Source organism: uncultured Ruegeria sp., assembly GCF_947497005.1.
GTDB lineage: Bacteria > Pseudomonadota > Alphaproteobacteria > Rhodobacterales > Rhodobacteraceae > Ruegeria.
Genome location: NZ_CANMFF010000005.1, coordinates 221,454 through 279,124 on the forward strand (window position 1 = coordinate 221,454; position 57,671 = coordinate 279,124).

Annotated in this window: 52 protein-coding genes (2 of these 52 cut by a window edge); 33 read left to right on the forward strand and 19 right to left on the reverse strand. The window is 57.7% G+C overall.

Annotation, left to right across the window (positions count from 1 at the left end):
- The 7 genes from rpsA to Q0816_RS09475 all read left to right on the forward strand — a co-directional run.
- Positions 1-48, forward strand: partial view of a 30S ribosomal protein S1 gene (gene rpsA / locus Q0816_RS09445; RefSeq protein ID WP_298849777.1) — the final stretch only. The gene continues 1,629 nt to the left of window position 1, outside the view; the window shows 48 of its 1,677 coding nt (coding positions 1,630-1,677); the start codon falls outside the window, past its left edge; its stop codon occupies positions 46-48.
- A 270-nt stretch (positions 49-318) separates the two neighbouring features.
- Positions 319-603 (forward strand): integration host factor subunit beta, encoded by a 285-nt coding sequence (gene ihfB, locus Q0816_RS09450; RefSeq protein ID WP_050603110.1) that lies wholly within the window; start codon positions 319-321, stop codon positions 601-603.
- A gap of 7 nt (positions 604-610) precedes the next feature.
- Positions 611-961 carry a LapA family protein gene (locus tag Q0816_RS09455; protein ID WP_298849930.1) on the forward strand — a complete coding sequence of 117 codons (351 nt, stop codon included), beginning with the start codon at positions 611-613 and terminating at the stop codon, positions 959-961.
- 11 nt (positions 962-972) lie between these two features.
- Positions 973-1,614, forward strand: a complete 642-nt coding sequence (locus Q0816_RS09460) for a phosphoribosylanthranilate isomerase (RefSeq protein WP_298849782.1) — start codon at positions 973-975, stop codon at positions 1,612-1,614.
- 47 nt (positions 1,615-1,661) lie between these two features.
- Positions 1,662-1,997 carry a hypothetical protein gene (locus Q0816_RS09465; RefSeq protein ID WP_298849783.1) on the forward strand — a complete coding sequence of 112 codons (336 nt, stop codon included), beginning with the start codon at positions 1,662-1,664 and terminating at the stop codon, positions 1,995-1,997.
- 68 nt (positions 1,998-2,065) lie between these two features.
- Positions 2,066-3,313, forward strand: a complete 1,248-nt coding sequence (trpB, locus tag Q0816_RS09470) for a tryptophan synthase subunit beta (RefSeq protein ID WP_298849785.1) — start codon at positions 2,066-2,068, stop codon at positions 3,311-3,313.
- Positions 3,314-3,938: 625 nt separating this feature from the next.
- Positions 3,939-5,591 (forward strand): Ig-like domain-containing protein, encoded by a 1,653-nt coding sequence (locus Q0816_RS09475; protein WP_298849787.1) that lies wholly within the window; start codon positions 3,939-3,941, stop codon positions 5,589-5,591.
- 45 nt (positions 5,592-5,636) lie between these two features.
- Here Q0816_RS09475 and Q0816_RS09480 read toward each other — a convergent pair whose 3' ends face one another.
- From Q0816_RS09480 to Q0816_RS09510, 7 genes are all read right to left on the reverse strand, one after another.
- The gene (locus Q0816_RS09480; RefSeq protein ID WP_298849789.1) at positions 5,637-6,011 is read right to left on the reverse strand and encodes a DUF2237 domain-containing protein; all 375 of its coding nucleotides are present in this window, start codon (positions 6,009-6,011) and stop codon (positions 5,637-5,639) included.
- 9 nt (positions 6,012-6,020) lie between these two features.
- On the reverse strand, positions 6,021-7,184 hold the full coding sequence (locus Q0816_RS09485; protein ID WP_298849791.1) for a serine hydrolase: 1,164 nt from the start codon (positions 7,182-7,184) through the stop codon (positions 6,021-6,023).
- Between the two features lie 83 nt (positions 7,185-7,267).
- A complete protein-coding gene (pth, locus tag Q0816_RS09490) occupies positions 7,268-7,948 on the reverse strand; it encodes an aminoacyl-tRNA hydrolase (RefSeq protein ID WP_298849793.1) in 681 nt (226 codons plus the stop codon).
- Between the two features lie 142 nt (positions 7,949-8,090).
- Positions 8,091-8,744: a 50S ribosomal protein L25/general stress protein Ctc gene (locus Q0816_RS09495; RefSeq protein ID WP_050603118.1), complete on the reverse strand. Its 654-nt coding sequence runs from the start codon at positions 8,742-8,744 to the stop codon at positions 8,091-8,093.
- Between the two features lie 249 nt (positions 8,745-8,993).
- Positions 8,994-10,160: an alpha-hydroxy acid oxidase gene (locus Q0816_RS09500; RefSeq protein ID WP_298849796.1), complete on the reverse strand. Its 1,167-nt coding sequence runs from the start codon at positions 10,158-10,160 to the stop codon at positions 8,994-8,996.
- A 149-nt stretch (positions 10,161-10,309) separates the two neighbouring features.
- Positions 10,310-11,101, reverse strand: coding sequence for a tryptophan synthase subunit alpha (gene trpA / locus Q0816_RS09505; protein WP_298849798.1), 792 nt, complete (start codon positions 11,099-11,101; stop codon positions 10,310-10,312).
- 78 nt (positions 11,102-11,179) lie between these two features.
- Complete coding sequence (locus tag Q0816_RS09510; RefSeq protein ID WP_298849800.1) at positions 11,180-11,668, reverse strand: acyloxyacyl hydrolase; 489 nt, start codon at positions 11,666-11,668, stop codon at positions 11,180-11,182.
- Positions 11,669-11,867: 199 nt separating this feature from the next.
- On the opposite strand from Q0816_RS09510, the gene ychF reads away from it, so the two are divergent.
- The 6 genes from ychF (at position 11,868) to Q0816_RS09540 (ending at position 20,174) form a co-directional block, all read left to right on the forward strand.
- Positions 11,868-12,965, forward strand: coding sequence for a redox-regulated ATPase YchF (gene ychF / locus Q0816_RS09515; RefSeq protein ID WP_298849802.1), 1,098 nt, complete (start codon positions 11,868-11,870; stop codon positions 12,963-12,965).
- A 16-nt stretch (positions 12,966-12,981) separates the two neighbouring features.
- Positions 12,982-13,383, forward strand: a complete 402-nt coding sequence (locus Q0816_RS09520; RefSeq protein WP_298849804.1) for a hypothetical protein — start codon at positions 12,982-12,984, stop codon at positions 13,381-13,383.
- Positions 13,384-13,518: 135 nt separating this feature from the next.
- Positions 13,519-14,400, forward strand: a complete 882-nt coding sequence (locus tag Q0816_RS09525; RefSeq protein ID WP_298849805.1) for a LysR family transcriptional regulator — start codon at positions 13,519-13,521, stop codon at positions 14,398-14,400.
- Positions 14,401-14,485: 85 nt separating this feature from the next.
- Positions 14,486-16,189, forward strand: coding sequence for an NAD(P)H-dependent oxidoreductase subunit E (locus tag Q0816_RS09530; protein ID WP_298849807.1), 1,704 nt, complete (start codon positions 14,486-14,488; stop codon positions 16,187-16,189).
- Positions 16,190-16,203: 14 nt separating this feature from the next.
- Positions 16,204-18,987: a formate dehydrogenase subunit alpha gene (gene fdhF, locus Q0816_RS09535; RefSeq protein WP_298849809.1), complete on the forward strand. Its 2,784-nt coding sequence runs from the start codon at positions 16,204-16,206 to the stop codon at positions 18,985-18,987.
- Positions 18,988-19,292: 305 nt separating this feature from the next.
- Entirely contained in the window at positions 19,293-20,174 is an 882-nt protein-coding gene (locus Q0816_RS09540; protein WP_298849811.1) for a LytTR family DNA-binding domain-containing protein, read from the forward strand.
- A gap of 481 nt (positions 20,175-20,655) precedes the next feature.
- On the opposite strand, the gene Q0816_RS09545 is transcribed toward Q0816_RS09540, so the two are convergent.
- From Q0816_RS09545 to Q0816_RS09560, 4 genes are all read right to left on the reverse strand, one after another.
- The gene (locus Q0816_RS09545; protein WP_298849813.1) at positions 20,656-24,744 is read right to left on the reverse strand and encodes a translocation/assembly module TamB domain-containing protein; all 4,089 of its coding nucleotides are present in this window, start codon (positions 24,742-24,744) and stop codon (positions 20,656-20,658) included.
- Positions 24,741-26,591, reverse strand: coding sequence for an autotransporter assembly complex family protein (locus Q0816_RS09550; RefSeq protein ID WP_298849815.1), 1,851 nt, complete (start codon positions 26,589-26,591; stop codon positions 24,741-24,743). Before Q0816_RS09550 ends, Q0816_RS09545 begins: the two co-directional genes overlap by 4 nt.
- 314 nt (positions 26,592-26,905) lie before the next feature.
- Positions 26,906-27,892 carry a glyceraldehyde 3-phosphate dehydrogenase NAD-binding domain-containing protein gene (locus tag Q0816_RS09555; RefSeq protein ID WP_298849817.1) on the reverse strand — a complete coding sequence of 329 codons (987 nt, stop codon included), beginning with the start codon at positions 27,890-27,892 and terminating at the stop codon, positions 26,906-26,908.
- A gap of 53 nt (positions 27,893-27,945) precedes the next feature.
- A complete protein-coding gene (locus tag Q0816_RS09560) occupies positions 27,946-28,269 on the reverse strand; it encodes a hypothetical protein (RefSeq protein WP_298849819.1) in 324 nt (107 codons plus the stop codon).
- A gap of 304 nt (positions 28,270-28,573) precedes the next feature.
- Here Q0816_RS09560 and Q0816_RS09565 point away from each other — a divergent pair, with 304 nt between their 5' ends.
- The gene (locus tag Q0816_RS09565; protein ID WP_298849822.1) at positions 28,574-28,930 is read left to right on the forward strand and encodes a hypothetical protein; all 357 of its coding nucleotides are present in this window, start codon (positions 28,574-28,576) and stop codon (positions 28,928-28,930) included.
- 8 nt (positions 28,931-28,938) lie between these two features.
- Here the strand turns inward: Q0816_RS09565 and Q0816_RS09570 are convergent, their stop codons facing one another.
- Positions 28,939-29,874, reverse strand: a complete 936-nt coding sequence (locus Q0816_RS09570; protein WP_298849824.1) for a glyoxylate/hydroxypyruvate reductase A — start codon at positions 29,872-29,874, stop codon at positions 28,939-28,941.
- A gap of 341 nt (positions 29,875-30,215) precedes the next feature.
- Here Q0816_RS09570 and Q0816_RS09575 point away from each other — a divergent pair, with 341 nt between their 5' ends.
- From Q0816_RS09575 to Q0816_RS09585, 3 genes are all read left to right on the forward strand, one after another.
- Positions 30,216-31,022, forward strand: coding sequence for a thioesterase family protein (locus Q0816_RS09575; RefSeq protein WP_298849826.1), 807 nt, complete (start codon positions 30,216-30,218; stop codon positions 31,020-31,022).
- Between the two features lie 72 nt (positions 31,023-31,094).
- Positions 31,095-31,742 carry a DUF1007 family protein gene (locus Q0816_RS09580; protein ID WP_298849828.1) on the forward strand — a complete coding sequence of 216 codons (648 nt, stop codon included), beginning with the start codon at positions 31,095-31,097 and terminating at the stop codon, positions 31,740-31,742.
- On the forward strand, positions 31,727-32,647 hold the full coding sequence (locus Q0816_RS09585; protein ID WP_298849830.1) for a hypothetical protein: 921 nt from the start codon (positions 31,727-31,729) through the stop codon (positions 32,645-32,647). Before Q0816_RS09580 ends, Q0816_RS09585 begins: the two co-directional genes overlap by 16 nt.
- 1 nt (position 32,648) lies before the next feature.
- Here the strand turns inward: Q0816_RS09585 and truA are convergent, their stop codons facing one another.
- Entirely contained in the window at positions 32,649-33,416 is a 768-nt protein-coding gene (gene truA, locus Q0816_RS09590) for a tRNA pseudouridine(38-40) synthase TruA (RefSeq protein WP_298849832.1), read from the reverse strand.
- A 107-nt stretch (positions 33,417-33,523) separates the two neighbouring features.
- On the opposite strand from truA, the gene Q0816_RS09595 reads away from it, so the two are divergent.
- From Q0816_RS09595 to ileS, 8 genes are all read left to right on the forward strand, one after another.
- Positions 33,524-34,939 carry a YcjX family protein gene (locus Q0816_RS09595; protein ID WP_298849834.1) on the forward strand — a complete coding sequence of 472 codons (1,416 nt, stop codon included), beginning with the start codon at positions 33,524-33,526 and terminating at the stop codon, positions 34,937-34,939.
- A complete protein-coding gene (locus tag Q0816_RS09600; protein WP_298849836.1) occupies positions 34,936-35,391 on the forward strand; it encodes a GNAT family N-acetyltransferase in 456 nt (151 codons plus the stop codon). Before Q0816_RS09595 ends, Q0816_RS09600 begins: the two co-directional genes overlap by 4 nt.
- Positions 35,384-36,373 (forward strand): YcjF family protein, encoded by a 990-nt coding sequence (locus tag Q0816_RS09605; RefSeq protein WP_298849838.1) that lies wholly within the window; start codon positions 35,384-35,386, stop codon positions 36,371-36,373. The genes Q0816_RS09600 and Q0816_RS09605 overlap by 8 nt, the downstream gene beginning before the upstream one ends.
- A 60-nt stretch (positions 36,374-36,433) precedes the next feature.
- Positions 36,434-37,144: a VIT1/CCC1 transporter family protein gene (locus Q0816_RS09610; protein ID WP_298849839.1), complete on the forward strand. Its 711-nt coding sequence runs from the start codon at positions 36,434-36,436 to the stop codon at positions 37,142-37,144.
- Between the two features lie 79 nt (positions 37,145-37,223).
- Entirely contained in the window at positions 37,224-38,540 is a 1,317-nt protein-coding gene (locus tag Q0816_RS09615; RefSeq protein ID WP_298849841.1) for an SDR family oxidoreductase, read from the forward strand.
- Positions 38,540-39,019: a DUF2269 domain-containing protein gene (locus Q0816_RS09620; RefSeq protein ID WP_298849932.1), complete on the forward strand. Its 480-nt coding sequence runs from the start codon at positions 38,540-38,542 to the stop codon at positions 39,017-39,019. The genes Q0816_RS09615 and Q0816_RS09620 overlap by 1 nt, the downstream gene beginning before the upstream one ends.
- Positions 39,020-39,097: 78 nt before the next feature.
- Positions 39,098-41,806 carry a DUF2339 domain-containing protein gene (locus tag Q0816_RS09625; RefSeq protein WP_298849843.1) on the forward strand — a complete coding sequence of 903 codons (2,709 nt, stop codon included), beginning with the start codon at positions 39,098-39,100 and terminating at the stop codon, positions 41,804-41,806.
- Positions 41,807-41,969: 163 nt separating this feature from the next.
- The gene (ileS, locus tag Q0816_RS09630) at positions 41,970-44,882 is read left to right on the forward strand and encodes an isoleucine--tRNA ligase (protein ID WP_298849845.1); all 2,913 of its coding nucleotides are present in this window, start codon (positions 41,970-41,972) and stop codon (positions 44,880-44,882) included.
- Between the two features lie 44 nt (positions 44,883-44,926).
- On the opposite strand, the gene Q0816_RS09635 is transcribed toward ileS, so the two are convergent.
- Positions 44,927-46,885: a hypothetical protein gene (locus Q0816_RS09635; RefSeq protein WP_298849847.1), complete on the reverse strand. Its 1,959-nt coding sequence runs from the start codon at positions 46,883-46,885 to the stop codon at positions 44,927-44,929.
- Positions 46,886-47,019: 134 nt separating this feature from the next.
- Here Q0816_RS09635 and Q0816_RS09640 point away from each other — a divergent pair, with 134 nt between their 5' ends.
- Together Q0816_RS09640 and Q0816_RS09645 are read left to right on the forward strand one after the other, a co-directional pair.
- Positions 47,020-47,475, forward strand: coding sequence for a methylated-DNA--[protein]-cysteine S-methyltransferase (locus tag Q0816_RS09640; RefSeq protein WP_298849849.1), 456 nt, complete (start codon positions 47,020-47,022; stop codon positions 47,473-47,475).
- Between the two features lie 76 nt (positions 47,476-47,551).
- A complete protein-coding gene (locus tag Q0816_RS09645; RefSeq protein WP_298849851.1) occupies positions 47,552-48,019 on the forward strand; it encodes a hypothetical protein in 468 nt (155 codons plus the stop codon).
- Between the two features lie 21 nt (positions 48,020-48,040).
- Here the strand turns inward: Q0816_RS09645 and Q0816_RS09650 are convergent, their stop codons facing one another.
- The 4 genes from Q0816_RS09650 to fsa form a co-directional block, all read right to left on the reverse strand.
- Positions 48,041-48,736 carry a CDP-alcohol phosphatidyltransferase family protein gene (locus tag Q0816_RS09650; protein ID WP_298849853.1) on the reverse strand — a complete coding sequence of 232 codons (696 nt, stop codon included), beginning with the start codon at positions 48,734-48,736 and terminating at the stop codon, positions 48,041-48,043.
- A gap of 70 nt (positions 48,737-48,806) precedes the next feature.
- The gene (locus tag Q0816_RS09655; RefSeq protein ID WP_298849855.1) at positions 48,807-49,727 is read right to left on the reverse strand and encodes a tyrosine recombinase XerC; all 921 of its coding nucleotides are present in this window, start codon (positions 49,725-49,727) and stop codon (positions 48,807-48,809) included.
- Complete coding sequence (locus Q0816_RS09660; protein ID WP_298849857.1) at positions 49,724-50,431, reverse strand: DUF484 family protein; 708 nt, start codon at positions 50,429-50,431, stop codon at positions 49,724-49,726. The genes Q0816_RS09655 and Q0816_RS09660 overlap by 4 nt, the downstream gene beginning before the upstream one ends.
- 198 nt (positions 50,432-50,629) lie before the next feature.
- Entirely contained in the window at positions 50,630-51,283 is a 654-nt protein-coding gene (gene fsa / locus Q0816_RS09665) for a fructose-6-phosphate aldolase (protein ID WP_298849859.1), read from the reverse strand.
- Positions 51,284-51,371: 88 nt separating this feature from the next.
- On the opposite strand from fsa, the gene Q0816_RS09670 reads away from it, so the two are divergent.
- The 4 genes from Q0816_RS09670 (at position 51,372) to Q0816_RS09685 (ending at position 56,271) form a co-directional block, all read left to right on the forward strand.
- Entirely contained in the window at positions 51,372-53,567 is a 2,196-nt protein-coding gene (locus Q0816_RS09670) for a primosomal protein N' (protein WP_298849861.1), read from the forward strand.
- Positions 53,568-53,646: 79 nt separating this feature from the next.
- Positions 53,647-54,879 carry an MFS transporter gene (locus Q0816_RS09675; protein ID WP_298849863.1) on the forward strand — a complete coding sequence of 411 codons (1,233 nt, stop codon included), beginning with the start codon at positions 53,647-53,649 and terminating at the stop codon, positions 54,877-54,879.
- Between the two features lie 67 nt (positions 54,880-54,946).
- Positions 54,947-55,825 (forward strand): 50S ribosomal protein L11 methyltransferase, encoded by an 879-nt coding sequence (locus Q0816_RS09680; protein ID WP_298849865.1) that lies wholly within the window; start codon positions 54,947-54,949, stop codon positions 55,823-55,825.
- 101 nt (positions 55,826-55,926) lie between these two features.
- Complete coding sequence (locus Q0816_RS09685) at positions 55,927-56,271, forward strand: hypothetical protein (protein WP_298849867.1); 345 nt, start codon at positions 55,927-55,929, stop codon at positions 56,269-56,271.
- A 98-nt stretch (positions 56,272-56,369) separates the two neighbouring features.
- On the opposite strand, the gene Q0816_RS09690 is transcribed toward Q0816_RS09685, so the two are convergent.
- Positions 56,370-56,585, reverse strand: coding sequence for a DUF1127 domain-containing protein (locus Q0816_RS09690; protein ID WP_298849869.1), 216 nt, complete (start codon positions 56,583-56,585; stop codon positions 56,370-56,372).
- A gap of 333 nt (positions 56,586-56,918) precedes the next feature.
- Here Q0816_RS09690 and ruvC point away from each other — a divergent pair, with 333 nt between their 5' ends.
- Both ruvC and ruvA read left to right on the forward strand, forming a co-directional pair.
- Positions 56,919-57,416, forward strand: coding sequence for a crossover junction endodeoxyribonuclease RuvC (gene ruvC, locus Q0816_RS09695; protein WP_298849871.1), 498 nt, complete (start codon positions 56,919-56,921; stop codon positions 57,414-57,416).
- Positions 57,413-57,671, forward strand: the 5' portion of a protein-coding gene (ruvA, locus tag Q0816_RS09700; RefSeq protein WP_298849873.1) for a Holliday junction branch migration protein RuvA. Its footprint extends 419 nt past the window's final position; 259 of the gene's 678 nt are visible here — the first part of the coding sequence; the start codon lies at positions 57,413-57,415; the stop codon falls past the right edge of the window. Before ruvC ends, ruvA begins: the two co-directional genes overlap by 4 nt.

Below are 57,671 nucleotides of genomic sequence, written 5' to 3' on the forward strand. Positions count from 1 at the left end.
GCATCGCTGGGCGATATCCTGGGTGCGGCGTTGAAATCGGGCGATTAAGTCCGGGCAGCATCCCGATCATGAATTTCGGCCTCGCACGACAGTGCGGGGCCGTTTTTGTTGCGAATCAATATGTTCTGATCAGTCGGGTTAATCGGGGGATTGTTCGCGCAATAAGTGTGGAATTTGACCTGACAAGTGAAATTTTGCGTGAGAATGTGGCAAAATAAAGCCTCAAGACGCAGAGTATCCGTTCCCCCTTTCCGGGTTTTTTCCTATACTGTCAAAACAGTAGACCTGTCACACCGGCTGCCTGGGAGGGTATCACGCATGATCCGTTCAGAACTGATTCAGAAAATCGCTGACGAAAATCCACATCTCTATCAGCGTGATGTCGAGCGGATCGTGAACACCGTATTCGAGGAAGTCACCGATGCCATGGCGCGCGGAGACCGTGTGGAACTGCGTGGTTTCGGTGCGTTTTCAGTTAAAAAACGCGATGCTCGCGTCGGCCGCAACCCGCGCACCGGTGAAACGGTTCAGGTTGAGGAAAAATGTGTACCGTTTTTTAAAACTGGCAAGTTGCTCAGGGATCGATTGAACGGTAAAGCCTAACATTATGATGCGTTACCTTCGATATGCTTTTCTGGCGGCGCTCGGGATCATCCTGATTTCCGTGTCGCTTGCCAATGTTCAATCCGTTGAACTGAAACTGATGCCTGATGCTCTGGCCGAGCTTCTGGGCTTTAACCTCAGCACGTCCCTGCCGCTGTTTCTGGTGGTTTTGGGTGGCGTGGTGGCAGGCTTGGTTATTGGCTTCATGTGGGAATGGTTGCGGGAACACAAACACCGCCGCGATGCGACCACGAAGACAGGCGAAGTGCGCAAGCTTGAGCGAGAAGTCAAAAAGCTCAAGAAAAAGCAGAACGAAGGCAAAGACGAAGTTCTGGCGCTTCTGGATGAGGCAAGCTGAGCCTACACGCTATGTCTGATGTTCGGTTCAAAATCTGCGGCCTGACCGTACCCGATCACGTGCGCACCGCTGTTGAGGCCGGGGCAGGCTATGTTGGGTTCGTTTTCTTTCCAAAATCGCCGCGTCATCTGGACGTCGTGCATGCGACAGAGCTGGCGCATCTGGTCCCTGCCGGCGTTGCCAAGGTGGCTTTGGTCGTAAATACCACCGACGAAGAACTGGACCATATCGTTTCGACTGTACCGCTCGACATGCTTCAACTGCACGGTAAGGAATCGCCCGAACGAGTTGCGGAAATCAGGGAACGGTTTGGCCTGCCGGTGATGAAGGCCATCGGAGTAGCCGAGGTCGAAGATCTTGAGGCTATTGATCTTTACTCTGAGGTGGCCGACCAAGTGTTGATCGATGCGAAACCGCCCAGAGAATCGGAATTGCCAGGTGGCAATGGGCTGGCCTTTGATTGGCGGCTGTTGGCTGGGCGGAAGTATTGGCGCCGTCCGTGGATGCTGGCAGGTGGCCTTACTCCTCAGAATGTTGCTGAGGCCGTTCGTATGACCGGTGCGCGGCAAGTTGACGTTTCATCCGGCGTTGAAAGCGCACCGGGCGTGAAAGACGCGGCCCTGATCCGCGACTTTGCGGCTGCTCTCAGGTGATCTGATACTGATATTGCTGCGTATCCCTCGATACGGAGGGATGCAGTATGTTGGCAGCAATCGGGGGTGTTTCCTTGAGAAACTGGTACAACGCGCCGGAGTTTTTCTGGCGCGCTGGGCAGGTATATTGGCAGGCGAAAGGCGACCCATTGTGCCTGCACGCTACCATGTTCAGGCAGGATGGCCTCTATTTTTCACTGAGTGTCTGGCATGACATCGAGGCGATGCTGACTTTTTCCCAATCCGGCCCGCACAGACGTGTCATGTTGGCGGCAGACCGTCTGGCGCAGGTGAACAGGTTCCACCATTTTCCTTGCATCGGCGTGCCCACCCCGGAACAGGCAATTCAGGTCTGGCGTCAGAACACGCAGGTTGCGGAATGATGCGTTTTGCCCATGGCATATCCTGTCGCCACCACCTATGAACAACGGATACGACGAGGGAGACACCCATGGCCAACGATCTTTTCAATTCCTTCATGTCCGGCCCTGACGAACAGGGACGCTTTGGCATCTTCGGCGGACGTTTTGTCAGTGAAACACTGATGCCGCTGATCCTGGCGCTGGAAGAGGAATATGACAAAGCCAAGGATGATCCCGACTTCTGGGCCGAGATGGATGATCTGTGGGCTAACTATGTTGGCCGTCCCTCGCCATTGTATTTTGCGGAACGCCTGACCGAGCATCTGGGCGGCGCAAAGATCTATCTGAAACGGGATGAACTGAACCACACTGGCGCACACAAGATCAACAACGTGCTGGGCCAAATTATCCTGGCGCGGCGGATGGGTAAGACCCGGATCATTGCTGAGACCGGGGCAGGGCAGCACGGCGTGGCCACTGCCACCGTCTGCGCCAAATTCGGTCTGAAATGCATCGTCTACATGGGTGCCCATGACGTACAGCGTCAGGCCCCGAACGTATTCCGTATGCGCCTGTTGGGTGCAGAAGTGATCCCCGTGACCTCGGGTCGTGGCACTTTGAAAGACGCGATGAACGATGCGCTGCGCGACTGGGTGACCAATGTGCGTGACACGTTCTATTGCATCGGGACTGTGGCCGGGCCACATCCTTACCCGGCAATGGTACGTGATTTCCAGTCGATCATCGGCAAGGAAGCGAAAGAGCAGATGATGAAGGCCGAGGGCCGTCTGCCTGACACGATCATCGCGGCGATCGGCGGTGGATCGAACGCAATGGGTCTGTTCTACCCGTTCCTCGACGACAAGGACGTCAACATCATCGGCGTCGAAGCCGGTGGTAAGGGCGTGAACGAGAAGATGGAGCATTGCGCTTCTCTTACAGGCGGTCGTCCGGGCGTGCTGCATGGCAACCGGACCTATCTGCTGCAGGATGACGATGGCCAGATTCTTGAAGGCTACTCGATCTCGGCTGGTTTGGACTATCCGGGCATCGGGCCTGAACATTCCTGGCTGCACGAGATTGGCCGCGCGAATTATGTCTCGATTACTGACACGGAAGCGCTGGAGGCATTCCAGCTATGCTGCTCGACCGAGGGGATTATCCCGGCGCTGGAGCCGAGCCATGCGCTGGCTCATGTGATGAAGATTGCTCCGGAACTGCCCAAGGATCACCTGATCTGCATGAACATGTGTGGTCGCGGGGACAAGGACGTTCAGACAGTGGCGAAATATCTGAACTTCGACATGTCAGATACCGAAGGTCGGACGGCCGGTTGATAAAAAGCCGGGGCCACGTGCCCCGATTATTTTCTGCCACGTCTTGCAGCACGCACGCCCCGGAAGTCATATACTTTTTGCATGATCCTTGGTGAAACGGCCTGAGACCCCAAGGAAGGTCCGGCGGGGCGAACACTGACAAGCGCAATCAAAAGCAAAACAAGAGGCACAGGATTCGTGGTGTCGTTCGAGCCGCTTTGCATATGTGCGTTTCCTTCTGGCAATCAGTCCCGCAGAAAACATCCGACTGTTGCGAAATTACCGTGTGATTGAAGGTTTTATGGCAGTGGCTTCTTGGGGGTTCCGTTTCGCACACTCGACATTCAAAGCGCGGCTTCACAGTGAAGACGCCCTAAAATCACGGTTTTTGCAGAGTGCTTATGGGGTCGAATCGTCCGAGCCCGGTTGATTGTGCACAGATATGTGACCTGCACGCCGAAGTTGAATCATTTCCAATTCTATACAGCGACTCTGAATTGATTTAACTTTTTGGCAACTGGCGTTGTTGTGGCCGGTTCAGGGGAAGTCTCGACGTAGATGGGACAACGGAAGACGCGGCTCGGGACAAGGTATTCTCTCCGGGCACCCTGGTGTTTGGCACCCTCGCGGTGCTGTAGGAGGTAAAATGGTTAGGTCCGCGATTTCGAGGCTGTCGTGCCTCTTTTTTCTGGCTTCAGCACTCATGATCGGAAGCGCCAAAGAGGGTGCCGCCCTTGGCGGGGGGTTTATTGTAACCTCGGCTCCGACGCCGAACGGCGGTAGTATCTTTTTTAACAATATCGCAGCGACTGGCACTGCATTTGTATCGCTGGGAGGGTCCGGGCAGGTTCCCGGCGGTAGCTTCTATTTTAACAATGGCGTTCTGAACCAGGCTGCCATTACACCTGCAGGACTGGCGTCCTTGGGCTATATTGGCGCGAACATTATCAGTCAGGATGGCGCGGATTCCACATATGCGGCAGACGGGTATCTTGGGATTACGTTTACCGCGCGTGAAACAGTCGGGGGGCCGCTTTATCGCTATGAGATCGCGCTGTCTGGTGTCACAAATACGCAGATCATCAACACCCGTGTTCTGGTGGATACGACCCAGCCCACGGCAACGATCGGAGCATTGACGCCAACCGGTAGTGGAACTTTTCAGGCAACGATCACTCTGAGCGAGCCAAGTACCGACTTCACTGTAGGCGACCTGTCGGTCACGAATGCAACGGCTACTCTGACAGGGTCGGGCACCAGCTACGTCGCAATTCTGACGCCCCAGAACAACGGTACTATCGAACTCTTCATCCCCGCAGGTGCGTTTTCGGATGCGGCGGGCAATCTGAACCCGGAATCCAACAGGGTCAGCACGCTTCAGGCGGTGACAAATACACAACGTCAGATTCAGGCGTTTCAGAATGCCCGGGCCAACAGCCTTGTGACAAACCAGCCGAAACTGACCCAGTTTCTGCAGCGTTCGGGATCGGGGGTGCTGGATTCCTCTGTCACGCAGGGCTCGGGTTATCTGAACTTTGCCAGCGATCCGTCGCAGCCGGTCTGGTTCAATGTGACCGGCAACTGGAGCTCGCAAGACGATTTTGACAGCTCCTATGCGTTGGCCGTGGTCGGAGCTCATCGTCGGATCAGTTCCAATCTGTTGATAGGCGCCATGCTCCAGTTCGATTATGCCGAGACCGAAAACGGCCCGGCCAGCGTGGACGGTACGGGCTGGCTGGTTGGTCCCTATGTGGTGGCCAAACTGCCCAATCAGCCGGTGTATTTCGAGGGGCGCGTTCTTTACGGGCAAGCCGATAATAATATCTCTCCGTTCGGCACTTATGAGGACGGTTTCGACAGTGAGCGCTGGCTGGTCCAGTCGCGCGTGACCGGTGAGATAAAGCGTGGAGCCCTGACACTCATGCCATTGCTGGACGTGAGCTATGCCAGTGATGATCAGGAAACTTATACCGACAGTCTGGGAAACCTGATCCCACAACAGGATTTCAGCCTGACAACGGCACGGCTGGGTATGGATTTCAGCCATCCGCTTCAGGTGTCACGTGGTGAGATGATGCTGACTGGTGGCCTGTCAGGGATTTGGAGCACGACCTCTGGCACCGGAACTGCTCCCGGCGTGACGCCGATTGGCGACACTGCCCGTGCCCGCGCTGACCTGGGAATCGATTACCGGTTGGAAAACAACAGCCTGCTTGCGGCAAATGTGTTCTATGACGGCATTGGTGAAAGCGGTTTTGAAAACTACAGCATCAGCCTGATCTGGCAAATGGCTTTCTGAACCAATGGCGAGATCGGATCAGGTCTCGCCAAGGCGCGATGCCGGTCAGCCTTTCGCTTTGTTCTGACACAAGATGTTGAGCGGCACAATTTCCAGCGCACGTTGATGCGTTGCTTCCAGATGAACCTTTGGGGCGCATCCTTCGTCATGGGCTTGTAGAAACCGGCTGGCACATAAACACCAACTGTCACCGGGCTTGAGGCCCGGGAAATCGAACTCGGGCCGCGCGGTGCTCAGGTCATTGCCGACGTATTTCGAATACGCCAGAAACTCGGCCGTCATCACAGCACACACGGTATGGCTGCCCTGATCCTCGGGGCAGGTATTGCACGCGCCGTCCCGGAAAAACCCGGTCAGGGGATCGCGTGAGCAGGGCACCAGAACGCCACCAAGTACGTTGATACTGTCTTGCTTTTGCATGAAGTTACCTTACAGGCTTTCTGCGATCTTTCGGAACATTTCGATGTTCTGATCATTCACGCCGGGTTCAAGAAACAGACGGTCTGCGCCGGTTGAGACAATCAAAACACCTCGGGGCTGATTGAAATAGATATACTGACCGTAAATGCCACGGGCCAGAAACTCGCCTTCGTGCGCACCACGGGGTATCCACCATTGATAGCCATAGCCGATCTTGCCTTGCGCCGTCGGGGCGCTGGGTTGCGTGGCCTCGAATATCCATTCGGCAGGAACCAGTTGTTGCCCATCCACTTTGCCGTCCTGCAGGATCATTTGTCCGAACCGTGCAAAGTCACGCGTGGTGAAGTTCAGGCCAGCCAACACAAAAGCAACACCGGCACCGTCCGTGACATAGTATCCGTCATGCTCCAGTCCCAGGGGTTGTATGATCTTATCGGTCAACAGCTCGGCCACGCTGCGTCCGGTTGCGCCGCGTATGACCATGCCTAAGACGTGCGTATCGATTGAAACGTATTGCCAGGTTTCGCCCGGCGTCGCAAAGCTGTCTTGCAAGGACGCTGCAAAATCGTCCAACTCGCCACCTAAGGCGATGACGCGACCCATGCGGTTGATGTCAGAGTTCGGGTCCAGATAATCTTCGTCAAACGTGACACCGCTGGCCATGTTCAACACATTGCGGATTGTCGCGGCCTCATAAGCGCTTCCCTTTAGCTTCGGGGCGTATTTGATTGCCGGGTCGTCCAGTGACTCGATCGCGCCCTCATTCAGCAAAATCCCAAAAAGCGCTGAAAGATAGCTTTTGGCCACCGACCAAGAAATTCGACGGTCATTTGGGCTGGTACCCAGATAATACTCCTCGAACCGGATATCGCCGTCCTGCATGACCAACAGCGAGGTGACAGAGCGTTCATCGATCCATTTGTCGGTGCCATCGGGCAGGTCGAACCCTTCGCCGTAAGGCAGCTCCCACGTCGGGCCGTTGCCACGGGGCAGATCAACGGTCAGAAAAGCTTCGTTCATGTGCGAAAAATTGTGAACGATCTTTTCTTCGGAAAACAGCGAGTTCACAGCCATCAGGCGCTGCAACTCTTCGCGTTTCCACAGCCCAACGACAACGGCAGCCAGAGCCAGCGCCACAACGATGCGCAGCACCCACTTCAAGATGGATCTCATCGCATAGCCTCCCTTGTTCCTCGGTATTGGATCGCGGACGCTTTCATTCTGCAATGACTACGTAACGGAATGTGCCGGATCTGCTATTTGAATTTGTCCAACAGCTTCTGCATGGCAGAGCGGTTATCCACTTCGGGTTCTGTCGATGTTTTGGGTTTCGCCTCGGTTTTCGGGGCAGGTGTCTTCGAGGAGCGCGGTGGAGCGGTGCGCAGCGCGACCGCATTCATGAATTTCCCGCCTTCGTCTTGGGCCAAGTAAGCTGCCCCGTCCGAAATGCCACGCAGCACATCATCTAACCAGTCAGCCTCGGACTTGGCAAAATCGTTCAAAACGTAGGCTGACACCATTTCCTTGCGACCGGGATGCCCAATTCCAAGGCGCACGCGGTCATAGGCGGCTCCGATATGGTCATGGATCGAACGCAAGCCGTTGTGTCCGGCATGTCCACCGCCCGCCTTGACGCGCACTTTGCAGGGGGCAAGGTCCAGCTCGTCGTGGAAGACAACGACATCAGTTGAATCAAGCTTGTAGAACCGCATCGCTTCACCGACGGATTGGCCGGATCGGTTCATGAAGGTCTGTGGTTTCAGCAGCATAACCTTTTCGCTGCCCAATCGACCTTCCGAAAGCTCGCCCTGAAACTTGGACTTCCACGGGCCAAACCCGTGGTCCTCTGCAATCCGGTCCACGGCCATGAACCCGATATTGTGCCGGTTGCGGGCGTATTTCTGCCCTGGGTTCCCCAATCCGACAAAGAGTTTCATGATGTTGCTCCGCCCTTGTAGCCGTTAGGCGTTTTCATGCACGGAAACGCTTGGAAAATCCAGTCAGCCCGGATGGATCTACACGCAAAAAAAACGGGACCCTGAAGGGCCCCGTTCCAAAATCCAGAAATCTGGTCCAGATTTATTCTTCTTCTTTGCCGACGACTTCAACTTCATCGACTGCAACTTCGCCCTCTTCACCTTCTTCGTCGTCGCTTGTGGACAGACCTGTTGGTGCCGAGACGTTTGCAATCACGAAATCACGGTCGATGGTCGGCTTGGTGCCTTCGGGCAGGTCAACCGACGAAATGGTGACAACGTCGTTGATGTTCATTCCGGTCACGTCAACAGTGATCTTCTCAGGAATGTCACCTGCGGTGCACAGCAATTCGACTTCCGGACGGACAACGGTCAGAACGCCGCCCTTTTTGATGCCGGGCGCTTCTTCCTCGTTGATGAATTCAACCGGGATGAACAGCGCGATCTTGGTGGTGCGACGCAGGCGCATCAGGTCCAGGTGGGTCGGCAGGTCTTTGACGATATCACGCTGAACGTCGCGGCAGATGACGCGAACGTCTTCGTGACCTTCGACCTTCAGGTTCCACAGGGTTGACTTGAAGCGACCGGCTTTCAGGCGCTTGAACAGTTCGTTGAACGGGATCTGAATCGCCAGCGGATCTTTGTCGCCGCCAAATACAACACCCGGAACCATGCCTTCGCGGCGTGTTTTACGAGCGGCGCCCTTGCCTGTCCCCGTCCGTTCCAGAGCTACGAGATCAGGAATCTCTCCAGCCATGATAATTCTCCAATGTTAGGGCGGGTATCCTCCAAGGCTGTATACCCGCGTGAAGCCGCGTCCTTATCTCGATTCACCGGATTTGGAAAGGGGTAATTCATACCCTAATATTTTGCGAGGCTCTGCGCCGCGCTCCGAGGTATTTAGAGCCAGATGAAGAACAGATCCCTTGGTTCATCTGGCCAAAAATACCTCGGGGGAGGCGCCCGGAACGGGCGACGGGGGCAGTGCCCCTAGGACGCGGGGGAGTCAGTCTTGCCAGCAACCGCCGAAATCATCTGGTACAAGAAGGTTATGCCGTCCCAGCCCATCGATATTTTTCTCACCGCAAAGCGCCATTGTTGTGTCGAGCTCCTTCTGGATCACCTCCAGCGCGGTGGTGACGCCTTTCTGACCCATCGCGCCCAAGCCGTAGACAAATGCGCGGCCGATATACGTCCCCTTGGCCCCCAGAGCCAGCGCTTTGAGTGCGTCCTGACCTGACCGGATGCCGCTGTCCAGATGCACTTCGATGTCATTGCCGACGACGTCCATAATTTCCGGCAGGACGCGGATCGAACTAAGCGCGCCATCAAGCTGCCGCCCGCCGTGGTTTGACACCACGATGGCATCTGCGCCCAGCTTGGCCGCCATTTTCGCATCGTCCGCATCAAGGATACCTTTCAGGATTACCTTGCCGCCCCATTGCTCCATCAGCTTTTCAACCTTGGACCAATCCAGGCTGGGGTCGAACTGTTCTGCGGTCCAGGCCCCCAGAGAGGATGCGTCCGAGATACCATGCACATGCCCCACGATATTGCCGAATTCTCGTCGCTTGGCCCGCAGCATTTCTATCCCCCAGGCCCATTTAGTCATCAGGTTTGCGACGGTCTTTGCGGTCAGTTTGGGCGGAGCTGACAGACCGTTCTTGAGGTCCTTGTGCCGTTGGCCCAGAATCTGCAGATCCAAGGTGATGACCAGCGCCGAACATCTGGCGTCTTTGGCCCTCTGAATCAGGCGGTTGACGTAGTCGGTGTCCTTCATGGTGTAGAGCTGGAACCAGAACGGCTTGCCGGTATGTTCAGCCACGTCTTCGATCGAGTTGATCGACATGGTTGAGAGAGTAAAAGGTACGCCAAACTCTTCAGCTGCTTTGGCGGCCTTCATCTCTCCATCTGCATGCTGCATTCCGGTCAACCCAACCGGAGCTAACGCGACGGGCATCGAGACATCCTCGCCGATCATCTTCGAGGCAGTAGAACGTCCGGACATATCAACCGCCACCCGCTGGCGCAGGCGGATCTCTTCAAAGTCGCTGCTGTTTTCGCGAAAGGTCTGTTCCGTCCAACTGCCACTTTCGGTGTAATCATAGAACATCCGGGGTACGCGGCGTTCATAAAGGCGCCTGAGGTCTTCAATATTGGTAATCACGGGCACGATTGCAGACCTCCGGGCTTCGCTGGTTAGTTTTGCTTATCAACCCATTTCCAAGCGTGCAATGATCTGACTGTGCGCCTGGCAATCAAAAAATCCGTCGCAGTGTTATCTGCGGCGGATCTTTCAATTATTTTGATGTGCGCGAGGGATTAAACGCTATGCGCGCCATCCGATAGGGTTTTTACAAAATCCAGCACTTCGGTCACTGGTTTGCCCGCGCCAATCTGACTGACGATCGCAGATCCGACCACGGCGCCGTCCGACACCGAAGCGATATTGCGGGACTTTTCGGGTGTGTTGATGCCAAAGCCCACGATCACCGGCAGGTCGGTCGCAGCTTTAATACGTGCGACTTCGGGGCCAACGTCTGTAGCCTGCGCCTCGGCTGCACCGGTAATCCCGGTGATCGAAACGTAGTAAACGAAGCCTGACGTGTTCTGCAGGACGCGCGGCAGGCGTTTGTCATCTGTGGTAGGGGTTGCCAGACGAACAAAGTTCAGACCTGCCGCTTGGGCGGGTAGGCAAAGCTCCTCGTCTTCTTCGGGTGGCAGATCCACAACGATCAGCCCGTCAATGCCCGCGTTTTTGGCGTCGGCCAGAAACGCGTCGACGCCCTGGCTGTAAATCGGATTGTAGTACCCCATCAGGACAATAGGCGTCGTGTCGTCGGTTTCCCGAAACGCGCGTGCCAGATCCAACGTACGTTGCAATGTCATGCCGCCATCCAGTGCACGTTGGCCCGCCGCCTGAATAGTGGGGCCATCCGCCATGGGGTCGGTGAACGGCAAACCCAGCTCGATCACGTCCACACCAGCGCTCGGCAGGCCCTTGACCACTTCAAGCGAAGTGTCATAGTCGGGGTCTCCGGCCATGATATAGGCAACAAAGGCCTTCTTTCCTTCGGCTTTCAGGGCGGCAAACTTAGCGTCGATACGGGTCATCGGATGTCCTTGCACTCGGGTTTCGACCCGTGTGCAGAAACTTTGACCGAAAATCAATCCCGCCGACGCAGGAATAGGTCAGAAGCCCAGATGATACCGCAGCAGCACCGCGTTTACACCGGGGTTATCGTCATTGGTGCTGGCGTTGGATTTGTGAGTGATCGCAACCGAAACGCTGTTGCCGTTGTTCAGGCTGTATCCAAGACCCAAAAGGCTGCGGATCTGGAATTCTCCGCCCAGATCGTTTTCATCATCGTTGGCATTGAAGTAACCAGGCATGACACTGCCTTCGATGAACCAGCGTTCGTTCAGCGAATACAGTCCGATCAGGCCTGCGCCGATATGCGTGTCCCCATTTTCATGAACCGACAGGGCAGCCCCCCAGCCAGCACTGAACCGCGCTGCCTGATGAAACGGGCTATGCTGATATTCGAGCGAAATCAGGCCCTGATCCTCGGACGCATCATCGGAGAAGTCCGCATAACCTGCGCCGAAAACAACGGTCTGAGCATTGCCTGTCACACTGGCCGAGACCGTCAACACGGTCGCAAGAAGAAGCTGTTTCATTATTTTCTACCATTAAAATTGGTGGTGCTACGCTAACTGGTTATTCTAGGGTCATTTTTTCAATTCCGACAAGAACACGATTTTCGAACGTTTTTGTGATGTGGCGAAAGGGTCTCAACAAAAGTGCATCCAGCAATCACTTGCGCATTTATGCGGACCTGCATAGAAGCTGCGTTCGTATTCTATGCAGGAGGCCGTGATGGGCTTTAAAATGGGAATCGTGGGTCTGCCGAATGTGGGTAAGTCGACCCTGTTTAATGCGCTGACCAAAACCGCCGCTGCGCAAGCTGCGAACTTCCCGTTTTGCACCATCGAGCCCAACGTTGGCGACGTGGCGGTGCCGGATGATCGGCTGGACAAGCTGGCAGCAATTGCCGCGTCGAAACAGATCATCCCGACGCGAATGACATTCGTGGATATTGCCGGCCTGGTGAAAGGCGCGTCGAAAGGTGAGGGGCTGGGCAACCAGTTTCTGGCCAATATTCGTGAGACCGACGCCATCGCCCATGTACTTCGTTGTTTCGAAGATGGCGACGTGACTCATGTTGACGGCCGTGTCGATCCGGTGGCTGATGCCGACACTATCGAGACCGAGCTGATGCTGGCTGATCTGGAAAGCATCGAAAAGCGTCGTGCTAACCTTGTGCGTAAGTTGAAGGGCAACGACAAAGAAGCGCAGCAGCAGGAACGCTTGCTGGCTGTCGCACAGGAAATGCTGGAAAACGGCAAGCCCGCGCGCCTTGTTGAAGTGTCGGACGAAGATGCCAAGGCGTGGAAGATGCTGCAGTTGCTGACCACCAAGCCGGTGCTCTATGTCTGCAACGTGTCCGAGGAAGAAGCCGCCGAAGGCAACGAGTATTCAGCCAAAGTTGCCGAGATGGCCGCTGCTCAGGGCAATGCCCACGTTATCATCAGCGCCAAGATCGAAGAAGAGATCAGCTTGCTGGAAGACGAAGAAGCGCAGATGTTCCTTGAGGAGATGGGTCTGGAAGAGCCCGGCCTCGACCGCCTGATCAAAGCCGGTTACGACCTGCTAAAACTGGAAACCTATTTCACCGTCGGCCCGAAAGAAGCCCGCGCCTGGACCATCCGCACCGGCACCGCTGCACCGCAGGCCGCTGGAGTGATCCACGGGGATTTCGAAAAGGGTTTCATCCGCGCCGAAACCATCGCTTATGACGACTTTATTGCGGCCAACGGCGAGCAGGCCGCGAAGGAGGCAGGCAAGATGCGGGCCGAGGGCAAAGGCTACATCGTCAAGGACGGCGATGTGATGCATTTCTTGTTTAATACTTAAGGGCACGGTCAAATTTATGGCTGAAACTGACGAAACTACATCGTGCCGTTCCAGTCTTGTCCGAAGCCTGTGTGTTTCCTTGAAGTTGCGTTTGGCACGTCATGAAGCGTGGGTGCTGAAAGCCGCAAGAAAAGTGCCCTTTCTGAGTCTCTTCGTGTTCGGGACGTTATGGGTCTGGTTCTTTTTGCCAATGATCCCGATCGGGATTCTCGTCATCATATTGCTTGAGCACGCAGTTGTGTTTGGTGCAGTTATCGCATCGGTCGTCGGGATAACGGGACTGGCTGTCATAGCGCCGTGGTTTTTTCGCTGGTATCTTATTTGCGTGGGATTGATGTTTGGTCGTTGTGGCTTGGCGCTTTCGAAAGAGAATGAAGTTTCAAGTCGGCTGGAACGATTGCAAGGAAAGTTGCCTTGAGCGCGAGTGAGTGAACCGGATATTGGACAAATCAGGTCCGAAACCACCGAACATCTCTTTTCAAACTCATGCTGTGCTCTTTGGCGCAAACCCCGGTAGTGTAGTTTTCAACCTGCCATTCGAGACACCTGCAAAATGATCGAAATTCGCGACCTCCAACTGCTCAGCGCCCTTGCGCGGCATCGGCATTTTGCCAAGGCGGCCGAGGAATGCGGAATTTCGCAACCCGCCTTCTCCATGCGAATCCGCAATCTCGAGGATCGGCTGGGCGTCTCGATCGTTCGGCGTGCCAACCGGTTTCAGGGGTTGACGGAAGAGGGTGAGTTAATCGTCCAGCGGGCACGGCGTATCCTCGACGACACCAAGGCACTGGAGCAGCAGGTGCTGGCTGCCAAGGGCGAGATCACCGGAACGCTGGTCCTGGGGGTGATCCCAACCGCCATTGCCTTTACCGGACGGCTCACCAAACGGTTGCGTCAGGCGCATCCGCGCATCGTTACGCGCATCGAAACCATGTCGGCCACTGCCATCCAACACCGGCTGGACGAAGGAAGCCTGGACGCCGGAGTAACGTATGGCGACAGCATCGGAACTGACCTGCGGCAGGTGCAGCCATTGTACGAGGAAACCTACGTCCTGCTGATCCCGTCGCATATGACCGATGAGACCGGTCCGATGCCCTGGGCGCGCGTAGCGGAATTCCCGCTCAGCCTTCTTGAGCCGCAGATGCAAAATAGGCGTATTCTGGATCGCATTTTTGCCGAACAGGGGCTGCACCCGGACGTGGTTGCAGAAACAAGCGGGTTTACCGCTTCGATGGTTATGGCACGAGAAGGGCTGGCAGCCACGGTTGTCCCCCGTGTTCTCATAAGGGCGCTGGGCGAGTTGAAGGGAACAAAGGTGTTACCTCTGATTGATCCAGTTGTCAGCAAGCCGATTTGTCTGGCGACCCTGAGCCGGGATCCGGAATTGCCCACAGTACAGGCGCTGCGCGCTGTGGTGACGTCTTTGCGGTGATAAGATGTCGTTATCGTGCGATTGCCAAAAGCGATTTGACGATATGATAGTCTGATGAGACACGGGGCCTTAATCGGAGGGCATCATGGCACCATTAGATACCAAGCCATCAGGCGCACCCAAGGGCGTCTGGAAGTCAGGTAAAGGCAAGGGGCGGCACACACCCAAGGGCCGTCAGTTCACGGATGAAGCACAGGCCGAGGTTGCGCGCCTGTTGGGGGATCGCCCGCGTCGCCGCGACCTGTTGATCGAATTTCTGCACTTAATTCAGGACGAACACGGCCATATCAGTGCCGACCACATCGCCGCACTGGCGGTTGAAATGCGGGTCGGTCAGGCTGAAATCTATGAAACTGCGACCTTCTATGCCCATTTCGATGTGGTGAAAGAGGGCGAGACACCTCCGCCCGCGTTGACCATCCGGGTTTGCGATTCTTTGTCCTGCGAAATGGCCGGTGCGCAGAAGTTGCAGAAGGCACTTGAAGATGGGCTGGACGCGTCGCAAGTACGTGTGCTTCGCGCGCCCTGCATGGGGCGCTGCGACACGGCCCCTGTGCTTGAGATCGGTCACAACCATATCGACCATGCGACCCCCGAAAAGGTACGGGCTGCGATTGCTGCAGGTGACACCCATGCCCATCTGCCCGACTACGAAGCTTTCGCCGCCTATGAAGCAAATGGCGGTTATGCCAAGCTGAAAGAGCTGCGCGACAGCGGCGATTGGGAGAAGGTGCAGGAAGACGTCCTGTCCTCGGGCCTCCGCGGTCTGGGCGGCGCCGGCTTCCCATCCGGCAAGAAGTGGGGCTTTGTTCGCATGAATGAAGGCCCACGTTATCTGGCTGTGAATGGAGACGAAGGCGAGCCGGGCACGTTCAAGGACCGCTACTATCTGGAGCGTATGCCGCATGTCTTCCTCGAAGGCATGCTGATCGCCGCATGGGCGGTGGAGGCCGAGACCTGCTTCATCTATATGCGCGACGAATACCCGGCGGTTCTGGAAATCCTCGCCCGTGAGATCACCGCGCTGGAACAGGCTGGGATTGTTGAGCCGGGCTATATCGACCTACGCCGGGGTGCTGGCGCTTACATCTGTGGTGAAGAATCCGCGATGATCGAGTCGATTGAAGGCAAAAAAGGCCTGCCGCGCCACCGTCCTCCGTTCGTAGCGCAGGTTGGGGTCTTTAACCGCCCGACGCTCGTGCACAATGTCGAGACGCTGCATTGGGTCACCAAAGTCTGCCGCGAGGGGCCGGAATGCCTGAGCAGCACCGAAAAGAACGGCCGCAAGGGCCTGCGCAGCTATTCGGTCTCGGGCCGGGTGGCGAAGCCGGGGGTTTACCTGCTGCCTGCGGGATCGACCATTCTGGACGTGATCGAAGCGGCTGGGGGTATGGCCGAGGGCCAGACGTTTAAAGCCTATCAGCCGGGTGGTCCGTCCTCAGGTCTGTTGCCTGCGTCGATGGACGATATCCCGCTGGATTTCGACACCCTGCAACCGCATGGCACCTTCATCGGCTCTGCTGCGGTTGTGGTGCTGTCCGATCAGGACACCGCCCGTGATGCGGCGTTGAACATGCTGCGGTTTTTTGAGGATGAAAGCTGCGGTCAGTGCACGCCCTGCCGGGCGGGCTGCGAAAAGGCGGTGAAGCTGATGCAGGCCGATAAATGGGATCAGGATCTGCTGGAAGATCTGTGTCAGGTCATGGGCGACGCCTCGATCTGCGGTCTGGGGCAGGCGGCCCCGAACCCGATCCGTCTGGTCATGAAACACTTCGCTGACGAAATCTGAAGGGAGACAGAGCCATGCTTGATGCAAGCCCAACCAAGACCGTCACCTTCAATCTGAACGGCGATGACGTCACCGTGCCCGAGGGCACCACGATCTGGGACGCGGCCAACGGCTGTGGACTGGTAATCCCGCACCTTTGCCACAAACCGGCACCCGGCTACAAACCCGACGGCAACTGCCGCGCCTGTATGGTCGAGGTGGAAGGCGAGCGCACTCTGGTCGCCTCGTGTATCCGTCCGGCGGCTGAGGGGATGGTGGTGAAAACCGACACCGACCGCGCCGAGAAGTCGCGCGCGATGGTGATGGAGCTACTGGTGACCGACCAGCCCGCGGAGGCGCACGATACCTCCAGCCATTTCTGGGACATGGCCAAGTTGAGCGACGTCAACGATAGTCGTTTCCCGGCGAAAGAGGCCGAGAAGATTCCACTGCTGGATGACAGCCACGTCGCGATGCGCGTCAATCTGGATGCCTGCATCAACTGCAACCTCTGCGTCCGGGCCTGCCGCGACGTGCAGGTCAACGACGTGATCGGCATGGCCGGTCGCGGTCATACTTCGCAGGTGGTGTTCGATCAGAACGACCCCATGGGCGCATCAACCTGCGTGGCCTGTGGTGAATGTGTTCAGGCCTGCCCGACCGGCGCGCTGATGCCCGCGACCGTGCTGGACGACCAGCAGCAGGGCGACAGCAAGGACTACGACTCTGAAACCGAAAGCGTCTGTCCGTTCTGCGGCGTGGGCTGCAAGGTTTCGCTGAAGGTCAAGGACGGCAAGGTGAAATATGTCGAGGGCATCAACGGCCCGGCAAACGAAGGTCGTCTGTGCGTCAAAGGCCGCTTCGGGTTCGATTACATCCACCACCCGCACCGCCTGACCAAGCCGCTGATCCGGCGCGAGGATGCGCCTGAAAAGGGGCTGAACGTCGATCCGGGCAATCTGGACACCCATTTCCGCGAGGCAACTTGGGAAGAGGCGATGGATCTGGCCGCCACCAAGCTGAAAGCACTGCGCGAGGATGACCCTCGCAATGTGGCCGGTTTTGGCTCAGCCAAATGCACCAACGAAGAAGCGTACCTGTTTCAGAAGTTCATTCGTCAGGGGTTCAAGCACAACAACGTCGACCACTGCACCCGCCTGTGCCACGCGTCCTCGGTGGCAGCACTGATCGAGAACGTCGGTTCGGGCGCTGTGACTGCGACCTTCAACGAAGTCGAGAACTCGGATGTGGTCATCATCATCGGCTCGAACCCGATCGAGAATCACCCGGTGGCTGCGACCTACTTCAAGCAGTTCACCAAACGTGGCGGCAAACTGATTGTTATGGACCCTCGCGGCGTCGGGATGCGCAAGTTTGCCGACGAAATGCTGCAGTTCCGTCCTGGTGCCGATGTCTCGATGCTCAACGCGATCATGAATGTGATCGTTGAGGAAGAGCTTTATGACAGCCAGTACATTCACCGCTGGACCGAGAACTGGGAGGCCGAGAAAGAGCACCTGCGCCAGTTCACGCCCGAGGCGATGTCGCCGATCTGCGGCATCGAACCCGATCAACTGCGCCGTGTTGCGCGTATCTTTGCACAGGCCAAGGCTGGTCTGATCTTCTGGGGCATGGGCGTCAGTCAGCACATCCACGGCACCGATAACTCGCGCTGCCTGATCTCGCTGGCTCTGATGACCGGTAACGTAGGCAAACCCGGCGCGGGTCTGCACCCGTTGCGGGGGCAGAACAACGTACAGGGTGCCTCCGACGCAGGTCTGATCCCAATGTTCCTGCCGGACTACAAAACTGTCACGGATGACAATATCCGCGCGCAGTTCGCCGATGTCTGGAAGTCGGATGATTTCTCGAATGAGAAGGGCCTGACCGTCACCGAGATCATCGACCAGATCTACGCCCGTAACATCAAAGGGATGTACATTCTGGGCGAAAACCCGGCCATGTCTGACCCGGATGTGAACCACGCGCGTGAAGCCTTGGCCAAGCTGGACTTGATGATCGTTCAGGACATCTTCCTGACCGAGACGGCGAACTATGCCGACATCATCCTGCCGGCTTCGGCGCTGTATGAAAAGAACGGCACGGTGTCGAACACCAACCGTCAGGTCCAGCGCGTGCGCCCTGCCGTAACGCCGCCGGGTGAGGCGCGCGAGGATTGGAAGATCACGGTCGAACTGGCGCAGCGCATCGGGCTAAACTGGGATTACACTGATGTGTCCCAGGTCTTTGCCGAGATGAAGCTGACCATGAATTCGCTTGATAACATCACCTGGGAACGGCTGGAGACCGAGACGATTACTTACCCGTCGTTGTCCGAGACCGATCCGGGCCAGTCGATCGTATTCGGAGATGGCTTCCCCCGCGCGGATGGCAAGGCAAGGTTCACCCCAGCCAGTGTCATCCCACCGGATGAAGCTCCGGACGATGAATATCCAATGATTGCCACCACCGGCCGTCAGTTGGAGCATTGGCACACCGGATCGATGACCCGCCGCGCCAAGGTGCTTGATGCGGTCGAACCCGAGGCCAACTGCTCGATGAATCCACGTACCCTCAAACTGATGGGGATCGAGCCGGGCGAAATGATCCGCCTGACCACGCGTCGTGGTTCGATCGAGATCATGGTGCGCGCTGACCGGGCCATTGCCGAAGACATGGTGTTCATCCCGTTTGCCTATGTTGAGGCGGCGGCGAATATTCTGACCAACTCGGCCATCGACCCCTATGGCAAGATCCCCGAGTTCAAATTCTCGGCCATTCGTGTCGAAAAGATCGGGGATGCGATCGCGGCAGAGTAATTTCTTTTGCTAAAGTGTTAAGAGCGGCCACTAGTGAGGCCGCTCTTTTTTATGGGCGTACATCATTCACTCCAAGACCCAGTTCCGCCCGTAGGGCGAGGTGACATCGCTGCAATTGATGAACCTGTGCTCAGCATATTGTGACCGTTGACGTGAGGACAGGAGTTTTACTTGCACGGCAGAAAAGCTAGAAATTAGGGTTATTGAATCTCTGGTCTACGAAGCACAGGCTAATCGGATCAGAGGTTAATGAATCTGACCTCAGGTCTCGGGATAACAAACCAGAGTAGTAGAACCAGGACTGCATGAAACTAAAAGACGTGTATCTACGGTTGCAGCAAGCAGAGATAACGTTTGTGGTTTTACCGGGCATATCAACCACACTGACTCTTCATGAAGTATTCAGTTTCTTTTTGTCCCGAAACTTCTTTCTGTTTCTGGCCCCTTTGATGTTGATGCTGTCCGGCGCGACGCCTTCCCTGTTCGCCATGCCGCTGGATGGGATGGGGCGAGCCATATATTGGGTGTTTTGCTTGTTGGGCTATTTGGCCCTGGCATTCGTGATGCTGACAAGCCAGGCTGCGTGCAGCACCTATCTGGGTTTTGACAGGTTTTTCACGCCATTGACGTGCCTGCCCATCGCATACGGTGGAACGCAGTTTGCGGAACACGCCGCGACTGAGGTTTTTAATACGATCTTTTCTTTGAACTTCGTCTATATGCCGCTGTTTCTGCCGCAGTACTGCCTGATACTCGGCGTGGAACTGATTGTGATCGTCTGGGTTCTGCCTGCGTTTTTGTCCCGTTCCCGTGCCGGTGTCCCGGAACAGATTGAGCAGGCCCCAACCGCCATCAATTCAGGCGGTGTCGTGTCGGCGAATGGGCAGAGTTTCCTGGTAAAGGATATTCTCTATGTTCAGGCCAATCAGCATTACGTGACTGTCCGGTTAGATGAAAAGGAAGCCCTGGTGCGGTCCACATTCAAGGGGATTCTGTCTCAGATACCCTGTGGGCGCGGGCTGCAGGTGCACAGGTCTTTTTGGGTGTCCAGACGGGGTGTTGACCTTGCCAGCAGCCTGAACGATCCAGATTCAATTGTTTTGACCTGTGGTACGCGGATTGCAGTCGCGCGCAGCCGCCAAAGCGCCGTGAGGGCCTGGCTGACGGATATGGCCGCGAATACCTGATAATCGCGCGTTATCTGCAATTTCGGCAAAAACAACCTGATCAGCATTCTTGACTGCCTGCGCACTGTTCACCCAGGCGTTTCGGATCATGGATTTCTGCCAGAGATCCGGTATCGGGTTCGAAAAGACATTCACCTCCCCGTGATTGCCAGCATTTGGGCTGACAAAACACGGAGAGGCGAAAAGAAAAATCATTTCGTTGTGAAATAAGATGTAGCTATGTCTTTACTAATTTCCCCGATCTGAATTTCATTTTGAAAAAACAAGGGACTACTCGTTACACATTCGCTCGTTGGATACTCGTTAAGCTTCTTACTAGTTACAGCACCACACAAACTTCGATGCTGAATCCTTTATGATAAAAGGCGGCGTGACCAACAACAGGATTGGAACGAACCGTCGCAAATACATCATGAATAACCACATGCTGTTCGTGTCGCATGAACGGTATTTCTAAGCTTTATTTCGCTTAAACAGTCGGTTAGTAGTCGCGTTCGAAGAATAATCCCACGCCTGTCTCGCCACGGCCGTCGACTGTACCGCGGACCGTGAAATTGTCAGTGACATCGAGGTTCAGGTTCACTTCGGTGTCGCCCTCGGTGTTCACAGTGAAATCGGTATAGAGGTTTTCACCCAGATACGCGCCTGCGCCCAACCGGCCCGCGCCGCCTTCCGATGCACCTATGTCGATCGTATCCACACCGGTGGAGTCGCGCAGACCCTTGGTTACATCGCCGCCCGCACCGCTGAGCTGCGCCAGTGAAGCGGCCATTTGCGCGATCAGGAAAGGAGAGATTTCAGAGAACCGGTTCCCGAATAGCAACATCGCCAGCGCTTCTTCGGCCGGACGTTCGGGATCGGAAAACACATCTACCTCAGGAGAATCCAGCGGACCTGCAATTTCGATTGTCGCCGTACCATCCGAGGTGCTGGCCGAAGATTCAAATTCGATATACGGCGTCAGGTCACCCTGCAATGTGACGATGCCCTTGGTCAGCGCCAGCCTGCGACCCAGAATGTCGAAATTCCCCCGGATCAGTTCGATCTGACCGGACGGAACAACAGAGGTTGTGGTGCCGCCGATGAAAATCCGACCGCCCAGTTCGGCATTCACACCGCGCCCCCGGACGAATACTGCCTTCGGTGCCAGCAGACTGATATCCAGCGCAATTCTGGAGGCGCTTTTCGCTGCGCCCTCGGACGCGACCAATCCGGCACGCTCTCGGGTGATGAAACCGGCACGGCTTTCATTGATGTGCTGAATGTCCGGGATCGGCGCCGCGCCTACGGCTCCCGATGCGGCCGCAAGGTTGATATTGGTCTCGTCAAAGGTAATCTGTCCGGCCAGCGAACTGTTTCCGGCCAAGGCCCCGGTCATTGCAATCTGACCATTCAGCGTGGTTTCATACAGCAGCTGATCCGTCAGCACGAGGCTGTTCAAGGTAGTGGTGATCTGGGCGTTGAACGGAGGGGTCAGGTCCACAGGTCCATTGACACCAAAGCTGCCACCCGCGCGCATTCCGCCGTTCAGGGTGATGGTTGCACGGCTTTGCGCCAGATCCACCTGACCGCTGATCCCGGTGATGGTCTGACCTGCATCCGGAATGGCAAGGGACGTACCGGAGGTGGTGATCGATCCGCTCAGCGATTCCAGCGCAGGTGCACCTTTGAGGGCCAGATTGAACCGCGCTGCGCCATCGATCTTGTTCGGAGTGATAAAGACGTTTGCGACTCCAAGGTTGATGCCGCCCTGTGCCGTCAGGTCGGCCTCGCCGCTGCTTTCATCAAAGGTGCCCGCCACGGTGGTGCTTATGTCCGCAGGCCCTTGCGCCTTTGTGTCGATTGTCCAAATGCCATTGTCGCGCTTAGCCGTCCCTGTGGCTGCAACTGTCCCGGGAAATTCAGGCACGAACCGCTCGATCCGGTTTAGTTTGGCGTCGAATTCAACATCGGCCGCCCCATTCTGGCTCACTGTTCCTTTCAGGCCGGCGTATGAGCTGTCAGGTCCATCCAGACGGGCGGTGCCTTCCAAACCTGAGCCAGTCGGAGCAATATTTCCTTTCAGGATGAGGGGCCCGGACAAGGTTTGCGACAGGCGTCCGACGTCATCCAACTTGGCGGAAAAGTCCAAGCCACCTGCGTCACGGTCCAGCTTTCCTGATGCATTTGCCGACAGGGCGGTTCCGATCAGCTGGAACGTACGGATGTTCAGGCCTTCGTCGTTATTCACCGCGTCCACGGTCAGGTTCGTTCGTCCCTGGATCAAGGCGTCAACCGCGTCGATCCCGGTTTTGATATCGTCCGCAGCCAAATTGCCTTTTACGTCGAACGCTTTGATGCCGACCGCTCCTTTGCCAGCGACATCTGCACGGATCGCGCCTGCCAGTTCGCGCTGAGCAAGCCCCGAAAACAATGACAGATCCGGGACGTTCAGATTGGCTTGTCCGTCTATCGCCAAAGCACTCGTCGGGTCGTCTATCGTAACAGAGGCTTTAGCCGTCAGGGCCGAGCCGTTCACCGTGGCGTCGCGGATCACAATCTGTTCCTGGCTCAGTGCGCCATCGAACGTGATCTCGTTTCGACCGGCCAGCAGAGGATCGATCTCGGTCAGGCCAGTTTTGATATCCCGACCCGACACGCTGGCCGTGCCGTCAAATTCAAGCGTCTGAACAGTTCCTTTGCCGTTCAGCTTCGCTTGCACAGCGCCGCTTAGTTCGCGTTTGGCAAGGCCCGAGAACACTGAAAGGTCGCGGGAATTGACCGTGGCTTGTCCATCTATGGTCACGTTGCCATCAGGGGTCGTTACAGTGCCATCGACCTGCGCGCGCAAGGTATCACCGATCAAGGTGAAGTTGCGGACAGTTACGCCATCTTCGCCGCGCTTGGCGTCCAGTGTAATTGTTGTCTTGCCTCGGATCACCGGATCGATGTCGTCACGCCCGGTAGACAGGTCATTTCCTTCGACCTCCAGTTTGCCATCGAAACTGCGTTCCAGAGGGGAGCCCTGACCCGTTAGCCGGGCAGAGGCCTGACCGCCCAGATCCAACTGCGCCAGCTCCGAAAACCGGGACAGGTCTGTCGCGTCCAGTGTGGCTGTGCCGTCAATGGCCAGCCCGCTGGACAGACCGCTGATCAATGCATCGATGCCCAGTTCGTAATCCGAACCAACCAATTCGAATCCAGACAGGTTCAGGGTCTGATCGCTGCCGTATTCGAACGTTCCGTCCAGAGTAATGCGGTCGCCAACAGCCGCGTTCAAGGCATCGTCAGCCAGATCAATACCGTCCAGGGCGGCCTGCAGATCGCCGTCGAGTTTCAGTGCGCTACCCTGCTCAAGGGTCCCCTGTGCCGAAATCTGCGCGCGCTGCAGATCAAGTTGCTGGGTCTTCACGGCGTTCGCCGTCAAACTCAGATCCCAGAGATTGCCGTTCTTCTCGTCAAACAGCGCGGAAATCTGTGCAGCCTCAATAGACGTGCCCCCGCCCGAGACAGGCAGAACAACGCTTTCCCCTTCTGGTGGCGTAATGCGCCCCTGAAGGGCCGCCAGTTGCAACCGACCCCCTGCCGCCAACTGCAATGCCCCTTTCAGGTTCAGTGCTTGCGACGTGAGCTCGAGATCACTGATGTCCAACGCGCCTTCGGGCTGGGTCCGCCCATCCACAAACAGCTGTGTTTTGGTGCCAAAAAACGTATCCATATTGTCGGCAACAAAGGGTGTCAGATCGCCGCCCAGATCGGCTGTAAAGGCAATGCCCTCGTTCGCGCTTGCTGCGGCAGTCGGCGCCGAGCGCAACCGAACCTGCCCGGTCACCCGTGGCTGACCATCGCTGCTGAGGCCAATATCTGCCGTAAAGTCGGTCACTGGCCCGGACCCTTTTGCCGTCAATCCGATCGGGGGGCTGCCCGGGATTTTCAGAGCGGTGGAGATCAGGCCGCCCGCGGCTTCTGTCACCTGAAGGTCCAGATCGATTTGGCTGTCTGAATTCTGAAAGCCCGCGGTCAACTTGATTTCATCACCAGCCCGATCGATCCGCGTGATGTCCAGGTTGGTATCCAGCGTCCCGTCGGCCAGGGACAGGTTGCCATTGACCGCCAATTCGGCAGCCACGCCTATCAGCGGTTCGCCCAAAGCCAGTTCGTCAATTCGAATTTCACCGATTTCAATGGCGACGGGCAGTTCAGGCAGTTGAAAGGCCTGGGTCTCGGCGGACGGGGGTGGTACATCCTTTGTGGTGGTGCCCGGTGCGCGGGCCACGTCGATTTCCTGCGCGGTCAGTGCGTTGACCGAAAATCGTCCACGGATCAGGGCAAGCCGGTTCCAGTCCAGTTCGGCATCCTTGATGGTCAGCCAGACGCCTTCGTCGTCGGCGATCGTGATCTCTGCAATTGTGGCGCGTGAACTCAGCGCCCCTTGCAGGCCTGTGACTGTAACGTTCTGATCGTCGCCCGACAGCGTATCCTGCAGGAACCGTTCGATCATGCTGCCGCCTTCATCCTCTTGCGGATGCCCGGCCACAGGCACAAATATCAGCGTGCCGATCAGCAGAGGGGATGAAAGATGTCGTCTCAAAATGCCTGTCCGATCCCGATGTAAAACTGGAGCCCGTCCCCAGTGGGGCCGCTAACCGGATAAGCGAGATCAAAGCGCAGTGGGCCAAACCCACCCAGATCATATCTTACGCCTATACCAGCGCCAGAGTGGTCTTCCGCACCGCTGCCTATGAAGGAAGACGTGTCGACGACACCGTAGTCATAAAACCCGACCAGCGACAGGCTGTCCGTAACCTTGCCTCGGATTTCGCCGGACAAGCCAATAAATGACTTGCCGCCCGCGATGCCGGTTCCGACGGGAATACCAAGGCTCTCAAAGGGTTGCCCGCGCACGGTTCCCGCTCCGCCGGAAAAGAACAGAAAATCGGGTGTGACGCCATCTGCGGGCGGCCCAATGACTGATCCCAGTTGCGCCCGCCCTGCCAGTACCAGCCGGCCGCCGGTGCCAAGGCTGGTGTAGGCGCGGCTATCAAAGAACAGGCGAATGCCAGTGTCGGTGCCAGAAAATCCGACAAAGGGCATCACCTGCGAGTCCAGATAGAAGCCGCGCGTAGCGCTTACTTTGCTGTCACGTTTGTCCCATTCCGAACGGAATGGCACGATAAAGTATCTGAATTTTCTACCGCTTCCATAGGCATCATCGGCATCCGACCACTGAAATCCGGCCGACGCTTCCGCGTACAGGTTGTCCGAAAAGGTACGGCGCGCACCATAGGCCAACGAGGCGAGCGTCACGTTATAGTTTTCGGTGTTGCGGCGCTCCAGCAAGGCGCTCCAGAATGTGTTGTCGTCCGGGCCAAGTCGATCCGGCTGATCCAGGCGTAACCCGATCCGGCCATCGATATCCTCGGCACCGCCGATATTTCGTATTGCCGCCTCAAAGCGCAGACGTTCAGCGCGTCTGAACATGTTGCGATGGGTCCAGGTCGCGGTCACATCGACACCATCGCGAGAGGCTAGTTCGACCCCAAAGGTCAGGCGACGTTTGGGCAGGTCTTCAAACGTGGCATCGAAATCTAGTGTGCCATCAGGATTTGCCGTCTCACGTTCCTGCAGCGAGACAACGTTGAACGTGCCTGTCCGGCGCAACCGAGTTCCGACTTTCTGGATTTTTTCAGGCGAATAGACGTCTCCGCTTGGGAAACCGGCGATCTTTTCAATAGACCTGTGACGCACATCCGTGTCGCCCTTGATGAACATCTTGCCAAAAGTCAGCCTGCGTCCTGGATCAAGATCGATCTGGGCGTCCAGCCGAGCCTGCGCGTGGCGCGCGATAACGGTCTGGCCCGCAACGTCGGCTTTTGCGTGGCCCGCGTCTCTCCATCCCTGCACCCCAGCTGAAGCAGCCTGTTGAATGGCGCCGGTTGTTGCCAGTTTCCCGGTTGCGAATGCTTCTGGCAACTCTGTGTCAGCGGCAAGGGGTTGAACGGTGGCGGCGCCGAATTTGAAACTTGGCCCGGTTTCAATGGTGATCGCGGCCCGCTTGATTTGAACGGGCACTGAGAGGGAACTCAGTTCGGCGGCTTCCTGCCCGTCAAGCTTGATGCTGACGACCGGGCTGAAATACCCTTCATCATACAGGATTTGTACAAGTGTGCGGTAATCTGACAAGGCCGCTGACAGGATCTCAAGCGGGGTGTCCAGGCCGCGTTTCTCGGCTGTCGTAACCGAGGACGTCTCTTTCAGGCGCTCGACCAGTTCTTTGGAGGCACCCGGGGCAGTCAGAGTTGTTTCCAATGCCGCCAGTGTCGTTGGGGCCAAAGCCACAACGACGGCCATCAGCCAGCACCTCAGACGGCCTTGCGGCGTGCTCCCTCGCATGAATTGCCCCAACTGTCCCAATTCCAGATCTCTTGTGCGTGCCATGCACAGCCATTTGAATTCAGGTTAGAACATCTGAAAGCAGTTGGGAAAAGGGATTAAACGCGGGATGCGAAAATTTCGACCAGATTGTGGCGATGCAACTGCCCGGCGTTGCGGATGTGGTGGATGATGGCTTGGCAGTCTTCGGACTTTACCGCGTGGCTGACATTGGCTTGCAAATAATCTGCGGTGCGGTTTTTAGGATGTAGGCGGTTGTTTCCAAAAAAACGTACCCTTGGGCCCTCACGCGAGGCCTGCCCGGTCAGAAAAATCAGCGTAATGCCAGATCGCGAACCCACGTTCGTACCGTGGTCGCGCTACTCGGTGGCCATCAGGCGGGCAACGTCCAGCATTCGGGCGGAGAAGCCCCATTCGTTGTCATACCAACCAAAGACCCGAACTTGATTTTCACCGACCATACGGGTTTCAGGCCCGGCTATAACCAACGATTCCGGACGGGCGCGCAGGTCGGACGAGACCAGCGGCATATCTGTCCAGCCAAGTACAGGAGACGCGGCAACCGCCTGTTTCAGAGCATGATCGAAAGCTTCGGCAGTCGTGCCGCGCTGCAAAGTGACCACGAGGTCCACGGCTGACACACTGGCCGTCGGCACACGGACTGCAGCCCCCGAGACACGCCCGGTCAGATGCGGCAGGACGACATCGATCAGGTGCATCGCACTTGACGTGGTCGGCACCATCGACAGTGCTCCTGCCCGGGAACGGGCGAGGTCGCCGCGCGGGGCGTCGACCATAGGCTGGCTGTTTGTGTAGCAATGGATCGTCGTCATGTGCCCCGACGCGACGCCACCGATATCGTCGATGACCTTGACCAGCGGCACGAGCCCATTGGTGGTGCAGGAAGCGTTCGACACGATCCGGGCGCTGCCCAACTGATCTTCGTTTGCCCCCAGAACGATGGTCACATCGGCAGCGGGTGAGGGGCCTGAGATCAGCACTTTACCCGCACCCGCAGACAACCCGCGTCGCGCAACGTCGGAGCTGCGGGCGATACCTGTACAATCCAGCATGACGTCAACGCCTGACAGATCAACGCGGGTCAGATCGGCGCTGTGGGTCAGGGGAATCGTTTGCCCATCCACGATCAGCGCAGCGTCCCCCTCGGACACATCGCCGGGATAGGGGCCGAAGGTGCTGTCGTATTTGAACAGGTAAGCGCAGGTTTCCAGCGGCGCGATGTCATTGATCAGCACCAGCTCGATATCTGACCCTCCCGGCAGGGCCAGAACCTGCCGCAGGATCGTGCGGCCGATGCGGCCGAATCCGTTAATCGCGAGTTTCATGGGCAAGCTATGGCAGTCCGGTCGGGCGATCTCAATGCCCGATCGATACCGCGTCAGTTACAGCTGACTTGCGAGAAGAACTGGCCCGAGATGTTCTGATACATACTGGCCACGATCGGTTTGCATCCGGTTGCCTGCTGAATCGCTGCAATGGCCTGAATCGTACGCAGGCGCGGCGGGGGGCCAAACGGGTTCAGGTTGTTGTTGTCACGCGTGGCGCGATAAATGACCGGCGTGTCTGCGACCTGTGTCACCGCCCAGGTGCGGCTCATGACGAAGACGGATTTGGTCTCTTCCTTTGCCGAAATGGGAGAGGTGTACAGGGTCGCAGATGCAGCAAGTGCAACAATGGTCAGCAGGGCAGGGCGCAGTTTCATGGAACAATCTCCAATGCTCAAAATCAGAATTTACTTGGATTTCAGCAAATTCCGGCCTGCGTGTGAAGCCCCAAGGTCATAAATTCGCGGCGCAACCTTGCCAGATTGCTGTTACCGGCGAGGCCGAGACGAAGGTATAGGTCGGTTGAAGCCCCTGTGCAGCAGATATCTGAACCGTCCCGGATCGCCTGTATTACAGGCTTGCGGACAGACGTCGTGCAGATAGGTTTGTGTCAGGGGCTTGGCCCTGCCGGATCAGGGGTATATCCTTGACCGCAAATGATTTCAGTTTTGTGAGACCGCCATGAAAGCCAAGATTTTGACCGCAATTGCCGCCTGCGGCGTCCTTTTGATGACCAATGTGGCCGAGGCCAAGCCACTTTCCCGAATCATTGCCGAGATGGGATTGTCGCCAGCGGATTTCGAAGTGGTCAACGCGGCCTCAAATGCGCTTTTGACCAGTGGCACGCCATCTGTGGGTCAAAAGCAATCATGGAAGAACGACGACACCGGTTCAAAAGGTACGATCCGCGTGCGAAATGTGCAGGGAAGCTGCGTCAGCCTGCAGCACGTTATTCAGCCGGACGGTGGTGATCAGAGCCGGGAAATCCGAACCCGCCGATGCAATGACGGCAATGGCAACTGGATCCTCACACCCTGATCACCGGATCAGTATCCCTGATCCCGGCTCACTTCATGCAACAAGGGCGTACCAGAGTTGAGCCTTTGGAAGTTCTCGGCCACATCTGACAGCGCATCGCCCAGATGCCATCCAGATACATGCGGTGTGATTGTCACCGCGGGATGCCGCCACAGAGGGTTGTCTTGTGGCAGGGGTTCCTGCGAGGTGACGTCCAACACGGCATGTCCCGGTGAGCCTGCGTCCAGCGCAGCAATCAGAGCAGTCTCATCAATCAGATTTCCGCGTCCTGCGTTCAGTAACTGACTGCCGGGTTTCATTGCCGCAAGCATCTGGGCATCAAACAGGCCAACGGTTTGCGGGGTCGACGGTAGGATTGAACAGACATAGTCACATTGGCCAAGAAGCTTGGGCAAAGCATCCTGTCCATGCAGGCATGTCACGCCTTCAATCGCTTTGGGAGATCGGCTCCAGCCCATCACCTGAAAACCAACGGCATGCAGCATTCGTGCGGTGCGGGCTCCGATGTGACCAAGGCCCAGAACACCGACGACGGTGTCCGGGGTGAAAACAGGCGCGCATGGAGACCACTCGGCGCGCGTTTGAGCTTCCTGGTGAAACCTCATGTGCCGCTGGGCGCGCAGGATATAGGCCAGAAACCACTCGGCAATGCCCTGCGCAGGTGCGTCTGGTTTCAGACGGGCGATGCGCACGTGATCGGGCAGATCAGGGTGACTCACAATAGTCTCTACCCCGGCGCCCAGTTTTTGAACCAGTTTCAAGTTGGGCAGGCGCGCCGGATGGTCACGTTGCATGTCGACGACAGCCAGCATTGTGATGTCGTCAGGATTCCCTATCGTTTGGGGTGTGCGGATATCCGCATCCGGCAATACGGCCTGCAAACTGCTGGCAATCCCAGCATCACTTATCCAATCTGACAACCCGGTTTCAATCAACAATGCCAAGTGCGGCTCCTGCATAGGTTTAATGCGGTGACGTCCCGTCACTATGGTGGACAGGGCTTGGGCAGTTAAGCCATCCTAGCGTCAAAAGTATAGCCCGATATCGGTGCTTAAGAAGGATACTTCCGCCGATATGTCAGTAAATCCTCGCACAGGAAACCATGTTCAACTGCAACATGTTAGCGATAAGACTTGGGATGCGAACATGTGGATTTCCTCGAAGGCAATCGCGAATCCGGGGATTTGTACCTGTACTGTCACTCGCTCAGAAAACACAAATACGTTCGGACATTTTGGCATGGGTAAGTTGAAACGGCTTAAGCCAGAAGAGATTTGAGGAAATTATGGCAGCAGCGCTCGATTTTACAGGCAAGGCTTATTTTCACCAACGCGAGGATGGGGCGTTTGTCGGGAACGATCCGGCGCGCGGGCCGTGGTCTGCCGCTCATTGTCATGCCGGGCCAGTGAGCGGGTTGATCGTACGCGCCGCAGAAACCGAAATTGGCCCCGAGAAGATGTTGACCCGACTGACAGTCGATCTGCTGCGCCCTTTGCCATTGACAGGGCTGCGGGTCGCTGCAGAAACCACGCGGCACACCAAGACCTTAGCAACCGCACGGGTCACCGTGCACGATTTGGATGACACGCTCTGTGCCACGGCGACCACCATGCATTTGGTGCGGCGCGATCTGGGGCAGGTGCCGAATGTCGGGATAAATGCGCCGAGGATAGAGGACGTTGTCGACGGCCCATTTCCAATCGGAGAGATTCGCCATGATCTGCCTGGGTTTGCCAATTTCAGCGATATTCTCTACCCCGCTGGCGGCAAGCAGGGTGCCGGACCCAAAACAATTTGGATGCGCACGCCGCAACTTTTGCAGGGCGAGGATCAGTCGCCCATTCAGGCCCTGTGCCCGTTGGCGGACTGTGGCAACGGTATCTCTTGGAATGCGCCGACCACGGAAATGGGGTTCATGAACACCGATCTGACAGTAAACATCCATCGGGAACCGGTTTCGGATTGGCTGGCGTCCGAGTCGGTTTCGCATTGGCAGTCTTCCGGCATCGGAATGTCTCAGTCTGTGCTCTTCGATACGCAGGGTCCTGTAGGTACAGGGCTGCAAACACTGGTTCTGTTTCCGCCGACCTGAGGGCCGGCTGGTTTTTGCATCGGGAACGAAATTGCCGTTGCCGCCACGGGGCAGGAGAACTATCTTGCGCCTATGCGTTACCTTATAACCACTCTGGTTTTTTGCTTGCCGATGCAGACCAACGCCCACCCGCATGTCTTCATTGATACGGGGCTGGAGTTCATTGTGGATGAAGCCGGTCAACTGACCCATGTCCGCGTGACCTGGGCTTATGACGAATTCTATTCGTTGCTGGTTCTGGAAGAAATGAAGCTGGATCAGGATGCCGACGGTTTTCTGACAGAAAGCGAAGAAAAGGTACTGACCGGGTTTGATACGCAATGGGTCGAAGGGTATAACGGCGATCTTGTCGTTACTGCAGACGGAAATCCAGTTGCACTTTCGGGCCCGATGGAGGCGTATGCGACAGCCGAAGACGGGCGCATTGTAACCACGCATCTCAGGGCAGTGGAAGCTGGCGCCGTGCCTGCCACGGCGCTGTCCGCGAAGGCCTTTGATGAGACGTTTTATACCGCTTACGAAGTAACACGACCTGTGACCGTAACGGGCCCTGCCACGTGTCATATGGACCGGTTTGATCCGGACATAGACGGGCAACTTGCGCAGATGCAGGCGTTCCTGCTGACCCTGGACGCAGACTATGACCTTGAGGAAAACGATATTCCTCTGGTCGGTGAAAGCTTCGCGACCGAGATCCGTATTTCATGTCCCGCTACCTGATTGTTCCGGTTGCTCTTGCCTGTGGTCTGCTGCTCTGGTTCTGGGGCAGTGGCGGCTTTGACAGTCTTGCGGCCTGGGCTGCGGGGGAGCAACGGGAATTCCAGAACCAGATTGCCCGGTCTTTGCGTGCCGCGCGAGCCGAGCAACCCGAGGCGGTGGCAACATTGCTAACTGTCTGTTTCGCCTACGGGTTCTTTCATGCTATCGGCCCCGGCCACGGCAAGGTTTTGATCGGTGGGTACGGATTGGGTCGGCGCATTGCCTTCTGGCGACTATCGGCGATCAGTGTATTGTCCAGCCTTGGGCAGGCGGTAACTGCGGTCGTATTGGTCTACGCCGGGGTGTTGGTGTTCCAGATGTCCCGCGAAAGCCTTGTGGGCACAACAGAACAGGTCATGGCCCCGATCAGCTACGGTGCAATCGCTCTTATTGGTCTTTGGCTGGTGGTCCGGGCTTTGCGCAGTTTTGCAAGACGACAGAAAAACACATCGAACCATGATCACCATCATCATGATCATCACCACCACGATGGAGAGGTCTGTTCAGATTGCGGTCACCGCCACGGACCAACAACACAAGAAGTCGCAAATGTGGGCTCTTTTCGCGAGGCCCTGATCCTGATTGCGGGTATCGCCGCGCGGCCTTGCACGGGAGCTTTGTTTGTTCTGATCCTGACTTGGCAGATGGGCATTGCGATGGTTGGCATTGCCGGTGCATTTGCCATGGCGCTGGGCACGGCGACAGTGACCACGCTGGTCGGGTGGACGTCCTTGGGTTTGCGCGGAGGCCTGTTGGCCTCAGCCTCGGCCACACGGTTTGCGTCCGTGCTGGCCCCGACCATCGAACTGGTTGCGGGGTTGATCATTACCGTGATCGCAAGTGGTCTGCTGCTGCGCGCGATTTAGATCAGTCGAACACCGGATCAGGGTAACCAACCCGCGCCAGATACAGCCCCTGCGGCGGGCATACTGGCCCGCAGGCCGCACGGTCGGCAGCTTCTAGAGCGTCACGCACATCTTCAGGGGTCCACGCTCCGGCACCGACACGCTCCAGAGTGCCAACGAAACTGCGCACCTGATTGTGCAAGAAGGATCGGGCGCGCACGTGGAAATGAACCTCGGGGCCGGAAAAGCCCTGAACCTGTTCGACCCGCAACTCATCCAGTGTCTTGAGCGGGCTGGCCGCCTGACAGATCGAAGACCGGAACGTGGTGAAATCATGCCACCCCAACAGCATGTTTGCCCCGTCCTGCATGGCCTCGATATCCAGCGGATGATTGATCTGCCAAACCTGCCCCCTGTCATGGGTTGCAGGCGCGCGTCGCATCAGGATGCGAAACAGGTATTGCCGTTCGACCGCCGAAAACCGCGCGTGCCAATCGTCAGTCACGCGCGCGGCGTCCACGATCGCCACCGGCTGCGGTTTGAGGTGATAGTTCAGCGCCTCGGACAGGCGGAACGGGTCCCATTCCTTGACCATGTCGCAATGGGCGACCTGGCCCAACGCATGGACCCCGGCATCGGTGCGCCCTGCGGCAGCAATCGTATGCGCACCCGGCTGGATACGGGACAGGGCCTGTTCGATTGCCCCCTGAACGGACGGTTGATCCTTCTGCCGCTGCCATCCGGCAAACGGTTCCCCCTGGTATTCAACTTTCAACGCGTATCTGGGCATGTGCCGCTGGTACAGCGCAGCGCGGGAACGGGCAAGGGGGCGAAAGCGCTGGTATGTGCCGTACCCTCTACCTATCTTGGGTGAAACGATAATTGCGGGGCGGCAGATTGGTCATCTCATCACTGGCAGACAGCCTTGTGCGCGGCGTCGAAACCATAGGCGACAGCGTATCCGAGACGTTTTTTGAGCCTGTCATCCGCCTGGGTGTCACTGGGTTGGCGCGGTCGGGCAAAACGGTTTTCATCACTTCGCTGGTGGCGAACCTGCTGGATCGGGGACGCATGACCGGGTTGGTTGCGCGGCAAGAAGGTCGGATCAACGCCGCTTATTTGCAACCGCAGCCGGATGACACTGTGCCCCGTTTCGATTATGAAACGCACCTGTCCGCCCTGACCGGTCCGACACCGCACTGGCCAGACAGCACGCGCGCGGTTTCAGAACTGCGCCTGTCCTTCAAAGCCCGCCCAGCCGGCTTGCTTGCTGGCTTGCAGGGACCGCGCACCGTTCATCTGGACATTGTCGATTACCCCGGAGAATGGCTTCTGGATCTGGCCTTGCTGGACAAGTCGTATTCAGACTGGTCTCAGGAAACACTGACACGTATCGAGACCCGTTCGGAGGCTGCCGGATATCTGGCCCAGGTCAACGGCGCAGACTCGTCCGGGGCACATGACGAGCCGACCGCGCAGGCGCTGGCATCGTCATTTACGACCTACCTCAATCAGGCACGTGAAGCCGGGTATTACGACTGTACCCCTGGACGGTTCCTGTTGCCGGGGGATCTGGCAGGCTCTCCGGTCCTGACATTTGCGCCGTTGGTGGCGTCTGGCCCGTCGCGGCGCAGAACGCTTCAGCGCGAGATGGAACGGCGATACGAAGCTTACAAAGCTCAGGTCGTGAAACCGTTTTTTCGGGATCACTTCTCGCGGATCGACCGACAGGTGGTTCTGGTTGACGCGCTGGGCGCTATTCATAAGGGTCCGCAGGCGGTCGAGGATATGCGCCGCGCCATGGCTGATATCCTGTCGGCCTTTCGCCCCGGCCGAAATGCGTGGCTCAGCCAATTGCTGTTGGGAAAACGGGTCGAACGCATTTTGTTTGCGGCGACAAAAGCGGACCACCTGCACCACACGCAGCATCCCCGCCTCACCGCGATCATTGAAGCATTGACGCGGGAGGCGCGCGATCGGGCGAATTTCGCCGGGGCCCGGACCGAGGCCCTGTCTCTAGCATCGCTGCGCGCGACGACCGAAGAGGTGCGCAATCACAACGGGACAGAATTGCCATGCGTTCGGGGTACCTTGTTGGATAGTGGGAAACAGGCTGCCTTCTACCCCGGTGAATTGCCCGAGGATCCAGCGCATCTGTTGGGCCCGGCCCGAAATGGGGCTGATGCGTGGTTGGGCGAAGACTACGGCTTCATGGCCTTTGCCCCGGCCCAGTTAACCATGAAACCCGGTGACGGCCCGCCGCATATCCGGCTTGATCGTGCCGCCCAGTTTTTGATTGGAGATCGGTTGTGACGGTACTTCTGCGTCCCGCACGCCCAACGGATGCAGGCACCATCGGGACAATCCTGCATAGTTTCACCCTGGAAAACGACTGGATGCCTGAATTGCACAGCTGCGCCGAGACGATCGCCTTCTGTGGGCGAATGATTGATCAGGAATGGGTTACTGTGGCCGAAGCTGAGGCCGGTGTTGTAGGTTTCTTGGCGCTCAACGGTCGTGAAATCCATTCGCTTTATCTGGATGCACCGGTTCGGGGGCGGGGGATTGGTCAGCAATTGCTGGATCACGCCAAATCGGGCCGCTCAGAACTGAGCTTGTCCGCGTTTCAGGACAATGCCCGAGCCTGTCGGTTTTATGAACGAAACGGTTTTGCCGAGGTGGCCCGCAGCGATGGGGCGGATAACGATGAAAACTTGCCCGACATACGGTTTGTCTGGCGCAGTGAGGGTGTGATCCATGGCTAAAGGCCCGGTTTTGATCGATCTTGAAATGGATGAGCCCGCCGCTGATGTCGCGAAGGCCCCGCCGGTGCCGGACATCGCGCAACCTCAGGGGCAAGCAATGCAAAGCGCGGCGCGGCTGGCGGCCCGTAAACCTTCGGTCCTTGCGCGCTGGTTCTGGGGGCTTGCCCTGGCAGTGGTTGGGGCCGCAATATCAGTGGCCGCGTGGGATTTTGCAACCGCTCTGGTGGCGCGGACACCTGTCCTGGGTTGGGTCGTCACCGGATTGATCATCGCTCTGGTTCTTGTGGCGCTGATGATTGCTATCCGTGAATTGGCTGCATTGGGGCGATTGTCCCGCGTAGATGGCCTACGTCGCGCCGCAGATACCGCATTGGCGGACGACGATCTGGCTCAGGCCCGCGCCGTTACAAATCGTATCATCGCATTCTACAAAGGGCGTGAGGATACACGCTGGGGACGTGAACGCTTGGCCGAGCGCATGGCGGATCAGTTCGATGCTTCAGCTCTGCTCGGGCTCGCTGAAGATGAGCTGCTGGCCCCGCTGGACGAAGCCGCCAGCCGGGAGGTCGAGGCCGCAGCCCGGCAAGTTGCGACCGTGACCGCATTGGTGCCATTGGCGCTTGCGGATGTGGTAACTGCATTGGCCGCGTCGTTGCGGATGATCCGCCGGGTTGCGGAAATCTATGGCGGGCGCGCAGGTACACTGGGGGGCTGGCGCCTGACCCGCACTGTCTTTGTGCACCTGGTGGCAACAGGGGCAGTGGCAGTAGGCGATGATCTGTTGGAACCTGTTCTGGGTGGTTCCGTTCTCAGCAAACTGTCACGCCGGTTCGGAGAGGGTCTGGTCAACGGAGCCCTCAGTGCTCGCGTCGGCGTGGCCGCGATGGAGGTCTGTCGCCCGCTGTCGTTCTCGGACCGGCATAAACCGTCAACGCGTGGCATCATCAAACGCGCCCTGCAAGGACTGTTCTCCAAGGGTTGATCCAAAGCAAAGCGTCCGGGCACACCCTTCGGCACATTGATTGTGTCGGAGGAACCAGCCATGTCGGATCACGGTCACAGCCCGCAGGAAATTGCCGCCCGGATCAATGCACCGCCCGGTAGGGGCGTTTTGCGCGACGTGGTTTACGGTGGCATCGACGGTTCAGTGACCACATTCGCCATCGTCGCTGGTGTTGCGGGGGCGGGCCTTTCCTCATTTGTCATTGTGGCGCTGGGGTTGGCGAACGTACTGGCTGACGGGTTCTCCATGGCAGCCGGAAACTATTCAGGAACCAAGGCCGAACTGGACAACATGCGGCGGATCCGGGCGGTCGAGGAACGTCACATTGCGCTTTACCCGGATGGTGAGCGGGAGGAAGTGCGGGAGATCCTCGCGCAAAAAGGGCTTTCGGGCGACGTTTTGAACGAAGCCACGGTGGAGATCACATCCAGCCACGAAAACTGGATCAACCTGATGATCGAGGGCGAATACGGGTTGGGCAGCGTTGATCCGCATCCGATGAAGGCCGCTCTGGCCACGTTTTTTGCCTTTCTCGTCGCAGGGATGATCCCACTTCTTCCCTTTTTGATGTCGGCTCAGAATGCGTTTGCAAAGTCTGCATGGATGACGATGGGTGTGTTTTTCGCGATTGGTGCGCTCAAAAGTCGTTGGTCGTTGGCCGCATGGTGGCGTTCGGGAATTGAAACGCTTTTGATTGGCGGGTTGGCTGCGCTGATCGCGTATCTGGTTGGGTCCCTGTTCCATCCCTAATTGTCGCAGCCAGACTGTCACAACTGGTCAGCGTCCCGCAGTCGGATAGAGTGATCCCAAAAAACCGGTTCGCGTGACGATGTCTTATCACAAAATTCCTGAGAAAAGTGTTTTGGTGCTTGGCGCTTACGGGTTCATTGGCGCTGCGGTAGCACGTGCGCTTCTGACCACCGGTGCCAAGGTTACCGGGTTGGTCCGCGATCTTTTTCAGGGCAAAAGAGTTTTGCCGGATGTGGCCTTGAGACAAGGTGACCTGCGTCAGTTGCTGCGCAAGGAAGACTGGCAGGAATTGCTTGTCGGCGTCGATGTCGTGGTGAATTGCGCCGGCGCATTGCAGGACAACGCCAAGGATGATCTCGGAGCCGTCCATCATACGTCCATTTCAGCCCTCGCAGAAGCGTGCGCGCTCAAGGGTACTGACATCATCCAGATATCCGCCATTGGGGCGGAACCGGATGCAAGCACAGATTTCCTGCGCAGCAAAGCTGCGGGAGATGCAGCTTTGCGCGCCTCTGGCGTTCGGCTTTGGGTGCTGAAGCCGGGGCTTGTGATGGGGCAGACGGATTATGGTGGAACCGCGCTGTTGCGAATGTTGGCGGCCATACCCTGGGTTCAGCCCTTGGCATACCCCGAAACACCAGTTCAATGTGTAGGGATGCCTGATCTGTGCAAGGCCGTGACATCGGCCGTGGCGGGTCGGTTGCCAGAGGGCACGTTTGATCTGGTTGAGGATACACCGCACGAACTGTCGGACGTCGTGCGTAGCACTCGACACTGGCTGGGGTTTCCTGCCGCACGCTTCAGCCTAATCCTGCCACAGGTCCTGACCAAGGTCATTGCTGCGCTGGCGGATGGATTGGCATGGTTGGGATGGCGATCCCCCCTGCGCAGTACGGCGATGACGGTGATGGCAGATGGTGTGACCGGCGACCCTACGCCCTACAAGGCGGCATCAGGGCATGGGGTTGCACCGTTGCCCGACATCTACGCCACGCTTCCCTGTGCCCGCGAACATCGGCTGACAGCGCGGATGACACTGTTGATGCCCGTGGTCGTGGTCACGCTTTGCCTGTTCTGGTTGTTGTCGGGCGTGTTGGGTTTGGTGGGCGTGCCCCCGGCATCTGACATCTTGATCCGGGCGGGGTGGTCAGCACCTCTGGCCACCACCAGCGTTGTGTTCTGGTCCCTGATTGATATCGCGCTTGGCTTGGCCATCTTGTGGCGCCCATGGGCCGCGCGCGTTTGTGTTGCACAAATTGCCGTGGCTCTGTTCTATTTGATTGCGGCATCCATCACGACGCCTGAATTGTGGTTGGACCCTCTGGGGCCGTTGGTTAAGATCCTGCCTGCAATGATCTTGTCCCTTGTGGCCCTGCCAATGTTGGACAGCCGATGATGGACCCGGACCTTATTCTGCGATGGCTGCATGTCATCGGCGCTTGCGTGTTGCTGGGGACAGGGGCAGGGATTGCTTTTTTCATGCTGATGGCACATCGCAGCAAGGATCCGCGTGTTATCGCCCACACGGCGGGCATCGTGGTGTTGGCCGATCTTCTGTTCACCACAACGGCCGTGATCCTGCAGCCCATAACCGGAGCGTGGTTGGCCTGGCGGATTGGTTGGTCGTTGAGCGAAGGATGGATTGCGCTGTCTCTGGCATTGTACGGATTGACTGGCCTGTTCTGGTTACCAGTGGTTTGGGTCCAGATCCGTTTGCGGAACTATGCGAAAACAGCGGCAGAGCAAGGCGCCCCGCTTCCTGCCAACTATTACCGTTTGTTCCGATTCTGGTTTGCCTGTGGTTTGCCGGCCTTTCTGGTGGTACTGACCATCCTCTGGCTGATGATCGCGCGCCCGGCAATATCCGTGTTTTAACCTCGCTGGCGGCTTTCCAGACTGTTGCTGCCTGACAACCCAAGATAGCCTGACCGCAGACAAAGATCGGAGACTCAGTTGGAATCGCTGCTTGTTCTTGTTGGCCTGGTTGTGCTGGCCATCCCGGTGACATTGATCGCACTTTTGGTCGGACATTCCCGATTGCGTCGCCGGGTGGAGCAATTGGAAACGCAGATTGGCGCCCTGATCTCAGGCGACGCGACGGTTCCGCTGCAACCCGAGCAGGATGCGCCCTCACCGCAACCAGTTGCTGAAAAGCAGGTTCGCAGGCCAGGGCCATGGGCAGTGCCAAAGCGCCAAGAAGACGCGCGCGTCGATGTCGAGGATACGGACACGTCACCACCCGCCATTGTGTTTCGCTCCGACAGGTTTGCAGCGCTTGGCGCATGGCTGCGCGAGAACTGGTTTTACGTGGTTTCGGCCCTGTCACTGGCATTGGCCGGGATATTCCTCGTGCAATACGGCGTGGAAAACGGCTTGCTGCCTCCGGCGGCTCGCGTAGTTGCGGCGCTCTGTTTCGGCTCTGTTCTGATCCTCGCAGGAGAATTCCTGCGGCGGAAGTTCGGGGACGACGAGGCTGCGGCCACTGCCTATTTGCCCTCGGTCTTTTCCGGGGCCGGTCTTGTTACCCTGTTCGGAGCTATCCTGTCTGCGCGCCAGTTGTACAACCTGATCGGGGCCGAGGCGGCCCTGACAGGGATGGTCGCCGTCGCGTTGATTGGCCTTGTTCTGGGGTGGTTTCACGGCCCGCTGCTGGCTGCGGTTGGTCTGATCGGAGCCTTCGCTGCTCCCTTCGTGGTCGGAGGCGCATCCGATGATCCCTCATGGCTCTACGCCTATTTTCTGCTGGCCACTGTTTTGGGGCTGGGCATCGACACGGTTCGGCGCTGGGCATGGATCTCGGTCCTGACATTGTTCGGGGCTTATGCGGCGAACCTGCTTTTGGTGACCGGAGCCCCGAATACGGAACCGGGTTATCTGATCGCTGCAATGGTGCTAGCGCTTTTGGCAGTCGCCATTCCCGCGCGGTGCCTCTGGCCGGATCATGCTGGCCCGATGCTGTCTCAGATGATCCGTCATCCCAAGACTCGCCCATGGCCCGAATTCCCAGCCCGGCTGGCCGCCGGAGCCATTGCGGCAAGTACGGTGATCCTGTCCTGGCACTGGGCGGACACTGAGGCTGAATTCTGGTTGGGCGTCACCCTGCTATCCGTCTTGATTCTGGCTCTGCTCCTTTGGGCCAAGGATGCTCCAGCCCTCCAGGACTTGACCGTCCTGCCAGCAACAGGTCTGGTGTTTTTTGTCGCCTCCCACGGGCTGGAGTATGGCGCAGTTCTGCGCAGTTTTTCTGCCACCTATGCGGAAACACCCGAGGCCGACTACCCGATGGTGGTCACTGTTCTGGTCGCCTTGGGAGGGGTGATGTCAGCGCTGATGGCCTGGCGGTCCTTCACGGCAAGCCAGTATCGCGCAGTCTGGGCCGGAGGAGCCGCGCTTTTTGCACCCGCACTGGCCATCGCGCTGGAAATAGGTTGGCACCCGGCTGCGGTTATCGGAGCCTACCCATGGGCACTGCACGCAATCTCACTTGCTGTATTGATGGTGGTTCTGGCCGAACGCTTTGCCCGCGCCGACGGTGATGACCGGATGCGTGCAGCTCTCGCCACGCTATCCATGCTGTCCTGTCTGGTGTTTGCCTGTGTCATCGTACTCAGCTCTGCGGCGTTGACGATAGCACTGGTGGCCAGCGTTGTGGTCGCGGCGGCGTTGGATCGTAGGTTCACGTTGCCGCCAATGAGCTGGTTTATCTGGGCCGGCGTCTTTACCGTTACTGTGCGTTTGGTGCTTGATCCGGGGCTGGACTGGGCCAATTCTGCCCCACTGCCCGAGATGGCGATGGTCTATGCTTCAGCCACGCTTGGATTCATAGTGGGATGGTGGTTGCTGCGCCCCTTAAAACGCCCCTTGGCGGCATTGTTGCTTGAAAGCGCGGCCTGGGCGACAGCAGGCATTCTGCTGTCACTGCTGTTGCTGCGCTGGCTCGAAGGCTTTGGCGAGGGCGGTGCCGACAACAGCCATTGGGGTCTGAGTCTGCTGGCCATCATCTGGCTGCTGCTTGCGTTTGCGCAGGTCCAGAGGTTCGGGCTGGGCGGTAAGCTGAATTACCTCCGATACCTGCTGGCTCTGTTCTTTGCAGCTCATGGTCTTTTTTATCTGATGTTGGCATTGACGGACCAGAACCCATTATTGAATCCGAACGCCGACCCGGTGCTCGGGCCGCCGGTTCTCAATACGCTTGCCATTGCCTATCTGTTGCCTGCGCTGGCCATCGGGGGTTCAGCGTGGCGGATCACGGAAATGCCGAAGCTGGGCAGACAGGTCTGTTATGGCATTGCAGGGGCGTTGGCCGCGGTTTGGCTTGGGTTGGCCACCCGGCACTTCTGGCAGGGCGCCGCGGGCATGCATGAAAGCAACGGCGTCACCCAGCCAGAGCTGTACACCTATACATTGGTTCTGCTGCTGATCGGAGCCGCGCTGTTCTATCAGTCACTGGCGCGTGGATCGGATCTGATGCGCAAGGCGGGACTGGTTGTGATCGGGCTGGCCGTGGCCAAAGTGTTTATGATCGACATTGCCGGTCTGGGTGGCTTGATCCGGGTGTTTTCGCTGCTTGCGCTTGGGCTGGCACTGGCTGGTCTTGCCTGGCTGAACCGGTGGGCCAAACTGCGCCATTCGCCGCAGCAGGCGGACCCTCTGGACCATTAGGCGTGGGCGTCCTATAAGCGCGGCCATGTATGACCGTCTGGCCATCATTATTCGAATTATATCCCCGGCGCTCTGATATCGCGAGACGCCGGGCAAAGGTGCTTGAGACTTCGCACTGACCGCTTCGATCCATACACGCCAGTTCATCCTGAGGACGCCCCCAATGTGCGCCGACACGACCCAAACACCTGATTACAAAGACACGCTGAACCTGCCCAAAACCGATTTCCCAATGCGCGCCGGACTGCCCAAGCGCGAACCCGCATGGCTGGACCGTTGGGAAACCATTGGCGTCTATGACCGCCTGCGCGAGAAAGAAGGCCGCACGCCCTTTACCTTGCATGACGGCCCGCCCTACGCCAACGGCCACTTGCATATCGGCCACGCGCTGAACAAGACCATCAAGGATATGATCGTGCGCAGCCATCAGATGATGGGTCATGACGCGCGCTATGTGCCCGGGTGGGATTGCCACGGCCTGCCGATCGAATGGAAAATCGAAGAGCAGTACCGCAAGAAGGGCAAGAACAAGGACGAAGTGAACATCGTCGACTTCCGTCAGGAATGCCGCAAGTTCGCCGAGGGCTGGATCGACATCCAGCGCGAAGAGTTCAAGCGCCTTGGCATCACCGGCAACTGGCCCGATCCTTATATCACCATGGACTATCACGCCGAGGCGGTGATCGCGGACGAGTTCATGAAGTTCCTGATGAACGGCACATTGTATCAGGGTTCGAAACCCGTGATGTGGTCGCCGGTTGAAAAGACCGCGTTGGCCGAGGCCGAGGTTGAGTATCACGACAAGGAAAGCTTCACTATCTGGGTGAAGTTCAAAGTTGTGAATGCGGGGGATCTGGATGACGCCTTTGTGGTGATCTGGACGACGACCCCGTGGACCATGCCGTCGAACAAAGCCGTCGTTTACGGTAAAGACATCTCGTACGGCCTTTATGAAGTCACAGACACACCGGACGAATGCTGGGCAAGTGTCGGCGATAAATTCTTGTTGGCCGACAATCTGGCCGCTGACGTATTGGGTCGTGCGCGTCTCAACGACGACCAGTGGGCTCGCGTCCGTGACGTAACTGTGGATGAACTGGAAGGCATTGGCCTGACCCACCCGCTGGCCGGGGCCGAGGGTGGTAATGGCGAATGGGACGACATCCGCGATTTCCGCGCGGCTGACTTCGTGACCGACACCGAAGGTACGGGCTTTGTCCACTGCGCGCCCTCGCACGGTATGGAAGAATTCGAGTTGTACCGCGATCTGGGCATGCTCGAGCAGGTCATCACCTACAACGTGATGGACGATGGGTCGTTCCGTGCCGATCTGCCGTTCTTTGGCGGCAAGTACATCCTGTCCCGCAAGGGCGGCGAAGGGGATGTCAACAAAGCCGTGATCGACAAGCTGGCTGAGGTCGGCGGGCTGCTGGCGCGTGGCAAGATCAAGCACAGCTATCCGCATTCGTGGCGCTCGAAGGCGCCGATCATCTACCGCAACACGCCTCAGTGGTTTGCATCCGTCGACCGTAAGCTGGACGACGGCATGGGCGAAATGGGCGACACCATCCGCGAACGCGCCCTGCGGTCCATCGACGAGTTGGTGAAGTGGACGCCGCAGACCGGCCGCAACCGTTTGTATTCGATGATCGAAGCACGCCCGGACTGGGTTCTGTCACGCCAGCGCGCCTGGGGCGTGCCGCTGACCTGCTTCACCAAGAAGGGCGCTCTGCCCACCGACGCGGATTACCTGCTGCGCAACGAAGATCTCAATGCCCGCATTAAGGCGGCGTTCGAGGCAGACGGCGCGGATATCTGGTACACCGACGGCTTCAAAGAGAAGATCCTCGACGGCATCGCCAACCCCGATGACTACGATCAGGTGTTCGACGTGCTGGACGTATGGTTTGATTCTGGCTCGACCCATGCCTTCGTTCTGCGCGACCGCGAGGACGGGACCGAGGACGGCATCGCGGATGTCTACATGGAAGGCACCGACCAGCATCGTGGCTGGTTCCATTCGTCCATGCTGCAGGCCTGCGGTACCAAGGGTCGTGCGCCGTACCGCAACGTGGTGACCCACGGCTTCACTCTGGATGCCAAGGGCAACAAAATGTCCAAATCGCTGGGCAATACCATCGTGCCGGAAGAGGTCATCAAGCAATACGGTGCCGACATCCTGCGCCTGTGGGTGGCGCAGACCGATTATACCGCAGACCAGCGGATCGGGCCGGAGATCCTGAAAGGCACCGCCGATAGCTATCGCCGTTTGCGCAACACCATGCGGTTCATGCTGGGCTCGCTGGCCGATTTCTCTGAGGCTGATCGGGTTGCACCCGAGGATATGCCGCGTCTGGAACGCTGGGTTCTCAGCCGTCTGGCCGAGTTGGATGAGCAGGTGCGCAAAGGCTATGCGTCCTTCGACTTCCAGGGTGTTTTCAGTGCGGTCTTCACCTTTGCGACCGTTGATCTGTCGTCCTTCTATTTCGACGTTCGCAAGGACGCGCTGTATTGTGACGGCGACAACCTGCGCCGACGCGCTGCGCGGACCGTGTTGGACATCCTGTTCCATCGCCTGACGACATGGCTGGCCCCTGTTCTGGTATTCACCATGGAAGAGGTCTGGCTGGAACGGTTCCCGGGCGATGACGGCTCGGTCCATCTGGTGGACTTCCCGGACACGCCCGTAGACTGGCGCAACGCTGAACTGGAAACCAATATGGCCAAGGTGCGCCGTGTCCGTCGTGCGGTCACCGCTGCGCTTGAGATCCAGCGTCAGGATAAGGTTATCGGCTCCAGCCTCGAAGCGGCACCCATTGTGCACGTCGAGGATGGCGAAACCCGTGATCTGCTGGCCACGTTCGACGTGGACGACATGTGCATCACCTCAGGCCTGACCGTGACCGGCGATCCGGCCCCGGCCGAGGCGTTCCGTGTACCGGAGATCGAAGGCGTTGCGGTGGTGTTCGAAAAAGCTGAAGGCGAGAAATGCCACCGCTGCTGGAAAATCCTGCCTGATGTGGGCCGTCACACCCACGCGGGTGTCTGCGGACGCTGCAATGAGGCGCTGAGCTAAATCAATCAGCCCCCTCGAGATCATTGGGGGGGCTGAATGCCAGATCATGTCTGCTTGGTCTGCGGTGTCGGATTGAACAGGTCGAAGCCAATAGCAGGGTCTGTCAGCGCTTTCCAAACCTGATAGTCCGTAAAGTAACCGGTGTGGCCCCCGGGATCGACCGGGATGTTTCGGTTCGCAAAAATCAACCCGCCCTCGATTTCTGTTCCAACGAAATCATCCTGCCGGAAGATATTGAACCATGCTGCGTTCAACTGGCTGGCCGTGACGGTAAACATCTCGGGAAAATAGCGTTGGTATATGTGGGTGACCGGGCACCCCATCGTGATGAGTGTCAGAGTCCGGTTGCCAATGCGCTTTTGGACTCGTGGGTCGGCAAGCATCTGTGTGGCAATCACGGTTCCCTGAGAATGTGAAATCACCGTGACATGATCCGCCGGAAAGATATCCAGAACGTAGTGCAATGTGCGATAGAAACGCTCGTCAATCGCCTTGCGGTCCGGATAGTTGCGTTGCCTCGTTTCTAAATCTTTTCTCAAGAAGCATTTGTCGCGAATGGCATATGTAACGATATCCCGTGCCACGCCCAGCCCGGCGGCGACAAAGCTCGAGAAACGGTACATCAGCGCAGTAGCGCCAAGGACAATCAGGCCGATCTCACCTTGCGAACAAGCCAACCTGTCTAATGCCCAAGCGATCAGGTTGGTCTCATTTATCCCGATGTTACATGTGGCCTCAAATTGCTGGTTGGTCGCGATCTCACGGATCGTGACCAGAACCAACACGATGGCGCCAAACAGAAAGACCCATTGCGCCAACCGGTTCACGATCGCGCGGCTGATTAGGCCGTTGCGGGTATGCAGGTTGGATTTGTACGTCTTGCGGCCTGCAAAAAGCCCGACGCCAACAACCCCCAACAGAACAATGGCCACGAAAGCCACGCTGAGCGTTTCAATGGATTCGCGCAGGTTGTTATCAAAAAGACGTTGCAACTGACCGCCGGACAATCCGGGCACGGTTGCCAGCAATTGCTCAATCGTCAGCCAGAGGCCGGAAATGAAAAACATCCAGAAGACAAGCATTCCCGCGCATATGCTGGGGTACAGGCGCCTGTGTTCCGTCAGCGTGTCACTGATCTCCAGTTTCGTCGCAGACAGGATGTAAAGAATAACCGTCAGAAGGATAAGCGCAGCCCAGAAGACGGACAGCAGAAAAATCTGAAAAGCCACAAACTGCTCCAGAGCCGGTGGGCAGGTTATTGTGTCGGAAGGGACACAGGCCCGGATGCCCAGACCAAGTGGTCCTATGACAAGGCACAGTGTCAGTACCGCACCCACACCGGATATTCCGCGCCAGAAGACCCGTCTGAGATAGGTCGGCGCAGACTGGATCCGCCTCAGCCCAGCTATGGCCCCACCCGCATAAAGTGCCAAAAGAAGCCAAAATAACAGGGCTGGGTTCGCGAAGAACGCGACAGGGATCCGGTCGGTCATCACCGCTGCGGCGCCGATCAATAAATAGGCGTTCAGGGTCGCGACCGCACCGAAGAAGATCCACGTGAAAAGGTGAACCAGTTGCGCCGCCAGTGTGTATCTTCCATTGGGCTGGTCGGATGCCACGCCTTTGCGGCTATGGGTTTGCTCGGCGTTGTCCATCGCCAGATAACCCAGTGCCAAAACAACCCAGATCAGGTCGAGAACAGTTTTGATGGTCCCCTTCGGAGCCGGAGAGCGATCGGCCCAAAAAACTTCTGCAAACATGGCTTCGTCTTGCGGTGCAGACGGTTTCGACACTTTGCGCAGATTGACTTCGAATAGCTCCGCGTTTCGCGGGCTTCCGTCGAAGGTCGACTCGGCCAGCTCGATCATTCCGCGTTCGACTTCGATCGGTGGCCTGGATTTTCCATCCAGCCAGGTTGTTGCGGCACCGACCACCTGATCGACGGTTTCACCGGGTTTTTGTTCTCCGATTCCATGAACTGTAAGGATCAAATGACGACCCATTGCGTTCTCCAAAATTCCTTAAAGTAATGGCACAAGCGTATCATGAATGGCGCCAAAACCCAAAACAGGCGCATTGCACCGTTTTGAACGCTTCTGGGCTTGTGCTTGGCGGTTTGATCTGAAACCGTCGAGCCATGGCGATGATTTCCGTTGAAACTCAGTTCGGGCGACTTGGTGTAGAAGAAACAGACGGCGCCCTTACACGGCTTTTCTGGAACGGCAGGGATGACGGGGAGCCGACCGCGCTGCTGCGCGAAGCCGCGGCGCAGTTAATGGCCTATGATGAAGGGAAACTTGACCGTTTCGATCTGCCATATCGCATTGACGGATCAAAGTTTCAGAAGCAGGTCTGTGACCTTATGTATGCCATTCCGCTTGGGGAAACACGTACCTATGGCGAAATCGCCAAGGAGTTGGGGCAACCTGCGCAGCCGGTTGGCCAGGCCTGCGGTGCAAATCCGATCCCCGTGATTATTCCCTGCCACCGGGTTCTGGCCGCCAGTGGCCTGGGCGGTTTTTCAGGCGATGGTGGCGTTGAGACAAAAGTTGCGCTCTTGCGGCATGAGCGCGCGGCGGGCCTTTTGATCTGAGCCACGAAATTCGGTTGCAATCCGCTTACTGCGGGCTCAACTTATATCAGTTGCTGAATTCAAAGGACCGCATTGCATGACTACTGAACAAGACCGTGCAGCCCGCAAGAAGGCCATTATCGACCGGTTGATGTCGCTCGAAGCGCAAGAGCTTGCAACAGCGCAGGCCCATTATGACGCGTTTTTGAAGGACGCTCAGTTGGATGACCGGGAAGGTCACGACAAGGATGACATCGCCGCATCGCGCGAGAATGCCGATCTGGCGGCCGCCTTTGATGCGCCTGTCCACGCGCATCACGCCAAGATTGATGTGATCGAAAACACCGATTTCAGTCTGGCCGATACGGTCAAACCGGGATCGGTGATCAAGTTCAACAACCGCAGATTTGTTGTGTGTGTCTCGACAACGCGGTTTGAAGTGGATGGCAAAACCTATATGGGAATCTCAACCCAAAGCCCGATTTATCTGGCTATGGCTGGCCTGCAAGAGGGCGACGTTTTCACCCATAACGGCACCGAGTTCGAGGTGCAGGAAGTTCTGTAAATCGGTTCAGGCAGCGCTGCGTCAGGCGCGGCGCTGCGGAACAACCTGTTGGGCAATGCCTGCAAAGGTCAGGTACAAGCTGGTGATCACCAGCCCCCAATGCGCCCAGCTTTCGGGGTGAAAATCGACCCATGCGGCCCAACCTGCGAAGAACGTCCACGCCAATGCCATCGGCAAAGTCAGGTTACGCCAGCGCTCTGTGCGGACGGGATGGACGAATTTCAGCGGCAGGAACATGGCCAGCGACAGCAGCGTGACCAGCAGCAGGATGATCCAGAAATTCGGCTCTAGTGCGAAAATCACAATGACGAACATGTTCCAGCACCCGGGAAAGCCGGAAAACGAATTGTCCTTGGTCTTCATACGTGTATCTGCAAAATACATTGCGCTGGCGAAGGTGATGACAATGATTGCAAACCAACCGGTCCAGCCGTCCATCAGCCCCGACTTGAACAGGGCAAAGGCCGGTATGAAGACATAAGTCAGATAGTCGATGATCAGATCCAGCAAAACGCCGTCAAACTCGGGGGCGTTGTGTTTGACGTGATAGTGTCGTGCCAGTGGGCCATCGATACCGTCTACGATGAAGGACACCACCAGCCAAAGATACATAAGGCTCCATTTTTCTTCGACGGCGGCCAGCATGGCCAGCATGGCAAAAACGGCGCCTGTTGCAGTGAAAAGATGAACGGAAAGAGCTTTGAATCTGAGTGTCATGCAAGCGTCATGACCGATGCGCGCCACAGATGCAAACCAAAAGCCCGCGGTTCCGATGGATGTATGTGTGTCAGGCTTTGGGATGCGCGCGGTTATAGACTTCCATCAACCGCGCGGTGTCCACAGCGGTATAAGCCTGCGTCGTCGACAAAGAGGCGTGACCCAGCAATTCCTGAATGGCCCGCAGATCCCCTCCGGCTGAAAGCAGATGGGTTGCAAAGCTGTGCCGCATGGCGTGGGGCGTTGCGGTAGAGGGCAGGCCCAGTTGCATGCGGGCCGTGGCCATGACGCCCTGGATCGCCCGCGGGTTCAGTGGCCCGCCACGAACGCCCCGGAACATAGCCGCGTCCTGTGTTTGTGGGTGTGGACAGAGCTGCAAGTACCGGTCGACCGCTTCTTGGGCGGCTGGCAGAACCGGCACGATCCGTTCTTTGTCACCTTTCCCGATAATGCGCAGCGTGGCTGGCAAAGGCGCGTCCGCCCCGGTCAGCGACAGTGCTTCGGAAATGCGCAGGCCGCAGCCATAAAGCAGCGTGACAACCGCGACATCTCTGGCCGCGACCCAGTCGGATGTGGATTGCAGTTCGACCGTATCGATCATGGCGCGCGCGGCGTCTTCGGCCAGAGGGCGGGGCAGTTTCTGGGTGAATTTCGGCGCGCGGGTCGACAGAACCGCAGTGGGTTCGAACCCCTTACGCTCGGCCAGCCAGCGGTAGAAGCTCTTGACCGCTGACAACTTACGCGCCAACGACCGCGCGCTTACGTCTCTTCCGCGCTGATCCGCCATCCAGGCGCGCATATCTGACACCGTGATCCGTTCAATCGCTTTCAATCCCTGTCGTTCCGCATAGTGCAGTGTCATGAACGACAGGAACTCGGTGATATCGCCGCGATAGGCAGTTTGCGTGTTTTCCGATCGTCCTGCCAGCGCGCCCAGACTGTCCAGCCAATGCTGGAGCGCATCGCGGCAGGCAGGTGAGATCAGGTTCACGACAGCCAGTGGCGCATCGAGCGTTCGAATACGCCGGCAAAAAAGGTCAGAAGATCGGTGCCAAGCTGCGGTGTAAAGTGCCGCGGGTCGCGGGCTGCCATAACGATCATGCCTGGCAGGCGGCCGGGGCCGAGGTTAAGTTTCAGGCAGGCCTCAGAGCGCAACTGATCAGCCTGTGAGCCGAAAATGCGTCGGCTGGGTTGATGGATTTCCCGCAAGATGACATCCCGCGCAGGGCCGCCGCGATCAATGGTCAGATACCGGTCGATGAAACCGGGTTCTGCAATCGTCAGGACACCGCCCAACGTGTCAATCGCAGGATCGTTCTGAACTACGGTGGTTTCCAGAACCAGCGTTACGCTATCGACGCGAAGGATGTCTGCCACGTCAGCGCCCAGAGCGCGCAGGAAGTCTTCGAACTCGACAGGTTCCAGAAGGCGCAGAATGGCGCGGTGGACCTGATTGGTACCCGCGAGGTTTTCATAAGCCGCGGCGATGACGGAACGGTGGGTGTCTTCCAGCCGATCCAGCCGTGCCTCCAGCCGCTGCATGGCGATACCGCGCAGATCAATGACATTGTCACCGCGCGCCTGCTCGTTAGCAGTAACAAGCGCCTGCATCAGGTCCTTGTCGTCCAGCACGACGTCCGGCTCGGCCAGAATTGCCGCGCGGAGGTTATCCTCGAGTTTGGGGTTGCTGCTCATGTCCCGTCCGGTCTTTTTTTGTTGTGGCGGCTTATAACATGCCGGACCGGATTTGCCTTGGGAAAAATGCACGCATAGGCGGATTTCCTTGCGTGCTGTGGCGGAGATGCTCCCGCCCGCCACACCTGATCACAGATCAGGCTTAAGGCCGTTGGGCCGGGCGCGGCACCTGTCGGCGCCGCGCGGTTGCGCTATGGATCAAAGGATTTTCTGACCGGTCTTGGCCCAATCAGCCAGGAAGGTTTCAAGACCTTTATCGGTCAGCGGGTGATCGGCCAGCTTCTTGATCACGGCGGGCGGTGCGGTGATGACATCGGCACCGATGCGTGCGCTGTCGGTCACGTGGTTGACGGTGCGGATCGAGGCGGCAAGGATCTCGGTTTCGAAACCGTAGTTGTCATAGACCTGACGGATGTCTGCGATCAAATCCATGCCGTCGAGGTTAATGTCGTCCAGACGGCCGATGAAGGGCGAGATGAAGGTTGCACCTGCCTTAGCCGCCAACAATGCCTGATTGGTCGAGAAGCACAATGTAACGTTGACCATCTGACCTTCATCGCTGAGCGTTTTGCAGGTTTTCAGGCCAGCCCATGTCAGCGGAACCTTTACGGCGATATTCGGCGCGATCTTGGCCAGCTTGCGGCCTTCGGCGATCATGTCATCGGCATCGGTGGCGACAACTTCGGCGGAAACGGGGCCGTCGACCAGATCGCAGATTTCTTTCGTCACTTCCAGAATATCGCGGCCCGATTTCAGGATCAGTGAAGGGTTGGTGGTTACGCCGTCCACCATGCCCAGATCGTTCAGTTCTGCGATGGCGTCGATCTCGGCTGTGTCTACGAAGAATTTCATGAGGGCAGTCCTTTGATGGGTTGGCCTTGGTCGCGGATGGCTTTACCTCAAAGAGACCCATGCTGAAACCCCCTGCTAAGGATATGCTTTGAGCGTTCAGGAGTATTTCGATCACGGAGAGCTGGTGGCAGTGCTCACCACCCAGCCATTGGACCGGACGCTGGACTATAAAGCGCCCGAGGGTGGGTGTTTTCTGGGGGCTTTCGTCGAGGTGCCACTTGGGCCGCGCAAGGTGCTGGGGGTGGTTTGGGGGCCGGGGCAGGGCGGCTTTGATCTGACCAAGGCGCGGTCGGTGATCCGGGTGCTGGAAGTCGCGCCGATGCGCGAAGAGATGCGTGTGTTTCTGGGAAAGGTCGCTGACTACACCCTGACGCCGATGCCCGCGATGCTGCGTTTGGCGACACGCGCGCCGGGGTTGGGTGATCCGCCGTCGATGCGCAAGATTTACCGGTTGGGCGACCGGGAACCGGATCGGATGACTGACGCGCGGACCCGTGTTCTGGATGTGTTGCGCGATTATGGCGGGTTGGCATTCACGCTAAAAGAACTGGCGGAACAGGCAGGTGTGACCTCGTCTGTTGTCAAAGGTTTGGTCAAGCAAGGCGCGGCGCGGGAAGAAGACAGCCCGCGGGATCTGCCTTATCCGCATCTTGATCCAGATTTGCCGGGGAAAGACCTGACCGAGGACCAGGCTGCCGCCGTGGCACGCCTGCAGACCGGGCAGAGAACCGGAGATTATGGGACGACCTTGCTGAAAGGGGTGACCGGTTCGGGCAAGACCGAGGTTTATCTGGAAGCGGTGGCCGAAGCGCTGAGGTTGGGCCGTCAGGCTTTGGTTTTGTTGCCAGAGATTGCCCTGACCGCAGAATTTCTGAACCGGGTCGAGGCGCGGTTCGGCGCACTCCCGGCAGAGTGGCATTCTGGCGCGACCGTGACGGAACGGCGCCGGGTCTGGCGCATGGTCGGGCAAGGGGATGCGCAGCTGGTAGTGGGTGCACGGTCGGCGCTGTTTTTGCCGTTCCGTGATTTGGGTCTGGTGGTTGTCGACGAGGAACACGACACCTCGTACAAACAGGAAGACGGCGTGCATTACAGTGCGCGCGACATGGCGGTTCTGCGATCCGCCATCTGTGGCGCGCGGGTAATTCTGGCCAGCGCAACGCCTTCGCTGGAAAGCTGGGCCAATGCTGAAGCAGGCAAATATGAACGGCTCGATCTGAAATCGCGCTTTGGCGCGGCGATATTGCCCGAGATGAAACCCATCGACATGCGGGCCGAGCAGATGCAGCCGGGGACGTGGATATCACCGTCTTTGCGGCAGGCGGTGCAGCAACGGATCGAGAAAAGCGAGCAATCGCTGCTGTTCATCAATCGGCGTGGCTATGCCCCGGTTACCTTGTGCCGCGCGTGCGGAGAACAGATCGCTTGTGATCATTGCGACGCACGTATGGTCGAGCACCGGTTTCTGAAGCGGCTGATGTGCCATCAATGCGGTGAAACCAAGCCGGTGCCCGAAGCCTGCCCCTCCTGTGCGGTTGAGGGCAAGTTGGCTCCGGTGGGTCCGGGAATCGAGCGGCTGGCTGAGGAGGCAGAGGCGACTTTCCCAGACGCCAACATCGTTATGCTAAGCTCTGATCTGTTCGGCTCAGCGCGAGCTTTGAAGGCCAAGATAGAAGAGATCGCTGCAGGAGATGCCGACATCGTCATCGGCACTCAGTTGGTTGCCAAGGGGCATAACTTTCCCAAACTCACATTGGTGGGCGTGATAGATGCTGATCTGTCACTGCACGGGTCGGACCTGCGCGCGGCAGAGCGCACGTTTCAACTGATGCGGCAAGTAGCTGGGCGCGCGGGACGGGCGGAAATGCCGGGGCAGGCGTTGTTGCAGACGTTCCAGCCGGAACACCCGGTGATCCGGGCCATTCTGTCGGGCGATGAAGAAGGGTTCTGGAAGGCCGAAGCTGCCGGCCGGCAGGCGGCAGGAGTGCCGCCCTATGGTCGCATGGCTGGGATCGTGTTGTCAGGGCCTGAAGTTGGGCCTGTCTTTGATATCGGCAATGCCATGGCGCGCAACGATGCGCCGCTGACCCAGATCGGTGGGCAGGTTTTCGGCCCTGCACCAGCGCCCATTGCCCGTATTCGCGGGCGGCACCGGGTGCGTTTGCTGGTCAAAGCCCCCAAGGGTGCGCCAATTCAGGATGCCATTGCCCGCTGGATCGCGCCTTTGCGCCTGAAAGGGGATATCCGCATAACCGTCGACATAGATCCGCAAAGCTTCTATTGATCTCTGCATTCACGCAGGGTGACTGTGCGCGGGCAGCTTGCCTCTCGCCAAAACGCGGAAATGGGCGTAGACGACTCTCATGCTGAAACCAATGCCCCTTGCTGAGGCGCAGAGCCTTCCGTTCTGGCGCCGACCCATCACGCTCTTGTTCATGATGGCGCTAACCATGCCCATTGCGTTCAACGCATGGAGCGCGTTGCTGAACAATTTCGTTATCGAGGTGGCAAGCTTTGACGGAGCTGATATCGGCCTGTTGCACACAGTGCGCGAGATTCCGGGGTTTCTGGCGGTTGGCGTGATTGCCGTCATTATTTTCATCCGCGAGCAGGTTCTGGCGATGATCTCGCTGATGATGCTTGGCGTGGCCACGGCTGTGACCGCCTGGTTCCCCAGCTTGGGTGGATTGCTTTTCGTGACCCTGTTCAGCTCGATCGGGTTTCACTATTACGAGACTGTGAACCAGTCGCTTCAGTTGCAATGGCTGCCCAAAGATCGCGCGCCGCAGATGTTGGGATGGCTGGTTGCGATGGGGTCAGCCGCAACCATGGTGGTGTACGGGCTGATCGTTTTGACCTGGGACCGCTTTGATCTGTCTTACAACTCTGTCTTCATGGCAGCGGGTGGAGTAACCGCTTTGCTGGCGCTATTTTGCCTGTTTGCCTATCCGCAGTTTGATGCACCGACGCCACAGACAAAGAAACTGATCCTGCGGCGTCGGTATTGGCTGTATTACGCGCTACAGTTCATGGCGGGCGCTCGGCGGCAGATCTTTGTGGTTTTTGCCGGGTTCATGATGGTCGAGAAATTCGGTTTTGAAGTTCATGAGTTGACCAGCCTTTACCTGATTAACCTGATGATAAACATGATCGCCGCGCCGTTGTTAGGTAAAGCAGTGGCAAAGTTTGGCGAGCGGCGCACACTGATCTTCGAATATACCGGTCTGGCCATCGTGTTCGCCGCCTATGGTGGCATATACTGGTTCGGCTGGGGCGTGCTGCTGGCAGCAATCCTATATGTGATTGACCATGTGCTGTTTGCGCTGGCGCTGGCCTTGAAGACTTATTTTCAGAAAATCGCCGATCCTGCGGACATTGCGCCTACGGCGGCGGTGGCTTTCACAATCAACCACATCGCCGCTGTTTTCCTGCCCGCTTTGCTGGGTTTGCTTTGGGTCGTGTCGCCGGGGGCGGTGTTTGGCCTGGCCACGGCGATGGCCGTTGTTTCTCTGTTGCTGTCATTGCTGATCCCGCGCCATCCCGAGCCGGGCAACGAGACCATCCTGACCAAATACGCGCCAGCTCCTGCAGAATAGGCCTCAACGCTTGACCTTGGCAGCACGGCGTCCTAGGCGCAGTTTCAATTGAGACAGGAGGCCCAAAATGCCCACATTCACCGCGCTGACCACGTTGTCTGGTAAGAAAGCCGCCGAAGGTCTGGGCGAAGCGATGGAGCGTCTGGAGCCGGAACCAACCGGCGTTGGTGTGTTCGAGGTCGAAGACGGCTCGGGCCTGTGGGAGATCGGCGGATACTTCACCGAAGCCCCGGATGAGACCGCATTGGCCGTTCTGGCTGCAGCTTTCGATGCAAAACCGTTTGTTGTTTCAGAGCTGCCGGAAACCGACTGGGTCGCGCATGTCCGACGCGAGCTTGCTCCGGTCGAAGCGGGCCGCTTCTTTGTTTACGGCAGCCATGATGCTGACAACCTGCCCGAAGGCCGAATTCCTTTGCTGATAGAGGCCGCAATGGCCTTTGGTACCGGGCACCATGGCACCACGCTGGGTTGCCTGAAGGCCTTTGACAAGCTTCTGGACGAAGGGTTCACCGCGTCGAAAGTGGCCGATATCGGTTGCGGCACTGCCGTTTTGGCCATGGCAGCGGCCCGGGTTTGGGACGGCGAAATCATCGCAAGCGACATCGATGAAGTGGCCGTGGATGTGGCTGAAGCCAATTTGAAGGCAAACGGTATGTCCGGTGCGGTTCAGTGTGTCGAAGCCGCAGGGTTCGATCATCCCGATCTCAAGGCACACGCGCCGTATGATCTGATCTTTGCCAACATCCTCAAGGGTCCCCTTGTGGCGCTGTCACCCGAAATCGCAGCGAATCTGCGCCCTGGAGGCTGCGCGATCCTATCGGGAATCCTTAATGAACAGGCCGATGATGTGGTTTCCGTTTATTCCCAAAATGAGTTCAATCTGTCTCACAGAAGTGAGATTGGTGAATGGACGACCCTAATCTTAACCAAACAGGGCGCGAATTAGGCCATTTGCGGGAGTTTTGTGGATTTTTGCCACGCTTTTGTCGCAATCTCTTCTTACCGTTTTCTGACTGAAGTCGAGGGGGGCGGTTTTTGGAGGCTGCCATGACGGGTAAACAACTGGAGTTCAATCAGCGCGTTAATCGCCTGAACAAGAAACATCAAAAGATGGGCCGCGGCTATCGCGCGACGATGCGCAAGGATGGCCTGGTCGTGATGAAACCGCAGCGGGTAAGTTCTGCTGTGCCTGCGAAGGTGCTGCTGTTGACGCTTCTAGGTGTCTTCGCGTTCAAAGCATTTCTTTTGTCTCATCTTGGCCCGACGGGGTATCAATACCGGATCGACAGCTTGAACGAAGGTACATCGGTTGAGCAAGCCGGTGCATGGGTGATGCAGATCGACCCGGTGTCGCAAGCGCTGGCGGTTCAGCTGAACAAAGTTTTCTACTGATCCAATCTTAGGACAAAAAAACACCGCGTGCTTTGGGGCGCGCGGTGTTTCTGTTTGCCGCTCAAGGGAGGAGTGGCGAATGAGAGTGGTGGCCGGTGTTACTGGCGACCCTCGGCGATGACGTCGATGTCGCCACGGCACAGGCCGATATCTTCCAGTTCGCGGTCGCTCAGACCGGTCAGCGCGTTGCGGGTCACGCGGGCGTCGTTCCATTCGACAGCGGCGTTGACCACCGATGCGAAAAATGCGCCGATACGGCCAACGAGGCCGAATGAGCCAGTGGTTGCGAAGCGGGTTGTGTCTAGTGCAGCCATATCCTGTTTCCTTCTGGTTAGTGTTCAATTTGCAATCTTGCGATCTGAGCGGCATCTAGTGCTGCCAAATCACCTGCACAAGTCCAATTTTTGCATGTGTCCTATGCATTTTCTGCAATGCTTCACGAAGCTGTAATCCCCTTAAATAATTGGTGAAAATGCGTTAATAAGAGTGTCGAAATCAGACTTTCCGAAGTCGCAAATCGCCCAAGAGGTCGCCCCTGAGACACGTCTGTCGTTTTCAGCCTTTGGGCCAATTCGCTTGGAAAATGTTCACGCTTCGTGCTAGGCGTTGAAAAAAGATCACAAAACCCGAGCAGGCCGAGGCAAAACATGCGAATTCTGGGCATCGATCCGGGGCTTAGGACCCTGGGATGGGGCGTCATCGAATCAAATGGCAGTCGCCTGAGCCATGTGGCTAACGGCTTGTGCAAGTCGGATGGAGACGATCTGGGAGAGCGGCTACTGTCGCTGCACAACCAGATTGTCGAAGTGATAGCGGATCATCAACCGGATCAGGCCGCCATCGAACAGACCTTTGTGAACAAGGATGGGGCGGGTACGCTCAAACTGGGTCAGGCGCGGGGGGTTGCGCTGCTGACGCTGGCGCAGGCGGGATTGCCGGTGGGGGAATACGCACCTAACCGGGTCAAGAAGACCGTGGTCGGCGTGGGCCATGCCGAGAAAGCGCAGGTGCTGCACATGGTCAAACTGCAATTGCCGGGCTGTTTGCCAATGGGGGCCGACGCCGCAGATGCGCTGGCGATTGCCATTTGTCATGCCTATTACGGAAAGACACAACAGACGCGTGTGAAAGAGGTGCGGGCATGATTGGCAAACTGACAGGACGGCTGGATTACCGCGCGGCAGATCACGTGCTGATCGATGTCCGGGGCGTGGGTTATATCGTCTATTGTTCGGATCGGACCATGGCGGCGCTGCCGGGCGTGGGCGAGGCCGTCTCGATCTACACCGACATGGTCGTTCGCGAGGACCTGATGCAGCTTTATGGGTTCCTGTCTCTGGTTGAAAAGGAGTGGCATCGTCTTTTGTGCTCGGTTCAGGGTGTAGGAGCGAAGGTATCGC

Excerpts from the sequence above, each read along its gene's own strand:
- Q0816_RS09660 (WP_298849857.1), bottom strand. The coding sequence starts at position 50,431 with ATGAGCAGCAACCCCAAACTCGAGGATAACCTCCGCGCGGCAATTCTG.
- Q0816_RS09555 (WP_298849817.1), bottom strand. The coding sequence starts at position 27,892 with ATGAAACTCGCGATTAACGGATTCGGCCGCATCGGCCGCACGATCCTG.
- ychF (WP_298849802.1), top strand. The coding sequence starts at position 11,868 with ATGGGCTTTAAAATGGGAATCGTGGGTCTGCCGAATGTGGGTAAGTCG.
- Q0816_RS09565 (WP_298849822.1), top strand. The coding sequence starts at position 28,574 with ATGAAAGCCAAGATTTTGACCGCAATTGCCGCCTGCGGCGTCCTTTTG.
- pth (WP_298849793.1), bottom strand. The coding sequence starts at position 7,948 with ATGAAACTCTTTGTCGGATTGGGGAACCCAGGGCAGAAATACGCCCGC.
- Q0816_RS09455 (WP_298849930.1), top strand. The coding sequence starts at position 611 with ATGCGTTACCTTCGATATGCTTTTCTGGCGGCGCTCGGGATCATCCTG.
- Q0816_RS09685 (WP_298849867.1), top strand. The coding sequence starts at position 55,927 with ATGACGGGTAAACAACTGGAGTTCAATCAGCGCGTTAATCGCCTGAAC.
- Q0816_RS09610 (WP_298849839.1), top strand. The coding sequence starts at position 36,434 with ATGTCGGATCACGGTCACAGCCCGCAGGAAATTGCCGCCCGGATCAAT.
- Q0816_RS09525 (WP_298849805.1), top strand. The coding sequence starts at position 13,519 with ATGATCGAAATTCGCGACCTCCAACTGCTCAGCGCCCTTGCGCGGCAT.
- Q0816_RS09580 (WP_298849828.1), top strand. The coding sequence starts at position 31,095 with ATGCGTTACCTTATAACCACTCTGGTTTTTTGCTTGCCGATGCAGACC.
- Q0816_RS09520 (WP_298849804.1), top strand. The coding sequence starts at position 12,982 with ATGGCTGAAACTGACGAAACTACATCGTGCCGTTCCAGTCTTGTCCGA.
- Q0816_RS09485 (WP_298849791.1), bottom strand. The coding sequence starts at position 7,184 with ATGAGATCCATCTTGAAGTGGGTGCTGCGCATCGTTGTGGCGCTGGCT.
- Q0816_RS09550 (WP_298849815.1), bottom strand. The coding sequence starts at position 26,591 with ATGGCACGCACAAGAGATCTGGAATTGGGACAGTTGGGGCAATTCATG.
- Q0816_RS09465 (WP_298849783.1), top strand. The coding sequence starts at position 1,662 with ATGTTGGCAGCAATCGGGGGTGTTTCCTTGAGAAACTGGTACAACGCG.
- fdhF (WP_298849809.1), top strand. The coding sequence starts at position 16,204 with ATGCTTGATGCAAGCCCAACCAAGACCGTCACCTTCAATCTGAACGGC.
- Q0816_RS09460 (WP_298849782.1), top strand. The coding sequence starts at position 973 with ATGTCTGATGTTCGGTTCAAAATCTGCGGCCTGACCGTACCCGATCAC.
- trpA (WP_298849798.1), bottom strand. The coding sequence starts at position 11,101 with ATGACCCGTATCGACGCTAAGTTTGCCGCCCTGAAAGCCGAAGGAAAG.
- ileS (WP_298849845.1), top strand. The coding sequence starts at position 41,970 with ATGTGCGCCGACACGACCCAAACACCTGATTACAAAGACACGCTGAAC.
- Q0816_RS09640 (WP_298849849.1), top strand. The coding sequence starts at position 47,020 with ATGGCGATGATTTCCGTTGAAACTCAGTTCGGGCGACTTGGTGTAGAA.
- ihfB (WP_050603110.1), top strand. The coding sequence starts at position 319 with ATGATCCGTTCAGAACTGATTCAGAAAATCGCTGACGAAAATCCACAT.
- Q0816_RS09575 (WP_298849826.1), top strand. The coding sequence starts at position 30,216 with ATGGCAGCAGCGCTCGATTTTACAGGCAAGGCTTATTTTCACCAACGC.
- Q0816_RS09475 (WP_298849787.1), top strand. The coding sequence starts at position 3,939 with ATGGTTAGGTCCGCGATTTCGAGGCTGTCGTGCCTCTTTTTTCTGGCT.
- Q0816_RS09560 (WP_298849819.1), bottom strand. The coding sequence starts at position 28,269 with ATGAAACTGCGCCCTGCCCTGCTGACCATTGTTGCACTTGCTGCATCT.
- Q0816_RS09480 (WP_298849789.1), bottom strand. The coding sequence starts at position 6,011 with ATGCAAAAGCAAGACAGTATCAACGTACTTGGTGGCGTTCTGGTGCCC.
- Q0816_RS09620 (WP_298849932.1), top strand. The coding sequence starts at position 38,540 with ATGGACCCGGACCTTATTCTGCGATGGCTGCATGTCATCGGCGCTTGC.
- fsa (WP_298849859.1), bottom strand. The coding sequence starts at position 51,283 with ATGAAATTCTTCGTAGACACAGCCGAGATCGACGCCATCGCAGAACTG.
- Q0816_RS09680 (WP_298849865.1), top strand. The coding sequence starts at position 54,947 with ATGCCCACATTCACCGCGCTGACCACGTTGTCTGGTAAGAAAGCCGCC.
- Q0816_RS09510 (WP_298849800.1), bottom strand. The coding sequence starts at position 11,668 with ATGAAACAGCTTCTTCTTGCGACCGTGTTGACGGTCTCGGCCAGTGTG.
- Q0816_RS09645 (WP_298849851.1), top strand. The coding sequence starts at position 47,552 with ATGACTACTGAACAAGACCGTGCAGCCCGCAAGAAGGCCATTATCGAC.
- truA (WP_298849832.1), bottom strand. The coding sequence starts at position 33,416 with ATGCCCAGATACGCGTTGAAAGTTGAATACCAGGGGGAACCGTTTGCC.
- Q0816_RS09650 (WP_298849853.1), bottom strand. The coding sequence starts at position 48,736 with ATGACACTCAGATTCAAAGCTCTTTCCGTTCATCTTTTCACTGCAACA.
- Q0816_RS09675 (WP_298849863.1), top strand. The coding sequence starts at position 53,647 with ATGCTGAAACCAATGCCCCTTGCTGAGGCGCAGAGCCTTCCGTTCTGG.
- Q0816_RS09635 (WP_298849847.1), bottom strand. The coding sequence starts at position 46,885 with ATGGGTCGTCATTTGATCCTTACAGTTCATGGAATCGGAGAACAAAAA.
- Q0816_RS09605 (WP_298849838.1), top strand. The coding sequence starts at position 35,384 with ATGGCTAAAGGCCCGGTTTTGATCGATCTTGAAATGGATGAGCCCGCC.
- trpB (WP_298849785.1), top strand. The coding sequence starts at position 2,066 with ATGGCCAACGATCTTTTCAATTCCTTCATGTCCGGCCCTGACGAACAG.
- Q0816_RS09690 (WP_298849869.1), bottom strand. The coding sequence starts at position 56,585 with ATGGCTGCACTAGACACAACCCGCTTCGCAACCACTGGCTCATTCGGC.
- ruvC (WP_298849871.1), top strand. The coding sequence starts at position 56,919 with ATGCGAATTCTGGGCATCGATCCGGGGCTTAGGACCCTGGGATGGGGC.
- Q0816_RS09540 (WP_298849811.1), top strand. The coding sequence starts at position 19,293 with ATGAAACTAAAAGACGTGTATCTACGGTTGCAGCAAGCAGAGATAACG.
- Q0816_RS09530 (WP_298849807.1), top strand. The coding sequence starts at position 14,486 with ATGGCACCATTAGATACCAAGCCATCAGGCGCACCCAAGGGCGTCTGG.
- Q0816_RS09585 (WP_298849830.1), top strand. The coding sequence starts at position 31,727 with ATGTCCCGCTACCTGATTGTTCCGGTTGCTCTTGCCTGTGGTCTGCTG.
- Q0816_RS09495 (WP_050603118.1), bottom strand. The coding sequence starts at position 8,744 with ATGGCTGGAGAGATTCCTGATCTCGTAGCTCTGGAACGGACGGGGACA.
- Q0816_RS09615 (WP_298849841.1), top strand. The coding sequence starts at position 37,224 with ATGTCTTATCACAAAATTCCTGAGAAAAGTGTTTTGGTGCTTGGCGCT.